The sequence below is a fragment of the Mesorhizobium metallidurans STM 2683 genome, from assembly GCF_000350085.1.
In the GTDB taxonomy this organism is placed as follows: Bacteria; Pseudomonadota; Alphaproteobacteria; order Rhizobiales; family Rhizobiaceae; genus Mesorhizobium; species Mesorhizobium metallidurans.
This window is the reverse complement of record NZ_CAUM01000020.1, coordinates 1-54,652: the sequence shown is the minus strand read 5'-3', so window position 1 is coordinate 54,652 and position 54,652 is coordinate 1. Positions and strand designations below refer to the sequence as shown.

General features: G+C 63.3%; 59 protein-coding genes and 1 pseudogene (1 of these 60 cut by a window edge). 32 read left to right on the top strand and 28 right to left on the bottom strand.

The features are described 5' to 3' along the window. The 4 genes in view from MESS2_RS04605 to MESS2_RS04590 are tightly spaced (each overlapping or abutting the next) and all read left to right on the top strand, a layout consistent with a single transcriptional unit that may run on beyond the window. On the top strand, window positions 1-261 hold the end of the coding sequence (locus MESS2_RS04605) for a branched-chain amino acid ABC transporter permease (RefSeq protein WP_008872922.1). It extends 621 nt beyond the left edge of the window; the window shows 261 of its 882 coding nt (coding positions 622-882); its start codon lies off the left edge, out of view; the stop codon is at window positions 259-261. Next, entirely contained in the window at window positions 258-1,220 is a 963-nt protein-coding gene (locus MESS2_RS04600) for a branched-chain amino acid ABC transporter permease (RefSeq protein ID WP_008872921.1), read from the top strand. The genes MESS2_RS04605 and MESS2_RS04600 overlap by 4 nt, the downstream gene beginning before the upstream one ends. Continuing rightward, window positions 1,217-1,942 (top strand): ABC transporter ATP-binding protein, encoded by a 726-nt coding sequence (locus MESS2_RS04595; protein WP_008872920.1) that lies wholly within the window; start codon window positions 1,217-1,219, stop codon window positions 1,940-1,942. Before MESS2_RS04600 ends, MESS2_RS04595 begins: the two co-directional genes overlap by 4 nt. Continuing rightward, on the top strand, window positions 1,939-2,652 hold the full coding sequence (locus MESS2_RS04590; protein ID WP_008872919.1) for an ABC transporter ATP-binding protein: 714 nt from the start codon (window positions 1,939-1,941) through the stop codon (window positions 2,650-2,652). The genes MESS2_RS04595 and MESS2_RS04590 overlap by 4 nt, the downstream gene beginning before the upstream one ends. Here the strand turns inward: MESS2_RS04590 and MESS2_RS04585 are convergent, their stop codons facing one another. After that, on the bottom strand, window positions 2,653-4,035 hold the full coding sequence (locus MESS2_RS04585) for a sodium:proton antiporter (RefSeq protein WP_040592093.1): 1,383 nt from the start codon (window positions 4,033-4,035) through the stop codon (window positions 2,653-2,655). It abuts the gene before it with no gap. Between the two features lie 283 nt (window positions 4,036-4,318). Continuing rightward, window positions 4,319-4,933, bottom strand: a complete 615-nt coding sequence (gene pncA, locus MESS2_RS04580) for a bifunctional nicotinamidase/pyrazinamidase (protein ID WP_008872917.1) — start codon at window positions 4,931-4,933, stop codon at window positions 4,319-4,321. Between the two features lie 399 nt (window positions 4,934-5,332). Here pncA and MESS2_RS04575 point away from each other — a divergent pair, with 399 nt between their 5' ends. The 6 genes from MESS2_RS04575 (at window position 5,333) to MESS2_RS04550 (ending at window position 12,939) form a co-directional block, all read left to right on the top strand. Continuing rightward, the gene (locus MESS2_RS04575; RefSeq protein ID WP_008872915.1) at window positions 5,333-6,196 is read left to right on the top strand and encodes an FAD binding domain-containing protein; all 864 of its coding nucleotides are present in this window, start codon (window positions 5,333-5,335) and stop codon (window positions 6,194-6,196) included. Continuing rightward, window positions 6,193-8,985 (top strand): molybdopterin-dependent oxidoreductase, encoded by a 2,793-nt coding sequence (locus MESS2_RS04570; RefSeq protein ID WP_008872914.1) that lies wholly within the window; start codon window positions 6,193-6,195, stop codon window positions 8,983-8,985. Before MESS2_RS04575 ends, MESS2_RS04570 begins: the two co-directional genes overlap by 4 nt. Continuing rightward, window positions 8,982-10,523, top strand: a complete 1,542-nt coding sequence (locus tag MESS2_RS04565) for a hypothetical protein (RefSeq protein ID WP_008872913.1) — start codon at window positions 8,982-8,984, stop codon at window positions 10,521-10,523. The genes MESS2_RS04570 and MESS2_RS04565 overlap by 4 nt, the downstream gene beginning before the upstream one ends. Then, a complete protein-coding gene (locus MESS2_RS04560) occupies window positions 10,523-11,398 on the top strand; it encodes a UPF0280 family protein (protein WP_008872912.1) in 876 nt (291 codons plus the stop codon). The genes MESS2_RS04565 and MESS2_RS04560 overlap by 1 nt, the downstream gene beginning before the upstream one ends. Before the next feature lie 93 nt (window positions 11,399-11,491). After that, on the top strand, window positions 11,492-11,950 hold the full coding sequence (locus MESS2_RS04555; RefSeq protein WP_008872911.1) for a MarR family winged helix-turn-helix transcriptional regulator: 459 nt from the start codon (window positions 11,492-11,494) through the stop codon (window positions 11,948-11,950). A 137-nt stretch (window positions 11,951-12,087) separates the two neighbouring features. Continuing rightward, window positions 12,088-12,939, top strand: coding sequence for a three-Cys-motif partner protein TcmP (locus MESS2_RS04550; protein WP_157357607.1), 852 nt, complete (start codon window positions 12,088-12,090; stop codon window positions 12,937-12,939). Here the strand turns inward: MESS2_RS04550 and MESS2_RS04545 are convergent. The 4 genes from MESS2_RS04545 to MESS2_RS04530 all read right to left on the bottom strand — a co-directional run bounded on the left by MESS2_RS04545 (window position 12,936) and on the right by MESS2_RS04530 (window position 17,729). Continuing rightward, entirely contained in the window at window positions 12,936-13,688 is a 753-nt protein-coding gene (locus tag MESS2_RS04545; RefSeq protein ID WP_008872909.1) for a DUF5131 family protein, read from the bottom strand. The two genes, MESS2_RS04550 and MESS2_RS04545, sit on opposite strands and share 4 nt — an antisense overlap. A 161-nt stretch (window positions 13,689-13,849) precedes the next feature. Beyond that, window positions 13,850-14,818, bottom strand: coding sequence for a substrate-binding domain-containing protein (locus MESS2_RS04540; RefSeq protein WP_040592091.1), 969 nt, complete (start codon window positions 14,816-14,818; stop codon window positions 13,850-13,852). Beyond that, window positions 14,815-16,146, bottom strand: coding sequence for an ABC transporter permease (locus MESS2_RS04535; RefSeq protein ID WP_008872907.1), 1,332 nt, complete (start codon window positions 16,144-16,146; stop codon window positions 14,815-14,817). The genes MESS2_RS04540 and MESS2_RS04535 overlap by 4 nt, the downstream gene beginning before the upstream one ends. Next, window positions 16,143-17,729, bottom strand: coding sequence for a sugar ABC transporter ATP-binding protein (locus MESS2_RS04530; protein ID WP_008872906.1), 1,587 nt, complete (start codon window positions 17,727-17,729; stop codon window positions 16,143-16,145). Before MESS2_RS04530 ends, MESS2_RS04535 begins: the two co-directional genes overlap by 4 nt. 220 nt (window positions 17,730-17,949) lie before the next feature. Here MESS2_RS04530 and MESS2_RS04525 point away from each other — a divergent pair, with 220 nt between their 5' ends. Then, window positions 17,950-18,969 carry a LacI family DNA-binding transcriptional regulator gene (locus tag MESS2_RS04525; RefSeq protein ID WP_008872905.1) on the top strand — a complete coding sequence of 340 codons (1,020 nt, stop codon included), beginning with the start codon at window positions 17,950-17,952 and terminating at the stop codon, window positions 18,967-18,969. A gap of 22 nt (window positions 18,970-18,991) precedes the next feature. On the opposite strand, the gene MESS2_RS04520 is transcribed toward MESS2_RS04525, so the two are convergent. From MESS2_RS04520 to MESS2_RS04510, 3 genes are all read right to left on the bottom strand, one after another. After that, window positions 18,992-19,993 carry an LLM class flavin-dependent oxidoreductase gene (locus tag MESS2_RS04520; protein ID WP_008872904.1) on the bottom strand — a complete coding sequence of 334 codons (1,002 nt, stop codon included), beginning with the start codon at window positions 19,991-19,993 and terminating at the stop codon, window positions 18,992-18,994. Between the two features lie 69 nt (window positions 19,994-20,062). Beyond that, window positions 20,063-21,232 carry an AI-2E family transporter gene (locus MESS2_RS04515; protein ID WP_008872903.1) on the bottom strand — a complete coding sequence of 390 codons (1,170 nt, stop codon included), beginning with the start codon at window positions 21,230-21,232 and terminating at the stop codon, window positions 20,063-20,065. Window positions 21,233-21,352: 120 nt separating this feature from the next. Next, entirely contained in the window at window positions 21,353-22,414 is a 1,062-nt protein-coding gene (locus tag MESS2_RS04510) for an LLM class flavin-dependent oxidoreductase (RefSeq protein WP_008872902.1), read from the bottom strand. Between the two features lie 215 nt (window positions 22,415-22,629). On the opposite strand from MESS2_RS04510, the gene MESS2_RS04505 reads away from it, so the two are divergent. Continuing rightward, window positions 22,630-23,058, top strand: coding sequence for a DUF6481 family protein (locus MESS2_RS04505; RefSeq protein ID WP_008872901.1), 429 nt, complete (start codon window positions 22,630-22,632; stop codon window positions 23,056-23,058). A 79-nt stretch (window positions 23,059-23,137) separates the two neighbouring features. Here MESS2_RS04505 and sugE read toward each other — a convergent pair whose 3' ends face one another. Further along, complete coding sequence (sugE, locus tag MESS2_RS04500; protein WP_008872900.1) at window positions 23,138-23,452, bottom strand: quaternary ammonium compound efflux SMR transporter SugE; 315 nt, start codon at window positions 23,450-23,452, stop codon at window positions 23,138-23,140. Window positions 23,453-23,683: 231 nt separating this feature from the next. Continuing rightward, on the bottom strand, window positions 23,684-23,809 hold the full coding sequence (locus MESS2_RS33800; protein ID WP_008872899.1) for a hypothetical protein: 126 nt from the start codon (window positions 23,807-23,809) through the stop codon (window positions 23,684-23,686). 212 nt (window positions 23,810-24,021) lie between these two features. Here MESS2_RS33800 and MESS2_RS04495 point away from each other — a divergent pair, with 212 nt between their 5' ends. The 3 genes and pseudogenes from MESS2_RS04495 (at window position 24,022) to MESS2_RS04485 (ending at window position 25,676) form a co-directional block, all read left to right on the top strand. Continuing rightward, entirely contained in the window at window positions 24,022-24,831 is an 810-nt protein-coding gene (locus tag MESS2_RS04495; RefSeq protein WP_040592090.1) for a transglutaminase-like domain-containing protein, read from the top strand. A 109-nt stretch (window positions 24,832-24,940) separates the two neighbouring features. Then, window positions 24,941-25,201, top strand: a pseudogene (locus MESS2_RS04490) (cation diffusion facilitator family transporter); the annotation flags it as partial. Between the two features lie 70 nt (window positions 25,202-25,271). Further along, window positions 25,272-25,676: a GFA family protein gene (locus MESS2_RS04485; protein ID WP_008872896.1), complete on the top strand. Its 405-nt coding sequence runs from the start codon at window positions 25,272-25,274 to the stop codon at window positions 25,674-25,676. A gap of 22 nt (window positions 25,677-25,698) precedes the next feature. Here MESS2_RS04485 and MESS2_RS04480 read toward each other — a convergent pair whose 3' ends face one another. Beyond that, window positions 25,699-26,955: a DNA recombination protein RmuC gene (locus MESS2_RS04480; RefSeq protein WP_008872895.1), complete on the bottom strand. Its 1,257-nt coding sequence runs from the start codon at window positions 26,953-26,955 to the stop codon at window positions 25,699-25,701. 122 nt (window positions 26,956-27,077) lie between these two features. Here MESS2_RS04480 and def point away from each other — a divergent pair, with 122 nt between their 5' ends. The 5 genes from def to truA all read left to right on the top strand — a co-directional run bounded on the left by def (window position 27,078) and on the right by truA (window position 30,340). After that, window positions 27,078-27,623, top strand: coding sequence for a peptide deformylase (def, locus tag MESS2_RS04475; protein ID WP_008872894.1), 546 nt, complete (start codon window positions 27,078-27,080; stop codon window positions 27,621-27,623). Between the two features lie 139 nt (window positions 27,624-27,762). Beyond that, a complete protein-coding gene (locus tag MESS2_RS04470; protein ID WP_008872893.1) occupies window positions 27,763-28,071 on the top strand; it encodes a hypothetical protein in 309 nt (102 codons plus the stop codon). Window positions 28,072-28,114: 43 nt separating this feature from the next. Next, window positions 28,115-29,044, top strand: coding sequence for a methionyl-tRNA formyltransferase (gene fmt / locus MESS2_RS04465; protein ID WP_209436079.1), 930 nt, complete (start codon window positions 28,115-28,117; stop codon window positions 29,042-29,044). Then, a complete protein-coding gene (locus MESS2_RS04460; RefSeq protein WP_008872891.1) occupies window positions 29,041-29,547 on the top strand; it encodes a GNAT family N-acetyltransferase in 507 nt (168 codons plus the stop codon). The genes fmt and MESS2_RS04460 overlap by 4 nt, the downstream gene beginning before the upstream one ends. Window positions 29,548-29,569: 22 nt before the next feature. After that, window positions 29,570-30,340, top strand: coding sequence for a tRNA pseudouridine(38-40) synthase TruA (gene truA, locus MESS2_RS04455; protein ID WP_008872890.1), 771 nt, complete (start codon window positions 29,570-29,572; stop codon window positions 30,338-30,340). 9 nt (window positions 30,341-30,349) lie between these two features. Here the strand turns inward: truA and MESS2_RS04450 are convergent, their stop codons facing one another. The 4 genes from MESS2_RS04450 to dapE all read right to left on the bottom strand — a co-directional run bounded on the left by MESS2_RS04450 (window position 30,350) and on the right by dapE (window position 32,843). After that, entirely contained in the window at window positions 30,350-30,646 is a 297-nt protein-coding gene (locus MESS2_RS04450; protein WP_008872889.1) for a type II toxin-antitoxin system RelE/ParE family toxin, read from the bottom strand. A gap of 18 nt (window positions 30,647-30,664) precedes the next feature. Then, a complete protein-coding gene (locus MESS2_RS04445) occupies window positions 30,665-30,946 on the bottom strand; it encodes a type II toxin-antitoxin system ParD family antitoxin (RefSeq protein ID WP_008872888.1) in 282 nt (93 codons plus the stop codon). Window positions 30,947-31,047: 101 nt separating this feature from the next. After that, window positions 31,048-31,641 carry a hypothetical protein gene (locus MESS2_RS04440; protein WP_008872887.1) on the bottom strand — a complete coding sequence of 198 codons (594 nt, stop codon included), beginning with the start codon at window positions 31,639-31,641 and terminating at the stop codon, window positions 31,048-31,050. Between the two features lie 2 nt (window positions 31,642-31,643). Further along, window positions 31,644-32,843: a succinyl-diaminopimelate desuccinylase gene (gene dapE / locus MESS2_RS04435; RefSeq protein ID WP_008872886.1), complete on the bottom strand. Its 1,200-nt coding sequence runs from the start codon at window positions 32,841-32,843 to the stop codon at window positions 31,644-31,646. A 129-nt stretch (window positions 32,844-32,972) separates the two neighbouring features. On the opposite strand from dapE, the gene MESS2_RS34075 reads away from it, so the two are divergent. Further along, window positions 32,973-33,155 (top strand): 2-dehydropantoate 2-reductase N-terminal domain-containing protein, encoded by a 183-nt coding sequence (locus tag MESS2_RS34075; RefSeq protein ID WP_008872885.1) that lies wholly within the window; start codon window positions 32,973-32,975, stop codon window positions 33,153-33,155. Further along, the gene (locus tag MESS2_RS04430; RefSeq protein ID WP_425277745.1) at window positions 33,101-34,015 is read left to right on the top strand and encodes a 2-dehydropantoate 2-reductase; all 915 of its coding nucleotides are present in this window, start codon (window positions 33,101-33,103) and stop codon (window positions 34,013-34,015) included. Before MESS2_RS34075 ends, MESS2_RS04430 begins: the two co-directional genes overlap by 55 nt. A gap of 3 nt (window positions 34,016-34,018) precedes the next feature. Here MESS2_RS04430 and MESS2_RS04425 read toward each other — a convergent pair whose 3' ends face one another. The 4 genes from MESS2_RS04425 to dapD form a co-directional block, all read right to left on the bottom strand. Further along, window positions 34,019-35,026, bottom strand: coding sequence for a GGDEF domain-containing protein (locus MESS2_RS04425; RefSeq protein ID WP_008872883.1), 1,008 nt, complete (start codon window positions 35,024-35,026; stop codon window positions 34,019-34,021). Window positions 35,027-35,272: 246 nt separating this feature from the next. Further along, window positions 35,273-36,016 (bottom strand): hypothetical protein, encoded by a 744-nt coding sequence (locus MESS2_RS04420; RefSeq protein WP_008872882.1) that lies wholly within the window; start codon window positions 36,014-36,016, stop codon window positions 35,273-35,275. A 38-nt stretch (window positions 36,017-36,054) separates the two neighbouring features. Next, window positions 36,055-36,432: a DUF805 domain-containing protein gene (locus tag MESS2_RS04415; RefSeq protein WP_008872881.1), complete on the bottom strand. Its 378-nt coding sequence runs from the start codon at window positions 36,430-36,432 to the stop codon at window positions 36,055-36,057. 237 nt (window positions 36,433-36,669) lie between these two features. Beyond that, entirely contained in the window at window positions 36,670-37,524 is an 855-nt protein-coding gene (dapD, locus tag MESS2_RS04410) for a 2,3,4,5-tetrahydropyridine-2,6-dicarboxylate N-succinyltransferase (RefSeq protein WP_008872880.1), read from the bottom strand. Between the two features lie 235 nt (window positions 37,525-37,759). Between dapD and MESS2_RS04405 the strand changes: the two genes are divergently transcribed. Next, complete coding sequence (locus tag MESS2_RS04405) at window positions 37,760-38,599, top strand: LOG family protein (RefSeq protein WP_083918360.1); 840 nt, start codon at window positions 37,760-37,762, stop codon at window positions 38,597-38,599. Window positions 38,600-38,611: 12 nt separating this feature from the next. Here the strand turns inward: MESS2_RS04405 and MESS2_RS04400 are convergent, their stop codons facing one another. Continuing rightward, complete coding sequence (locus MESS2_RS04400; protein WP_008872878.1) at window positions 38,612-39,319, bottom strand: pyrimidine 5'-nucleotidase; 708 nt, start codon at window positions 39,317-39,319, stop codon at window positions 38,612-38,614. A 160-nt stretch (window positions 39,320-39,479) separates the two neighbouring features. On the opposite strand from MESS2_RS04400, the gene MESS2_RS04395 reads away from it, so the two are divergent. The 3 genes from MESS2_RS04395 (at window position 39,480) to MESS2_RS04390 (ending at window position 42,016) form a co-directional block, all read left to right on the top strand. After that, window positions 39,480-40,241, top strand: coding sequence for a GGDEF domain-containing protein (locus MESS2_RS04395; protein ID WP_008872877.1), 762 nt, complete (start codon window positions 39,480-39,482; stop codon window positions 40,239-40,241). A 168-nt stretch (window positions 40,242-40,409) separates the two neighbouring features. Then, window positions 40,410-40,580, top strand: coding sequence for a hypothetical protein (locus MESS2_RS32660; RefSeq protein WP_008872876.1), 171 nt, complete (start codon window positions 40,410-40,412; stop codon window positions 40,578-40,580). Further along, complete coding sequence (locus MESS2_RS04390) at window positions 40,577-42,016, top strand: GMC oxidoreductase (RefSeq protein WP_008872875.1); 1,440 nt, start codon at window positions 40,577-40,579, stop codon at window positions 42,014-42,016. Before MESS2_RS32660 ends, MESS2_RS04390 begins: the two co-directional genes overlap by 4 nt. Before the next feature lie 140 nt (window positions 42,017-42,156). Here the strand turns inward: MESS2_RS04390 and phhA are convergent, their stop codons facing one another. Then, window positions 42,157-42,990: a phenylalanine 4-monooxygenase gene (phhA, locus tag MESS2_RS04385; RefSeq protein WP_008872874.1), complete on the bottom strand. Its 834-nt coding sequence runs from the start codon at window positions 42,988-42,990 to the stop codon at window positions 42,157-42,159. A gap of 140 nt (window positions 42,991-43,130) precedes the next feature. On the opposite strand from phhA, the gene MESS2_RS04380 reads away from it, so the two are divergent. Next, entirely contained in the window at window positions 43,131-43,607 is a 477-nt protein-coding gene (locus tag MESS2_RS04380) for an Lrp/AsnC family transcriptional regulator (RefSeq protein WP_008872873.1), read from the top strand. Window positions 43,608-43,687: 80 nt separating this feature from the next. Here MESS2_RS04380 and argB read toward each other — a convergent pair whose 3' ends face one another. After that, the gene (argB, locus tag MESS2_RS04375) at window positions 43,688-44,581 is read right to left on the bottom strand and encodes an acetylglutamate kinase (protein WP_008872872.1); all 894 of its coding nucleotides are present in this window, start codon (window positions 44,579-44,581) and stop codon (window positions 43,688-43,690) included. Window positions 44,582-44,682: 101 nt separating this feature from the next. Continuing rightward, window positions 44,683-46,179 carry an amidase gene (locus MESS2_RS04370; protein ID WP_008872871.1) on the bottom strand — a complete coding sequence of 499 codons (1,497 nt, stop codon included), beginning with the start codon at window positions 46,177-46,179 and terminating at the stop codon, window positions 44,683-44,685. A gap of 126 nt (window positions 46,180-46,305) precedes the next feature. Here MESS2_RS04370 and MESS2_RS04365 point away from each other — a divergent pair, with 126 nt between their 5' ends. From MESS2_RS04365 to msrB, 4 genes are all read left to right on the top strand, one after another. Then, window positions 46,306-46,845: a sigma-70 family RNA polymerase sigma factor gene (locus tag MESS2_RS04365; protein WP_008872870.1), complete on the top strand. Its 540-nt coding sequence runs from the start codon at window positions 46,306-46,308 to the stop codon at window positions 46,843-46,845. Continuing rightward, entirely contained in the window at window positions 46,842-47,546 is a 705-nt protein-coding gene (locus MESS2_RS04360; RefSeq protein ID WP_008872869.1) for an anti-sigma factor, read from the top strand. The genes MESS2_RS04365 and MESS2_RS04360 overlap by 4 nt, the downstream gene beginning before the upstream one ends. Window positions 47,547-47,772: 226 nt before the next feature. Next, window positions 47,773-48,330: a fasciclin domain-containing protein gene (locus tag MESS2_RS04355; RefSeq protein ID WP_008872868.1), complete on the top strand. Its 558-nt coding sequence runs from the start codon at window positions 47,773-47,775 to the stop codon at window positions 48,328-48,330. A 214-nt stretch (window positions 48,331-48,544) separates the two neighbouring features. Continuing rightward, window positions 48,545-49,048: a peptide-methionine (R)-S-oxide reductase MsrB gene (gene msrB, locus MESS2_RS04350; protein ID WP_008872867.1), complete on the top strand. Its 504-nt coding sequence runs from the start codon at window positions 48,545-48,547 to the stop codon at window positions 49,046-49,048. A gap of 38 nt (window positions 49,049-49,086) precedes the next feature. Here msrB and MESS2_RS04345 read toward each other — a convergent pair whose 3' ends face one another. From MESS2_RS04345 to MESS2_RS04330, 4 genes are all read right to left on the bottom strand, one after another. Beyond that, window positions 49,087-49,560 (bottom strand): DUF2269 family protein, encoded by a 474-nt coding sequence (locus MESS2_RS04345; protein ID WP_008872866.1) that lies wholly within the window; start codon window positions 49,558-49,560, stop codon window positions 49,087-49,089. Then, window positions 49,560-50,837, bottom strand: a complete 1,278-nt coding sequence (locus MESS2_RS04340; protein WP_008872865.1) for an SDR family oxidoreductase — start codon at window positions 50,835-50,837, stop codon at window positions 49,560-49,562. Before MESS2_RS04340 ends, MESS2_RS04345 begins: the two co-directional genes overlap by 1 nt. Before the next feature lie 121 nt (window positions 50,838-50,958). Beyond that, a complete protein-coding gene (locus tag MESS2_RS04335; protein ID WP_244439876.1) occupies window positions 50,959-52,515 on the bottom strand; it encodes a DHA2 family efflux MFS transporter permease subunit in 1,557 nt (518 codons plus the stop codon). Window positions 52,516-52,582: 67 nt separating this feature from the next. Then, complete coding sequence (locus tag MESS2_RS04330; protein WP_008872863.1) at window positions 52,583-53,764, bottom strand: HlyD family secretion protein; 1,182 nt, start codon at window positions 53,762-53,764, stop codon at window positions 52,583-52,585. A gap of 145 nt (window positions 53,765-53,909) precedes the next feature. On the opposite strand from MESS2_RS04330, the gene MESS2_RS04325 reads away from it, so the two are divergent. Further along, the gene (locus MESS2_RS04325; RefSeq protein ID WP_008872862.1) at window positions 53,910-54,641 is read left to right on the top strand and encodes a TetR/AcrR family transcriptional regulator; all 732 of its coding nucleotides are present in this window, start codon (window positions 53,910-53,912) and stop codon (window positions 54,639-54,641) included. The last annotated feature ends 11 nt before the right edge of the window (window positions 54,642-54,652 follow it).

Genomic DNA, 54,652 nt, shown 5'->3' with positions numbered 1-54,652 from the left:
GCCGCGGTGCTGATCGTGCCGATCAGCCAGGCTCATTACCTGATGGGACAGGACCCGCTGCTGCTCTCCTTCATCGTCGTCATCATCGGCGGTCTCGGCTCGCTGCGCGGCACCCTTGTCGCCGCTGTGCTTATCGGCTTGTCGGACGGCATCATCTCGGTGTTCTTCTCGCCGACGCTGGCCAAGATCATCGCCACGCTGCTGGTCGCCATGGTGCTGGTGTTCCGGCCGCAGGGCCTGTTTGGAACGGCATCGCGATGAAGGATGCTTCGCCGGCAAAACCCTATGCGCTGCATCTCGGCGTCATCGCCTTGCTCTTCGCCTTGAGCTTCGTCTTGCCCGACTATCATCATGGCCTGCTTGCCCGCATCATGGTGCTGGCTGTCTTCGCCATGGGCTACAACATGCTGTTCGGCTATGTCGGTCTGCTCAGCCTTGGCCACGCCATGTTCTTTTCCGCCGGGCTCTATGGCGCGGGTCTCGCCGTCATCCATCTCGGCTGGAGCGTGCCGGCCGCCTTCGCCGCCGGCATCCTCTGCGGCGCGGCTCTTTCCTTGGTCATCGGCGTGCTGGCGCTGCGTACCTCCGGCGTCGCCTTCATGATCGTCACCATGATGTTCGCGCAGGTCTTTTACCTGGTCATTCTCTATTTCGCTTCATGGACCGGCGGCGACCAGGGCATGGTGGTGCCGCAGCCGGCGCGGGTGCTCGGCTTCGGCGCGACATCGCTGGACCTCACCAACCCGACTGTCCGCTACATGAGCGCGCTGGCGCTGTTTTCGACCGTGCTGCTCGTCACCCTCGCCGTCGTCCGTTCCAGGTATGGCCGCGTGCTGGTCGCCATCCGCGAGAACGAGGAGCGCACGAAGATGCTCGGCTACGACACGTTTTCCAACAAGCTCGCCGCAGTCGTCATCTCAGGCACCATCTGTGCGGCGTCCGGTGCCGCCTATGCGCTGCTGTTCGGCTATGTCGGTTCGAGCTTCGCTTCGGTGCAATATTCCATCCTGCCGCTGCTCTGGGTGCTGCTGGGGGGTGCTGCCACGACGTTAGGGCCCATGATCGGCACGCTGTTCATGTACTACATCGTCGACATCACCAGCGGCTACACCTCGGCCTATCTCTTGATCGTTGGCATCGCGCTCATTCTTTTGGTGCTGTTTTTCCCCAAAGGCATCCTGGGCACCATCCGCCAGCGTTGGCTCGGATGGTTGCCATGATGCCGCTGCTGACCACCAAGGGCCTGTCGCGCAATTTCGGCGGCCTGCGCGCCGTCGCCAATGTCGACTTCGCGATGATGCCGGGCGAGATCCGCGCCGTCATCGGGCCTAACGGCGCCGGCAAGACCACCTTCGTCAGCCTGGTCAGCGGCCGCATCCAGCCATCCTCGGGCATGGTCGTCTTCGACGGCGCCGACATCACCAATCTGCCGGCCTATGCCAGGGTACGGCTTGGCGTCGCCTACACGTTCCAGATCACCAGCGTCTTTGCCAATCTCAGCGTCTACGACAATGTCGCGCTGCCGGTGCAGCGCACGCTCACCGACGGCCGCTCGAAGGGCGCGGTCCGCACCGGCGTCATGGCGGCGCTCGAACGCACCGGCCTTGCCGACCGCACCCATATGCTGGCCGGGCAATTGTCCTACGGTCACCAGCGCCTGCTCGAAGTGGCGATGGGGTTGGCGCTGAAGCCGCGCCTGCTGATCCTCGACGAGCCGACGCAAGGGCTGGCCGACAGCGAGATCGACAATTTCATCGAACTCGTGCGCGACATCGCCAGGAGCGCCACCGTGCTTCTGATCGAGCACAACATGCCTGTCGTCATGCAGCTTGCCGACCGCATCACCGTCTTCAACGCCGGCAAGATACTGGCCGAAGGCACGCCCGAGCAGATCCGGGCCAACACCGAGGTGCAGGACGCCTATCTCGGAGCGACCCCATGACAGAAACAAGGGCGCTGACCATCTCCGGGCTGGATTGCTTCTACGGCGATGTCCAGGTGCTCTACGGCCTCGACCTCGCGCTGAACAAGGGCGAGGTGCTTTGCCTGTTCGGCCGCAACGGCGCCGGCAAGACGACGACGCTGAAGGCGATCATGGGGCTGATTCCGTCGAGCGCCGGTTCGATCAGGCTCGATGGCGAGGAATTGACCGGTCTTCCCGCGCATGAGGTGCCGAAGGCCGGCGTCGCCTATGTACCGCAGGGCCGGCGGCTGTTCGCCGAGATGACGGTGGCGGAAAATATCGAGATCGGCCTGATGACGCGCAACAAGGGCAAGGCGACGCGCGAAAACGTGCTCGACCTTTTCCCGCTGCTGCGCCAGCGGCTGAGACAGCGCTCCGGCACGCTGTCCGGCGGCGAGCAGCAGATGCTGGCCATGGCCCGGGCACTGTGCCTCGAACCGCAGGTGCTGCTGCTCGATGAGCCGACCGAAGGGCTGATGCCGTCGATGATCGCGAAAATCCGCGAAACGGTGGCGAAGCTGCGTGTATCAGGCGTTTCGACCATCCTCGTCGAGCAGCGGGTCGATGCCGTGCTGTCGGTCGCCGACCGTGTTTCATTCATCGAAAACGGCCGCAACCGCGAGACCGTCGACGTCGAGCAACTGCGCGCCGATCCGTCGGCCGTCCGCCGCTATGTCGGCGTTGGGTGATTACCTGAAGAACAGAAAGCCGGCGATCAAAAATGGCGGGATCAGCACCAGGCCCGACCACGCCATGTAGCCAAAGAAGCCCGGCATCTTCACGCCGCGATGGCGGGCGATGGCATAGACCATGAAGTTAGGCGCATTGCCGATATAGGTGTTGGCGCCCATGAACACGGCACCGGCCGAGATCGCCGCCAGTGTCGAGGCGAAGCTGGTCATCAGATGCTGCGGGTCGCCGCCGGCGAGTTCGAAGAACACCAGATAGGTCGGTGCATTGTCGAGGAAGGACGACAGCACGCCGGTCAACCAGAAATAGGCGAGGTCGTTGGGCTCGCCCGACGGCGAGGTGACCAGCGAGACCAGCGGCGCCAGCGCCCCGTCATGACCGGCCTTCAGTATGGCGACCACCGGCACGATGCAGATGAAGATGCCGGCAAACAGTTTTGCCACCTCTGATATCGGCTCCCAGTTGAAGCCGTTGGCCTCGCGATGGCTCTTGTACGAGACGCGAAGCGACAGGAGGGCGAGCGCCAGGATGATGGCGTCGCGCGCGAGGTCCTGCAGTTCGAGACTGACGCCCAGCACTGAGACGCTTACGCCCGGTTTCCAGATGGCAGACAGCAGGATCGCGCCGATCACGCCGGCCAGCAGCGGAAGGTTGGCCAGGCCGCGGATGCGCACTTTCGTATCGGGTGTCGGATCCTTGATCTTCGGCGCGCCGCCCTCGCGGCGATGCAGGATGATGTCGATCGCCAGGAAGACGGCCAGCACGACGCCGCCGACGAACAAAGTCTCCTGCCAGAGATTCGCTGTCGTCCAGAAGAAATCGACGCCGCGCAGGAAGCCGACGAACAGCGGCGGGTCGCCGAGCGGCGTCAGCGAGCCGCCGATGTTGGAGACCAGGAAGATGAAGAAGATGGCGACATGGGCGTTGAAAGGCCGGTTGTCGTTGGCGCGCAGGATCGGCCGGATCAGGATCATCGAGGCGCCGGTCGTGCCGATGATGGACGCGAGAACCGCGCCGATCAGCAGCAGCCCGGCATTGACCAGCGGTGTGCCGTGGATGTTGCCGGCAACGAGAATACCGCCCGAAATGGTGAACAGCGCGAACAGCAGGATGATGAACGACATATATTCGGTGAGCAGCGCGTGCAGCACCGCTTCCGTGGCTGAAGGGATGCCGAAGGCGACTGCCAGCGGCACGATCACCAGTGCCGCCCAGAAGGCGGTGATCTTGCCATAGTGCTGCTCCCAGGCGTGGTGGAAGAGCAACGGCCCGGTGGCGATCGACAGCAGCAGGCCGGCGAAGGGCAGTGCCCACCACAACGGCATTGTTTGGCCCGGCAAACCGTGTTCCTCTGCCGCCAGCGCCTGTGCAGGCAACAGCATCGCGACAGCCGTCACAGCGATTGCGGTTAAAGCGTCCACAGAGCAGAGAGGGATTGCGTATGAAAAAGGCCCCCTCATCCGGCCGCTGCGCGGCCATCTTCTCCCCGGCGGGGAGAAGAGGCTGGCGTCAACGCTGGCGACCTCCTCTCCCCTTGGGGAGAGGTCGGATTGCCCCGAATTGCCTTTCGCAATTCGGTTGGCAATCCGGGTGAGGGGGTCCTTGCCCACGGGCGATGGTCCTGCCTTGGGGCATGGGATCTTTACCTGACGCTCCACGGTCCGGTCAGTCCGACAAATGGTCTTCAAGTATGACGCCGGCCTCGCGCATCCGCTTCAGCATCGCCTCGACGGAGCCGTTGAGGTCGATGCCGCGGCAGGCGTCGAGCCGCACCGTCGTCTTGAAACCCTGCTTGACCGAATCGAGCGCCGAGAAGGCGACACAGAAATCAGTGGCCAATCCGACAAGCGTCACCGCATCGATGCCGCGTTCGCGCAGATAGCCGGCAAGTCCGGTCGGCGTCGTATGGTCGTTCTCGAAGAAGGCCGAATAGCTGTCGATCGCCGGTCTGAACCCCTTGCGGATAATCAGCTCCGCCTTGGTCCAGGCGAGTCCCGAATGAAAGTCCGAGCCGAGGCTGCCCTGGATGCAATGGTCCGGCCACAGCGTCTGATGGCCGTAAGGCATCTCGATCGTCTCGAAGGGCTGCTTGCCGGGATGGCAGGAGGCGAAGCTGGAATGGCCGGCGGGATGCCAGTCCTGCGTCAGCACGACATGCTCGGTTCGCCGGATCAGGTCGTTGACCAACGGCACGATCTCGTCGCCGCCGGCCACCGCCAGCGTGCCGCCAGGGCAGAAGTCGTTCTGCAGGTCGATGACAACAAGCGCTTCGTCGGCCATGGTGCCTCCTTCTCGTCAGTCTCGGGCTCGGGCTCCGGTGGGGGTTCCGGCGGAAGAAAGGCCGCTGGCGCGACCGGACGCAGAAACTTGACCAGATGGCCGCCTGCGTCAACCTCTACAGCGCCGCGCGTCCTTTGGACGCGCAAAGGACGCTGTAGCACTTTGAGTTTGCGCATGATCCTTTCCGAAAAATCGGTTCCGATTTTCGGGGTCATGCGCGAGCGTAACAAATGCGTGCCGTGGCACGGATGCGATGCCGCCGCAAAACTCTGGCTTTGACAATTCGCACCGGCTTGATATCATTTGCATACGAATGAATTTGGCTGGTACGGGCGCGCCGGGAAAATCCGTCGGGAAGGCCATTTTCTGGGATGGCACCCTCTTGTTGGAAGGCAAAGCGTGATCCGTTACGCGAAACCCACCACCGTCGACGAAGCACTCGCTTTGCTTGGCGAGGCTTCGTGGCGCATCCTTGCCGGCGGCACCGATTTCTACCCGGCGCAAGGCAGCAAGCCTTTTCGCGACAACGTCCTCGACATTAACGGCCTGGCGGCGTTGCGCGGTATCGCCGATATCGGTACCCATTGGGTCATCGGCGCGCGCACCACCTGGACAGATCTTGTCCGCCATCCGCTGCCTGCGGCTTTCGATGCGCTGAAGCAGGCGGCGCGGGAAGTGGGCTCCGTGCAGATCCAGAACGTCGCCTCCATCGCCGGCAATCTCTGCAATGCCTCTCCGGCCGCCGACGGCGTGCCGGCGCTGCTTGTGCTCGACGCCGAGGTTGAACTGCGTTCGGTGACGACGACACGGCATCTGCCAGTCCCAGAGTTCATCCTCGGAAACCGCCGCACGGATTTGCGGCCGGGCGAAATGGTCACCGCCATTCGCATTCCGAAATTCGCTGCTGCCGGCACTTCTTGCTTCGTGAAGCTCGGCGCGCGGCGCTATCTCGTCATCTCCATTGCCATGGTGGCGGCGCGCCTCGTTATCGAGGATGGTATCGTCAGCGACACGGCTGTCGCCGTCGGCTCCTGCTCGGCGGTCGCCAAGCGCCTCTCAGGGGTTGAAGCAGCCTTGCGTGGCCTTCCGGTTGATCATGGGCTGGTTGCTGCAATCCAGTCGGCACTGATGGACGAGTTGTCGCCGATCGGCGATGTGCGCGGCAGCGCCGAATACCGGCTCGACGCGGCACGCGAGATCGTCGTTCGCGCCGTGCTTGCGGCTGCAGGGCAAACGACCGGTGACAAGGCGGCTGCGGCATGAGCAAAGCTCAGCCCGATATGAGCAAAGCTCAACCTGGCATCAGCGTTGAACGCGCCGACATCGCGTTCGAGGTCAACGGCGCGGCTGTCAGCGTCTGCGTACCGCCGCTGCGCCGGCTCTCCTCGGTGCTGCGTGACGAATTGCGCCTGACCGGCACCAAGGTTGGCTGCGACGCCGGCGACTGCGGCGCCTGCACCGTTCTGGTCGACGGCGAACCCGTCTGCGCCTGCCTGATGCCGGCGGCTTCGGCGGCTGGCGCGGCAGTGACGACGATCGAGGGTCTTGCCAACGGCAGGCTGTCTGCGCTGCAGGCTTCGTTCCTCGACCATGGCGCGGCGCAATGCGGCGCCTGCACGCCCGGCCTGCTGATCGCGGCAACGGCACTCCTGGAGAAGAAACCTTGCCCGACCGAGGCTGAAACCCAGGATGCGCTGGGCGGCGTCCTCTGCCGCTGCACCGGCTACCGCAAGATCATTGCCGCGGTGATGGACGCCTCGCGCCAAGCCGAAAATCTCGACCACCGCATGCCGCAATCCGGCTCCGCCGTGGGCTCTTCGCCGATACGCCTCGACGGTCTGCCCAAGGTCACCGGCGGCGAAAAATTCGGTGGCGATTCCTTCCCGACCGATGCGCTTGCCGTGCTGGTGGTTCGCTCGCCGCACTATCACACCCGTTTCACATTCGGCGATCTCGATGCCTGGAAGAAGAAACACCCCGGTATCGTCGGCATCTTCACCGCCGCCGACATTCCCGGAAAGAACTGTTTCGGCGTCATCGGTCCCTTTGCCGACCAGCCGGCCCTGGCCGAGAACTTTTCGCGCTTTCGCGGCGAGGCGGTGGCGCTGGTCGCCGGCGAGCGCGAGGCGATGCTTGATCTCGACCTTGCGGACTTTCCAGTGAAATGGATCGAGCTGCCGCATTTTCTGCTGCCATCCGAAGCGCAGGCCGGCGGCGCAAAGCTGATCCACGAACATCGGCCGGCAAACCTGCTCACCTCTGGCTTTGTTGAGCACGGCGACCCCGAAGTGGCGCTTGCGAGCGCGGCTTTCACTGTTTCCGGCAGCATCGACACATCCTATGTCGAGCACGCCTATATCGAGCCGGAAGCCGGCTATGCCCATATGGATGGCGATACGCTCGTCGTCGTCGCCTGCACGCAGGCGCCCTACATGGACCGCGACGAAACGGCAAAGGTGCTCGGCCTTGCCGTCGACAAGGTGCGCATTGTGCCGACCGCGACCGGCGGCGGCTTCGGCTCGAAGCTCGACGTCTCGTTGCAGCCTCTAATCGGCCTCGTCGCCATGAAAACCGGACGGCCGGCCGCACTTGCCTACAGCCGCAACGAATCGATGATCTCGACCACCAAGCGCCACCCGGCCGAGATGAGCGCGACCATAGGCGCCGATGCCGATGGGCTTGTCACCGGTATGGTCTTCACAGGCGATTTCAACACTGGCGCCTATGCCAGCTGGGGGCCGACGGTGGCCAACCGCGTGCCGGTGCATGCCTCCGGCCCCTATCTCACGCCGAACTATCGCGCCGAAGGCCGCGCCATCCATACCAACGGTCCGATCTCGGGCGCCTTCCGTGGTTTCGGCGTGCCACAGGCGACGATCATGCAGGAAACCCTCTATGACGAGCTGGCCGAGAAGCTTGGGCTGGATCGGCTGGACTTCCGGTTGAAAAACTGTCTTCGTAACGGATCCGAAACGGTTACCGGCCAGAAACTGGAATCCGGGGTCGGCATCGCCGAATGCCTTGAAGCGCTACGGCCGCATTGGTCGCGTGCGCTCGCCGATGCCAGCACCTTCAATGCCGCCAATGCGGAAAAAAAGCGCGGTGTTGGCGTCGCCTCCTGCTGGTATGGCTGCGGCAACACTTCGCTGCCCAATCCGTCGACCATCAAGGTCGGCATCTCGGCTGAAGGCGATGTCGTCCTGCATCAGGGAGCGGTCGATCTCGGCCAGGGCTCGAACACGGTCATTTCCCAGATCTGCGCCGACGCGCTTGGCCTGCCGCTGGAAAAGTTCCGGCTGAGAAGCGCCGACACCGCGATCACGCCGGACGCCGGCAAGACTTCGGCTTCACGCCAGACCTTCGTCACCGGCAAGGCCGCCGAGAAGGCCGGCCGCGCCTTGCGCGACGCAATCCTGCGCTTCGCCAATGTGTCGGAGAAGGCGGCGATCGCGCTCGAAGGGGCAAGCCTGGCCATCCGCGAGGGTGAAGCGACAAGGCGGATCGATCTTTCCCAGCTGAAGGCCGATGCCGACGGGCTCGTTTTCCGTGCCGAGGAAACCTACGACCCGCCGACACTGCCGCTCGATGCCAAGGGACAGGGTAAGCCCTACGCGGTCTATGGTTATGGCGCGCAGGTCGCCGAACTCGAAGTCGACCTCAGGCTAGGCACGGTGAAGCTCATAAAAATCACCGCAGCGCACGATGTCGGCAAGGCGATCAATCCGCTGCTGGTCGACGGCCAGATCGAAGGTGGCATCGCGCAGGGCATCGGCATGGCGCTGATGGAGGAATACATCCCCGGCCGCACCGAGAATTTGCATGACTATCTCATCCCGACCATTGGCGACGTGCCGCCGATCGAGACCATCCTGATAGAAGTTCCGGATCCGGAAGGACCCTTTGGCGCCAAGGGTCTGGGCGAGCATGTGCTGATCCCGACAGCGCCGGCGATCCTCAACGCCATCCGCCATGCCACCGGCGTCCTGGTCACCAAGGTGCCGGCGACACCAAGCCGCATTCGCGCCGCCATCCGCGACAAGGAGGCACAATGAGCGAGCTTGCCGAACGCTTCGAAACCCACGACCCCGGCGAAAAGCAGGTGGCGGAAAAGATCCGCTGCGATGCCTGTCCGGTCATGTGCTACATCGCTGACGGCCGCACCGGAGCCTGCGACCGCTATGGCAATGTCAGCGGCCGCATCGTGCGCATGGATCCGCTGACCATCCTCGACCACGCGGCCGAGACCGGCGCCGCGGTCGTGCCGTTTGTCGCCGAGGGCGGGCAATGGAACGGCGAACTGGTCAATTCTGGCCGCCGTTTCGTCACCGCCATCGGCGCCGGCACTACCTATCCCGACTACAAGCCGGCCCCGTTCACCGTCAGCCAGCAGGTCGAGGGCGTCGATCTCGTCACCATAGTGACGGAGGGCATCTTCTCCTATTGCGGCGTCAAGGTGAAGATCGACACCGACCGCCATATCGGTCCCGAAACCGCGACCGTTCGCGCCGAGGGCGAGGCGATCGGCCATGTCACCACGGGCGAATACGGCTCGCAGATGCTGTCGCTGGGCGGCGTGCATCACCTCACCGGCGGCTCCAAGGCGGAAGGGCGCGCCACCTGCGATGCGCTGCTCAATCTTTGCAACCGAAAGCCCGTCGCACTCACCATCGACGGCGGCGCTGCGATCATCGTTGAAGCCGGCAAACCACCGGTCATCGACGGCAAGGTCGAGCACCGCATGCGCGTCGGCTGCGGCTCGGCTACCATCGGCATGTTCGCCACCCAGTGGCGCGGGCTGGTCGACGAGGTGGTGGTGGTCGACGACCACATCACCGGCGTCGTCTCCGAGCACCAGGCCGGCAAGGTGCTGGGCTGGCAGGACACCGGGATAAAAATCATCGGCCGACGCTCGACGCCTGGCCGCTATTTCAAAGTGTCCGAACCTGGCCTCGGCTGGGGCGGCACCAACATTTCCGACCCGCTGTCGATCCTCGGTGAGTGGAACGCCAAGAAGGGTGCCCGCCCCGGCCTGTCGCTGCTGATGGTCTCGACCACCGGCGAGCAGTTCGCCTATTACGAGCTCGATGACGAGCTGAAGCCAGTCGAGAAGCCGTTTCCTGAACGGCTGCAGAAATCGGTCGGTCTGATCGAGGACAATTGCGAGCCGGCGCTTTGCACCGTGCTGTTCATCGGCGGCGCCGGCGGCTCTCTGCGCGCCGGCGTTACAGAGAACCCGGTCAATTTGACCCGTTCGGTGCAAGGGCTGAAGACTTACGTGACGGTCGGCGGCGCGCCGGTCTATGTCTGGCCGGGCGGCGGTATCACGCTGATGGTCGATGTTATCAGGGTGCCGGAAGGCGCCTTCGGCTATGTACCGACCCCGGCGCTGGTGGCGCCGATCGAGTTCACGCTGCGCCGTGACGACTATGTCAGGCTCGGCGGCTACGAGGCGGAAATCCGCAGCGTCGCGGACATCCTTGCCAAGGGCGGCGAGTTTCTCAACCCGCGCCGCGGCATCGGCGCTCCGGCGAGCAATCCCTGGCCACCGCTGGCGCAATTGCGACGCGCGGCGGCGAATGGAGCCACGTGATGAACGGCCCGCAGGCGCATTGGCTGGAGAGGCGGCTGCACCTCAATCACGGGCCGATCGACCTGATCATTGAGGCTTTTGGTGACGCAGGCGAATGCCGCGCCGCTTATGGCCAGGCGGTGACGCGCTTCCAGACCATTCTCGCCGAACTGGTCGATGAATTGCCGGACCTGCGCACACCGGCAAGCCTTGATCCGCGGGCTTTCGCCAGCCCGACGGCCCAGCGCATGGAGGCGGCAGTCTCCCCGCTCGCCGAAAGTTTCATCACGCCGATGGCCGCAGTCGCCGGTTCGGTAGCCGACGAAATTCTTGCCGCTTTGCTTACCGGAAGAAAGCTCGACCGCGCCTACGTCAACAATGGCGGCGACAGCGCGATCCATCTTGGTCCGGGCCAGTCCATGACCCTTGCCATCGCCGGGACCGGCCACGATCTGGCGGACCGTATCACCATTCGTGCCGAGGACGGGATTGGCGGTGTCGCGACCAGCGGCTGGCGCGGCCGTTCGTTTTCGCTTGGGATTGCCGATGCCGTCACCGTGCTCGCGCGGACAGGGGCCGACGCCGACGCCGCCGCCACCCTGATCGCCAACGCCGTCGACCTGCCCTGCCACCCCGCCATCGGGCGCGTGCCCGCGCGCGATCTGGCGCCGGATAGCGATCTTGGCGATCGGCTGGTCACAACGGCGGTTGGCCCGCTTTCACCAGCTGAAATTGCGGTCGCACTGGACAGCGGGCTCGCTGTCGCCGATGATTTTCGCCGAAATGGCCTGATTGCCGCCGCTGCACTTTTCCTGGCCGGCCAAGCCCGCGTCAGTGGTTCCACGGCGCTCGCCGCGCCCAATGAAATCCCAGGGAAGGAAGTTGCCCATGCTTGAGTTTTCAATCCTTCACCAAGGCAGGCCTGCCACGGAGGCGTCGCGCAGCCGCGGCTTCGGCGCAAGAGGCGTCAAGGCTTGGGACGGGCTGCCGTGAGCGAGGAAAACCTGCTCAAGCTGGTCCAGGCCGAGGAGCCCGAGGAGAACGACTATCATCTGCAGGAGCAGGTCGGCTTCATCCTGCGCAAGGCGCATCAGCGCCATGTCTCGATCTTCGCCGCGCATATCGCCGACCTGACGCCGCCGCAGTTCGCCGCTCTGGCCAAATTGCGCGACGTCGGCGAGACCTCGCAGAACCAACTCGGCACGCTGATCGCCATGGATGCCGCAACGGTCAAAGGCGTCATCGACCGGCTGAAGGCGCGCGGCCTGGTCGAGCTTTCCAAGCATGAAGTCGACAAGCGGCGCCTGCTGGTCAATCTGACCGCGCAAGGCCGCGATGCAATCGAGCGCCTTATCCCGCTCGCCCGTGACATCACCGAGGAAACACTGGCGCCGCTCTCGCCCAAGGAGGTCGCCACTTTCATGAAGCTTTTGGCCAAGCTGGCGTAGGGCGTCGCTGCCACGAGAGAATGGCCCGACTTGGTAAGATTTAGCTGTTCGTCCCCATGAAGTGGGGAAAGGGTGGCGGCGTATCGGTCGCCTCAGGAGGATGTGGTTAGCTCGTCGCTTGTCGATTGACACCAAAGGTGGTTGGATCGATCAAAACGGGGGCGTTGGTGGGGCAGCTTATTGAAGGCGACGATGGATCGCCCGTAGAGGTGGTCGGCGCTTGGGCCAAAACCAAGCACGAGTATCTATGCCGTTATGTCGACATCAGTCGCGGCGTCCGATCGAAATGGCTCGACCAAGGAAAGGCTGGCGCAACTCTGATTGATCCGTTCTGCGGACCGGGCAGGTGCAGGATTCGCGACACCAATGAATTCATTGATGGCGGCGTGGTTGCCGCTTGGAAGAAGAGCGCCGACAGCAAAACGCCATTCTCTGCGGTATATATCGGAGACATCGAAGCCGAGCGGGTTGAGGCTTGCGAGAAACGGCTACGCGCGCTGAACGCTCCGGTGGTGGCTATCACAGGTAATGCTGTTGCTACCATCAAGGAGATCGTCAGCCTTGTGAACCCTCATAGCTTGAACTTCGCATACTTGGATCCTTACAACCTGGAGACACTCAATTTCGAGATGATCAGGACGCTATCGGACCTCCGGTACGTCGACATGCTCGTACATGTCAGTCAGATGGACCTGCAGCGAAACCTCGACAAATACTCGTCGGGCGACTCGGCGGTTTTCGATGCCTTCATTCCTGGCTGGCGTGACGCCATCAAAGCGGGAAACGTCAAGGCAACACGCCAGGCAATTTTGCGCTATTGGTCCGAGCTTGTTGGGCGACTTGGCGTGTGGCCCTCTCCGGAACCAAAGCTAATAACCGGGCCTGGCAACCAGCCGCTATATTGGCTTCTGCTAGCCGCCAAGCATGAACTCGCTCTGGCGTTTTGGAAGGTCGCGGCTAACAAGCAGAGACAAGGCAACCTTTTCTAGGCGGTAGCTGCCGGCATCTCATCGTAGATACGACCATTGAGCATGCGGCCGGCGGCTTTCTTGTTATTGCCTCCCCACTGCTTGAAGAAGAATGCCGTGCCCGCGCGTCGGCACATCGTTTCGATCTCGTCGACCCAGTGAGGATTCATATATCGCGCCCCTGGCCCGCTTTCACCGCCAACGATCGCCCAATGAATATCGGTGAGATTGGCACCGGCTACAGACCCGATCAACGGCTCAAGAGAAACGAACCGGATTGCTGCAGGCACTCGGCGAAGATCATCGAGTCGACCCAGCACTCGATGATCCTCAACACTGGTCCCGAGCCAGACATTAGGCAGAACGGGAAAATCGCCACGAGTCAGAACCTTGGCCATAACTTCCGGGCGCTTCGTTAGAATCTGATAGGTATGCCGCGGCGTCTCTTCCATCACAGTCCATACCTGTCGAATGAAATCTGCCGGCACGTCGACATGAAAGAGATCAGACATCGAGTTCACGAAGACGCGGCGTGGTTTCGACCAGGTTGCAGGGATCGACAGTGACTTCGAATCGGTCACGACTTTGCCGGTCCACTTCGCTCGGCCGCCCGTCTTGCGCGTCAGGCCCTGATACTTGTTCATGCCCATGGCTTCTAGCCGTGCCGCCATGCGCATCGCGTAGCAGTTCGTGCAGCCGGCGGTCAGGATCGTGCAGCCGGCCACCGGGTTCCACGTCGCGTCGGTCCATTCGATTGAGGTCTCAGCCATAGGAAGATTCTCCTTCACGTTGATGGTTAATTCAAGGTGATGAAGCTTCCGTTATCGGGTTTGACGACTGAGGAAGGTTCCGGCCACAGCTTTCCCACCAACGAGCAGGAGAGCCGTGGCCGAGTCCTGAACACCGGAGCCGCCTTCTCCGGCAATAGGCTTCAGAGGCCGTTGTCCTTCAGGATCTGCGCGGAATTTTCCTTGGTGATCTTCTGCGTCGGCAAGGTGATGGTCTTTTCGACCTTCTCGCCGTTCAGGAACTTGATCGCCTGCCGCAGCCCTTCGGCGCCTGGCGTCACATAGGTGAAGGTCGCCGTCAGTTCGCCATTGTTGACCAGGGTCACCCCTTCATTGGGCAGGCCGTCGATGCCGATGAACTTGATCTCCTTCTCGCGGCCGACATCCTTGGCGGCAAGATAGGCGCCGTAAGCCATCGGGTCGTTGTGGCCGTAGACGAGATCGATCTTCTCGTTGTTGCGCAATGCGGTCGCCATGATGTTGTAGGCCTGGTCCTGCTTCCAGTCGCCCGACTGCTTGTCGAGCAGGTACTTGATGCCCGGCTCCTTGTCGGTGACCTCGTGGAAGCCGTTGCTGCGGTCATGCGCCGGCTGGGTGCCCATGCCGCCCCAGATCTCGACGACATTGCCGGCCGCCTTGCCCTTGCCGCCCAGAAGCTCGACGGCATATTCGCCGGCGGCCCGGCCGATCAGCTTGTTGTCGCCGCCGACGAACTGCGTGTAGTCCTGGGTCTCGACATTGCGATCGAGCACGAAGACCGGGATCTTGGCGTCTACCGCCTGCTGCACGACGCCGCTCAGCCCCGCCGATTCCTTCGGCGACACCAGCAGTGCGTCGACTTCCTGGCGAATCAGGTTCTCGACATCGGCAACCTGCTTTTCGGTCTTGTCCTCGCCGTCGGTGACGATCAGCTCGATGTCCGGATGCTTGGCGGCCTCGGCCAGGATGTCCTTGTTGAACTGGGCGCGCCAGGGTTCGATGGTCGTCACCTGCGAGAAGCCGATCTTCCATTTCTTGTCCTGGGCATAGGCGTTGCCGCTGGTCAAAAGGGCGGTTGTGGTCAGCAATGCCGCGCCAATGGCGGCAAGCTTCAGCATGTCACGTCGTTTCATTTCTTGTTTCCTCCAAGATTTAGAGACGGGGTCTCTTTTGACGGTCGCTTTGCCGCGGCCGTTTCCTTGCGCGCCGTCTGCTCGCCCCATAAAGGGGCAAACAGCAGGCGCAGATAGAAGAGAAGATCGGCGGCATTGCGCTCCTGCACGAGCACGGTGCCGATGATGATCATCCCTTTCAGCACCAGCTGAAGGTTCGAATTGATGTTGTGCAGCTGCAGTATGTTCGACAGCAGCCCGAAGATCAGCACGCCGCAGAATGTGCCGATCAGGCTGCCGCGCCCGCCCATCAGGCTGGTGCCGCCGATGACCACCGCGGCAATGGCGTCGAGCTCCAGCCCGGCGCCGGCATCCGGCTTGCCTTGCCTGTATTGCGCGACATAGAGCACCGCCGCCACGCCGGCCAGCAGCCCTGACACCGCGTAGGTGGCGATCTTGACACGCCCGGCGGCGATGCCGGAAAGCCGCGCTGCCTCTTCATTGCCGCCGATGGCGTAGACGTAGCGGCCGAACGGCGTGAAGCGCAGCACGGCGCCATAGATCAGGATTGCGCCGAGGAAGAACAGGCCCGGCATCGGGATCATGCCGAACACCAGCGAGCGCAACATCTCGAATTCGGCGGTGGCGTTCGATCCGGTATAGACCGGCAGCACCGCATTGTTCTGGCCGGCGGTCAGCCGCGCGATGCCGAGCGCCGTCACCATCATCGCCAGCGTGACGATGAACGGTTGCAGCCGGCCGGCAACGATGATGAAGCCGTTGAGCGCGCCGAACAACAGCCCGACGCAAGGCGCCACCAACAGCACGCCGAGCACGCCGAACTTCGTTTCTATCTGCGGCAGCAGGAACCACAGGGCGAGGCAGCAGAGAATCACCCCGACAATGCCGGGTGCGACCAGCCCGCGGACGTTGTCCAGCTTGACGTCGCTCGTTGCCTCCGGGCCGGCGCGCGACTTTGCCAGGTTCAGGAAGATGAAGCGGGTGACGAGGATGCCGAGGCAAAGTGCCACCGCGGCGACGGTCGGCACGCCCAACACGACGCCCGGCGTCACGCCCGGTACCGTCAGCAGCATGGCGCAGACCACGGTGGAGATCGCCATCAGCGAGCCGACGGAGAGGTCGATGCCGCCGGTGATGATCACCGCCGTCATGCCGGTGGCGATCAGGCCGGTGGTCGACACCTGACGCAGCACATCGAGCAGATTGCCGTAGGACAGGAAGATGTTGTTGCCCTTCGAGCTGATCGGCGAGCCGAGCACGCCGATCAGGAAGATGGCGATCAGGCCCCAATAGAGCTTGGTCCGGGACAGCACGCTCAACAGGCTCATGCGGCAGGCCTCGCTATCGTCCGGCGTGGTGCCGCAAGCCGCATGATGGCCTCCTCGCTGGCTTGTGCGCGCGAGAGGATCCCCGTCTGGCGGCCGTCGGCCATGACCAGGATGCGGTCGGAAAGATGCAAAAGCTCCGGCAATTCCGAGCTGATGACGGCGATGGCGAGCCCATCTCGCGCCAGCTTGAAGATGAGGTCGTAGATCTCCCGCTTGGCGCCGACATCGATGCCGCGCGTCGGCTCGTCCAGCAAAAGCACCCGCGGCCTTGTCGCCAGCCATTTGCCGATGACGACCTTCTGCTGGTTGCCGCCGGACAGCGTGCCGGCCTGTTGCTCGATGTCCTCGCAGCGTATGCCGAGCGCCCGGACCGCATGCCGGGCCAGCCCCTGTTCGCCGGCAAGCGAGCGGATGCCGAACCGCGCCAGCGCCCCGACCAGCGGCAGCGCCACATTGTCGGTGATCGATGCCTTGAGATGCAGCCCTTGCGTCTTGCGGTCCTCGGTCACCAGGGCGATGCCGAGCCGGCGGGCATCGCGCGGCGAACGGATAGCCACCAGCTCGCCATCGAGCCTGATGTCGCCACCGGCGCGCCCGCCGCTGGAGCCGAAGATCGTCTCCAGGATTTCGGTGCGGCCCGAGCCCAGCAGCCCGCCTATGCCCAGGATTTCGCCTTCGGCGAGATCGAAGCTGACGCCGTCGAGCACCGTGCGCCAGCCGTGGCGGTCCGGTTTCGACAGCGACAAGCCGCTGACCGACAGCACGGTCTTGCCGCTAGAGCTGCGTTCTTGCTGCGAGGAAGCGAGCAGGTCTCGCCCGACCATCGCCGAAATGATGGCGTTCTCATCGAGCCTTGCCATATCGTCGGTCAGCACGTGGCGTCCGTCGCGAAACACCGTGACACGGCTCGCCAGATGCATGACCTCGTCGATGCGGTGCGAGATGTAGACGATCGCCACGCCACTGTCGGCGAGCTGGCGGATGATGCGGAACAGCCTCTGGCATTCCGCTGGCGACAGGGCTGATGTCGGCTCGTCCATGATCAGGATGCGCGCCGACATCGACAGCGCCTTGGCGATTTCGACCAGTTGCTGCTCGCCGACCCGCAAGGCGCCGACACGCGCTTCCGGGTTGAGTTCGATGCCGAGCCGCTGCAACAGCGCGCCGGCAGCGCGGCTGCTTGCCTTGCGGTCGACGACCAGCCCGGCGATCAGCTTCTCGCGCCCCAGGAAGATATTGTCGGCAACGCTGAGTTCGGGAACCAGGTTGAGTTCCTGGTGGATGATGGCGATGCCGACATCCTCGGCGTCGCGAACACCGGCGAAACGCACCGCTTGGCCATCGATTGTCACCGTGCCGTCATAGTCTGTGTAGACGCCGGACAGGATTTTCATCAGCGTCGACTTGCCGGCGCCGTTTTCCCCCATCAGCGCATGGACCTCACCGCTCCACAGATCGAAGTCGACATCGACAAGGGCGGCGATGCCGCCGAACGTCTTGGAGATGTGCTCGGCGCTTAGAACGACAGCCCGACGATTGGCCGCCACAACGTTCCCGGACGGGATGGGGTTAGCGTGCTCCATGACAAGAACGGCCTCCCTCCGTCGTCGTCGAACCTTCCGAACGCTAATCTAAACGTTTCGATCGTGTCAAGCCGGTATCTTATGACGTTGGGGTTGATGCATTTCAATTCTTGCGCAACTACGCAAGATTCCGTAGGTATTACAGCCAAAGGGCGGCGAAACGTTTCGAAAAATGACGGCGTCAGGGCGAAAAAAACAGCGAAAGTCCACGGCTCCGACCATGCTGCATGTGGCCGAGGCGGCGCGCGTTTCGGTCGCCACCGTGTCGGCGCTGATCAACGGCACCGCGACCGTCAGTCCCGAGCTCAGCCAGCGCATCGAGCAGGCGATCCGCGACATCGGCTACAAGCGCAACGCGATCGCCCGCAGCTTGAAGATGGGTACGACCCGCACCATCGGTCTCACCGTTCCGCACATCACCAATCCGTTCTTCACCGATGTTGTTTCGGTCATCCAGCAAGCGTTCGACCGCGCCGGCTATGCGGTCATGCTGTGCTGCACGGACGAGGACCTGAACACGCAGGACGACCAGATCAGGCTGCTGCTCGACCGCATGGTCGACGGGTTGATCGTCGCCCGCGTCGGCGACGGCGCGATCCTCAAAGGGATAGTCGAAAGCGCCAATGTACCGGTGGTGCTGCTCGACCGCGTTTGCGAGGGGGTCGATACCGATACGGTCGTGCTCGACAACCAGCGCGCGGTGTTCGACGCCATCACCTATCTGATCGATCTCGGCCACCGGCGCATCGGCTACATAACCGGAACGTTCGACATATCGCCCATGCACGACCGCATGGCGGGCTATCGCGAGGCACTCCAGGCCGCCGGCCTGCCGGTCGAGAACGAACTGGTCCGTTTCGGCAATTTCCACGAAGTCGACGGCTACAATGCCACGATGCAGCTGCTGTCGCTGCACGACCGCCCCAGCGCCATCTTCTCGGCCAACAATCCGATGGTGATCGGCGCCATGAAGGCGATCCGCGATATCGGGCTGTCCTGTCCGCAGGATATTTCGGTTGCCTGTTTCGACGATTTCCCCTGGTCGGATGTGTTTCAGCCGCAGCTCACCACGGTTTCCCAGCCGGTGCAGGCGATCGGTGAACAGACGGCCAACCTGCTGCTCGACCGGCTCGCCGGCAACAGGGACGCACCGCCGCGCAAGCTGACGCTCAAGGGCCGCCTGATGATCCGCAATTCATGCCGGCCGCTCGGAGCGGTCGCGCAGAGCGTCAGCGCGTAACGCGCCAGTTTCGGGAAGAACGTCAGGCCGCTTGCGACAGCGATTTGTGGGCCTCGGCCAGGATCTCGAAGGAGCGCAGTCGCGCGCCATGGTCGAAAACCTGTGCGGTGACCATCAGCTCGTCGGCGCCGGTGCGCCGAACAAACGCGTCGATGCCTTGCCGGACCGTTTCGGGAGCGCCGACAACGGCGCAGGACAGCGCCTGGCCAAGCATGGTCTTGGCCATAGCGTCGAGGTCGCGGTCATAATTTTCGACCGGCGGCGGCAAGCGGCCGGGCCGGCCGGTGCGCAGGTTGACGAAGGCCTGCTGCAGCGAGGTGAACAACAGCCGCGCCTCGGCATCGGTGGGTGCGGCAAAGACGTTGAGGCCAAGCATGACATAGGGCTTGTCGAGCTGCTCCGACGGCTGGAAGCGCGAGCGGTAGATCTCCAGCGCATGGTCGAGCTCGGCCGGCGCGAAATGCGAGGCGAAGGCGTAGGGCAGGCCGAGCAGGGCGGCGAGTTGCGCGCCATAGAGGCTGGAGCCCAGGATCCAGATTGTCACCTTTTCGCCCTCGCCGGGCACGGCGCGGATGCGCTGGCCCTCTTCGGCCGGCTGGAAATAGCCCATCAGCTCGACGACATCCTGCGGGAAATTGTCGGCGCCGGCGTCGAGGTTGCGGCGCAATGCGCGCGCCGTCGCCATGTCGGTGCCGGGTGCCCGGCCGAGGCCAAGGTCGATGCGGCCCGGATGCAATGCGGCCAGCGTGCCGAATTGCTCGGCGATGACCAGCGGAGAATGATTGGGCAGCATGATGCCGCCGGCGCCGACGCGTATCGTTTTGGTGCCGCCCGCGACATGGGCGATGACGACGGATGTGGCCGCACTTGCGATGCCCGGCATGTTGTGATGCTCGGCCAACCAGTAGCGCTTGTAGCCCAGCCGCTCGGCGTGGCGAGCGAGATCAAGCGAATTGGCGAGCGATTGCGAAGCGTTGCTGCCTTCAACGATCGGCGACAGGTCAAGAACGGAAAGAGCGGTCATGGGCGGGGATCCTGTGTGGGGATCGGATGTAGGGAGCGACCGGCGACGCCGCAAATTCAAAAATATTGATCAGCCCTTTGCAGGTCCGGTGTCGGTGGTGTCGTCCTCCTCGATCACTGCCATATGCTGCGCCGCCAGGAAATTGCCGACATGGCTGAGGCCGTCGAAATGGTCGCAGAACACCTTGATGACGACCAGCAGCGGCACCGCCATCAGCGCGCCGATGAAGCCCCATAGCCAGGACCAGAAGGCGATGGCGATGAAGATTGCCACGGCGTTGATCTCGAGGCGGCGGCCGACCGCCATCGGCGTTACGAATTGCCCCTCGATGATGACGCACAACAGCACGAAGGCTGGCGCCAGCAGCGCGTAGGGGATGGTGTCGAAGCTGATCAGCGCGATGATCGTGATGAGTGTGATGGTGATCAGCGGTCCGACATAGGGCAGGAAATTGAGCAGCGCGGCAGCCGCGCCCCAGACCAGCGGATTGGGCATGCCGAGCGCCCAGAGGCCGAGACCGGTCACCGTGCCGAGACCCGCGTTGATTACCGAGACCGTCAGCAGATAATACGAAATCTCGCGTTCGACGTCGTAGACGACCCGCAATGCCCGTTTTTTCTCGCTGAGGCTGGCGAAGGACTGGATGATCTTTTCATAAAACATCGTGCCCGAGGCAAGCAGGAACAGCGACAGCACGAAGACGATGGTGATGCTCGTCGCCGCCGACAGCAGATTGTCCGCCGCTTGCGAGAGAATGCCCGATGGTGCGAGCGCCACCCGCTGCACACCGGCGTCCTGCGACGTTGCCATCAGCCCTTCCAGCTGATGGGAAATCTCCATGATCCTTTCGAACGGACGCCGCAGCTGATCGAGGCGCTCAGTGAGCTGCAGGCCGATCGAAGAGGAGTTGTTGATGAGGTCGATGACCGGACCGCTGAGCAGATAGCCTGCAATGGCGACAAAGCAGACGGACAGCAGCACCAAAAAACTCGCTGACACCACGTCGGGCACGCCGTGCTTGCGCAGGAAGCGCACGATCGGGGTCAGCGTCAGCGCCAGCAAAAAGGCCAGGATCACCGGCATGAAGAAAGCGCGGCCGAAATAGAGCGCGTAGACGATCATTAGAACAAAGATGCCGACGAGCAGCGAGCGCATCAAATGCGTATCCGCGCGCGCCTCAATGCGCGGATCCGGGCTTTCGCCAACGCCTGCGCCCGACGCGATCGGTTCGGCTTTCATCATTTCCCCTCGGGCATACCGCGATTGGAGCGGCTCCTTGGCGAAAACGTCCTTGCCTCGTCAAAGTTCCGTTAGCCGGCAATGATGCAAGGGATGATCTTGAGTCATGCCTCCCGGGAATCAGGCGACTGGTGCAGTCGCGGCAGGAAGGCTCTTCGCCGTCTCCTTGCGCACGATCGGCGCCACCTTCGTGCCATAGAGTTCGATTGCCTTCATGACCTTGGCGTGCGGCATGATGCCGATCGCCATCTGCAGCAGGAAACGGTCGTTGCCGAATATCCTGTGCTGGGCAATGATCTTCTCGGCCACCTGCACGGGATTGCCGACGAACAGCGCGCCGTTCGGGCCGCGCGACTGGTCGAAATGCGCCCGTGATGTCGGGCCCCAGCCGCGCTCGCGGCCGATGCGGTTCATCACCTCGGCCTGCGGACCGTAGAAATCGTCGGCTGCCTGGTCCGTCGTCTCGGCGATGAAGCCGTGCACGTTGAGGCTGGTGGCCAGTGTTTCCAGATCATTGCCTGCCCGCCTGGCCGCGTCCCGGTAGATATCGAAAAGCGGCGCGAACCGGGCCGGCTCGCCACCGATGATGGCGAGCGCCAGCGGCAGGCCGAGCGCGCCCGCGCGGGCGGCGGATTGCGGCGTACCACCGATCGCGATCCAGATCGGCAATCTGTCCTGGAAAGGCCGGGGATAGACGCCGCGATCATTGATCGCCGCGCGCAGATTGCCGGACCACGTCACCTTCACGCTGTCACGGATGGCGAGCAGCAGGTCGAGTTTTTCGGCGAAGAGCTCGTCATAGTCTTCGAGATTGTAGCCGAACAGCGGAAAGGACTCGATGAACGAGCCGCGCCCGGCCATGATCTCGGCACGGCCGCCGGACAGGAGGTCGAGTGTCGCAAACTGCTGGAAGACGCGAACCGGATCGTCGGAAGACAGTACGGTCACAGCGCTGGTCAGCTTGATGCGCTTGCTGCGCTCCGCCGCCGCCGCCAGGGCGACGACCGGCGCCGAGGCGGCATAGTCGGGGCGGTGATGCTCGCCCAGCCCGAAGACGTCGAGGCCGACCTGGTCGGCCAGCTCGATTTCCTCGATCAAATTGCGCAGCCGCTCATGCGGGCCGATGGCGCCGGGACCGGGCTCAGGGCTCACGTCGGCGAAGGTGTAGAGACCAAGTTCCATGAATGTCATCCTGACGTGTCGTTTGTTAGGCTAGAGGTAGCGATCCGCCCGGCGCACTGCCAGTGGCGCGGGCGGTGAACAGTGCATGTCTGTTGCGACAAACGTCTCCCGGCTGCAACAGCTCACAATTTCATGGCTGGCATACTGTTTTGGCGCTTGAACTCTCGGTATTCGCGCGTATGTAAGCCTCGCAAATTGACTTCAGGGAAGTGGAATTGGCTATCTACAGGGAAAAAGACATTTTCGAGCGGCGCAATGCCGCAAACGAGGCAAAGAAGGCGCTTCTGGAGCGCTTCAAGTCAAAGCCGGCAGCAGACGATCCAGCGGTGCTGGCACGGCAGGCCGAACGCAAGGCAATCCTCGAGGCGCGTGCGATACGCGAGGCTGAAAAGGCCAGGCTGAGGCAGGAAAAGCTGGCGCGCGAAGCGGCCGAAAAGGCCGAGCGCGAGGCGGCCGCCGAAGCGGCGCGTATCGCCGCGGAAGAGGCAGCGCAGGCCGAGGCCAAGATTCGGGAAGCCGAAGAGAACGAGCGTATCGCTCGTCTGCTTGCCGACGAGGCCGAACGCAAGGCCAAGCGCGACGCGCGTTATGCGGCGCGCAAGCAGCGCACCGGCCGGACGCCTCCGGGCTTCTCCGCCCGCTAGCGTCCAAAACGCCACTGGCACAATCACAATCAGGGTCGCCCCACAGCGGCCCTGAAGGCGTTTGTCCTGAGTTTGAAAGTCAGGCCGCCAGTTTCAGCCCCATAATGCCGCAGACGATCAGCGCGATACAACCCAACCGGACCGCCGTCGCCGGCTCGCCAAGCAGCCAGATGCCAAGCAGCGCGGTGCCGACCGTGCCGATGCCGGTCCATACCGCATAGGCCGTGCCGACCGGCAATGTCTTCAGCGCCAGGCCGAGCAAGCCCAGGCTGACGATCATCGAGGCGACGGTCAGGATGGTCGGCAGCGGCTTCGAGAAGCCATCGGTGTATTTGAGGCCGATCGCCCAGCCGATCTCGAACAGGCCGGCGAAAAACAGAAAAACCCACGACATCGGGTACGCTCCGTTCGGTGCGTGTCGCCCAAAAGTTTGTGGCGGTTTTGGGATAACGACTCGCACAAAGCAACACTTGATGGCGGGTCGTCCCGGCCGATTGTTGGGGGAAGGCGCGAGGTCGTCCTCGCAGCTTCGATATGGGGAGCTTCGCCCGTCCAATCAACAAAACGCCGGCAGCATTTGTTCATGCCGCCGGTTTGAAATCCGCGCCAAAACGGATTGGCCGGCCTACTTGTCCTTGAGCCTCGTCGCCTTGACCGGCGGCGCCTTGAGCACCGGGGCCGCGGCTGGCTTCTTCGCGTCCTTCTTCGGCTTGCGGGCTTCCTTGCCCGCCTTCATCGCACCTTTAGCCATGATTCGTTCCTCCAATGGTGGCGGGCGAAGTGAAACAAGAGATTGGCCCGACCGCAAGAGGCTGTTGCATCCCGGTGCGCCAGTTGAGGGGCTGTCAACGCCTTTTCTATTTTCCTCGTCAACGGTTTCGGTCCATGCCATGGTCTTCTTTGCACTGCGGCATCAATCCGGCTTTCTCCGGATGACGATCAGGCAGGCCGGTCAGGACCACAATGCGAATCCACCTCGGCTGCGAGATGAGCTTCGACTTCCCGCAGGAAACGCCGCTGATCGCGATGCTCAATGTCCACTATTCCAGGGCATCCGATCTCGAACGGCCGGATTTCCTGATCTCCAGCCCACCGGTTCCGATCGAAAGTTACCGCGACAGCTTCGGCAACTGGTGCAATCGTCTCGTCGCGCCGCCGGGACGCTTTTCATTCGGCACCGACGCGGTGATCCGCGACCCTGGCACTTTCGAGATCGGCGACCTGATGGCCTGGCAGCACGAGGTGCGCGACCTGCCCTCGGACACGCTGCTGTTCCTGCTGACTAGCCGCTATTGCGAAAGCGACGTGCTGGCGAATGAGGCGTGGCGGCTGTTTGGCCACACGCCCCTTGGTATCCCGCGCGTGCAAGCGGTCTGCGACTTCGTCCACAACCACATCGTCTTCAACTACGGCAATGCACGGCCGACGCGCACCGCGGCCGAAGCCTATCGTGAGCAGAGCGGCGTCTGCCGCGACTTTGCCCACCTCGCCGTCGCCTTCTGCCGGGCGCTCAACATCCCGACCCGCTACTGCACCGGCTACATCAGCGACATCGGCCTGCCGAAGCCGTGGGCGAGCATGGATTTCTGCGCCTGGATGGAGGTCTATCTCGGCGGCCGCTGGCACGCCTTCGATCCGCGCAACAATGCTCCACGCATCGGCCGCATCCTGATCGCTTCCGGCCGTGATGCAGCCGATGTGCCGCTCACCCATATTTTCGGGCCGGGCACGCTTGCCGGCTTCAGAGTGTGGACCGACGAAGTCGTGGAGTAGGCGTCGGTTAGAGCAACCTTGAACGACTTGATGGCTCGCGCGTTGTGAATGGCTGTGGAGCTCCGGTGGGTTGACCGCTAAGCTCGGGCATCGAACGGGACAACACACCATGGCGGCGCATGGCGGATCGAAAAAGGTCATCTACGCGGCGCTTGCCGGCAATCTGGCGATCGCGCTGACCAAATTCGCCGCCGCCTTCTTCACCGGCAGCTCGGCGATGCTGTCGGAAGATGTGCACTCGTTGGTCGACACCGGCAATGGCGGCCTGCTGCTCTACGGCATGCACCGCGCCGCCCGCCCGCCAGACCGCACGCATCCGCTCGGCCATGGCCGCGAACCCTATTTCTGGAGCTTCATCGTCGCGAAGCTCTGGATTAGTGCCGTGCTGTTGCCTCGCGGCCTTGCCCCGCTAGGATTAAAAGGACTTTGGAGGAACGAAGATGAAAATCGACGGCGGCTGCCATTGCGGAGCCATCACCTATGAGGCGGAGGTCGACCCGGAAAAGACCTCAATCTGCCACTGCACGGATTGTCAGCAACTGACCGGCACCGCCTTTCGCGTGTCGGTGCGGGTGCCAGAGGAGGATTACAGAATCACCAAAGGCACGCCGAAGGTCTACATCAAGACCGGGGCGAGCGGCGCCAAGCGGGCGCAGGGCTTCTGCGGCGAGTGCGGCTCGCATCTTTACGCGACATCGGTCGGCGATGGGCCGAAGGTCTACGGCATCAGGGTCGGCACGGCGCGCCAGCGTGAACAACTGGTACCGAGAGCCCAGTATTGGCATCGCTCGGCGCTGCACTGGCTGCCGGAATTCGAAGGCACGAGGATCGTGGAAGAGCAGTAGCGCTGCATTCGGCCCGGCGCGTTCAGTCGTCGCCCTCGACAACCCTCAGCCTCAATTGACCGGTCTTGGAGTCGGCAACGCGCGCGCCCGTTTCGGCCTTTGCGGAGCCATGCGGGTTCTCCGCAACGCCCTCACCCGCTCCAAACTCCAGCGCTTCGATCTTCTGGCCGCGTTTGGTCACCTTCGAGGTCGAGACCAGGATATCGTCGATGTCCTTGGTCGCCTGGCCGAAATGCGTCTGCAACCGGCGCACCCGGTCGTCGACGCGCGCAACGTCGTCCATCAGCCGGACGACTTCGCCCTGGATCAGATGCGCCTGCTCGCGCATGCGGGCGTCCTTGAGGATCGCCTGGATGACCTGGATCGACAGCATCAGCAATGACGGCGAGACGATGATGATGCGGGACCGGTGGGAGCGCTGCACCACCGCCTCGAAATTCTCATGGATCTCGGCGAACACCGATTCCGACGGCACGAACATGAAGGCGATGTCCTGGGTCTCGCCCTGGATCAGATACTTCTCGGCGATATCGCGAACATGCACCTCGACATCTCGGCGGAAGGCCTGGGCCGCCGCCTTCTGCAAATCGGCGCCCTCGGCGGCGCGGATGGCGTTCCAGGCTTCGAGCGGAAACTTGGCGTCGATGGCAAGCGCCGGCGCGCCGTTCGGCATCCTCACCAGGCAGTCGGGCCGGCTGCCATTCGACAAGGTCGACTGGAACTCATAGGCGCCATGCGGCAGGCCGTCGGCGACGATCGCCTCCATGCGCGACTGGCCGAAAGCGCCGCGCGTCTGCTTGTTGGAAAGGATCGCCTGCAGCTGCACGACCTGACCGGCAAGCGACTGGATATTGCCTTGCGCCGTATCGATGACCGCCAGCCGCTCCTGCAGTCTGGCAAGGCTCTCATGCGTCGATTTGGTCTGCTCGGTCATGGTCTGGCCGAGCCGGCCGGTCATCGCGTCAAGTCTTTGGCCGATCGACTGCGTCAGTTCGGCCTGCCGCGCCCCGAACACTTCGGCGATGGCGCCCATGCGGCCCTGCATCTCGGCCTGGCTTGCCAGGATGCCGGCCATCCGCGCCTCGGCGTCGCGGGCATGGTCGGCGGCTTCCGCGGCTGCCACCGCACGCGCCTTGGCCGACCGCCACAGCGCGACGACCAGCGCCAGGAACAGGCCAAGAAGCAGGACCGCGCCGAACGCCAGAGCGTGGCCGAGCGTGATCGTGGTGGCGCCGAGCCGGGCGACAGGTTCGGACAGGATTGATGTCAGGTCATTCATGCGGCCAGCATAGATGATTCGGTCCGCAGGCACAGATCAAAACGTGAACGAGTCCAAACCGCCCCGGTTGACGCTTTTCGCCCCGGTTGACGCTCTTCATATGACGTCTTAGGTGAGACGCCATGTCGATCAAGCCGCTCATCATTCTTCCCGATCCCGTTCTGCGCCAGGTTTCGAAACCCGTCGAGCGCGTCGACGCCTCTTTGCGTAAACTGACCGGCGACATGCTGGAGACCATGTACGACGCGCCCGGCATCGGTCTGGCGGCAATCCAGATTGGTGAGCCCCTACGCATGCTGGTGATCGATCTTGCCAAGGAGGACGAGACGCCGACGCCGCACGTCTTCATCAATCCGGAAATCCTCGAGAGCTCCGATCAGCGCTCGGTCTACGAGGAAGGCTGCCTGTCGATCCCCGATTACTATGCCGAGGTCGAGCGCCCCGCCGCCGTCCGCGTGAAATATCTCGATCGCGACGGCAAGCTGCAGGAGATCGAGGCCGAGGGGCTCATGGCGACCTGCCTGCAGCATGAAATCGACCATCTCAACGGCGTGCTGTTCATCGACCACATCTCGAAGCTGAAGCGCGACATGGTGGTGAAGAAGTTCAAGAAGCTCGCCAAGGACAAGATGTCGGGCAACAAGGCGCCCGGCAGGCTGGTGGGATAAGGCATCGTACGGGCAATCCGCGCGGAAGCCTATTCCAGACAAACGTCGGCAGGACGGAGGGTGTGTTCGCCAACCTTAAGAGATCTCCGCTTGGGTAAGGCGTCTCATAGCGATATCATCATATCAGATGGAGGCGCCGATGGCCGACATGCCGATCAGGGACATTCCCGAGCTCTTGAAGCGCGAGATCGAAAGGGCGACGCAGAAGGGTGGCCAGAGCCTGCCGGGCGAAGCGATCGATCTGTTGCGCAAAGGCGTGGTCACAGAAAGAGAAGCCAGGTTGGAACCGGGTCTTTCAGCGTGGGACGCGATTCGCTCGGCATTCGCCGCTGAAAACGCGATTGGGGACGAGTTCGCAAAGATAATGGACGAGATAGAGGCCGAACGGAAACCCGACTTCGACGGGCTTGACCTGAAGCTCGTAAACCCGTTTGAAGCGGGTGCCTGAGCCGACTTGACGGGGCAAAGGCCAGGATCAAGGAAAAATGCCCCTGCGCGTCATCTTCATGGGTACGCCCGAATTTTCCGTGCCGACGCTTCGGGCGATCACCGAGGCCGGGCACGAGATTATAGCTGTCTACACGCAGCCGCCGCGCGCCGCCGGCCGGCGCGGACTGGAACTGACGCCGTCGCCAGTGCAGCGCGAGGCCGAGCGGCTTGGCATCACGGTGAGGACGCCGGTGTCGCTGAAAGGCGAGGCCGAGCAGGACGCATTCCGTGCCTTGCAGGCCGACATCGCCGTGGTCGTCGCCTATGGATTGCTGTTGCCCAGACCCATTCTGGAGGCGCCGAGGCTCGGCTGCCTCAATGGTCACGCCTCGCTATTGCCGCGCTGGCGCGGCGCCGCCCCCATCCAGCGCGCCATCATGGCTGGCGATGCCGGGACAGGCATGATGGTGATGCGGATGGAGGAAGGCCTGGACACCGGCCCGGTGGCAATGGTTGAAAAATGCGCTATCGGACCCGATATGACGGCCGGCGACCTGCATGACCGGCTGATGGGCATGGGTGCGGCGCTGATGGTGGACGCGCTGGCGCGGCTGGAGACAAACACCCTGACATTTACCACGCAGGCGACAGAAGGGGTGACCTACGCCAAAAAGATCGATAAAGCGGAGACGCGCGTGGACTGGACGCGGCCTGCTGGCGAGGTCCACAACCATATTCGCGGCCTGTCGCCCTTTCCCGGCGCCTGGTGCGAGACCGGAATTGGCGGCCGCATGGAGCGGCTGAAACTGCTTCGCTCGACGCTTGTAGAAGGCGCCGGCGAGCCGGGAGGAATTCTCGACGACCGTCTGACGGTCGCCTGCGGGTCGGGCGCAATCAGGCTGGTCGAAGTTCAACGGGCGGGCGGAAGGCCCGCCGGCGCGCAGGAGTTTCTGCGCGGAGCCAAGTACGAAAAAGGAATGAAATTCTCATGAGCATGATGTCGATACGCGCGGCGACGCCGCGGGACCGCGAGGCTATCCGCCTCGTCGAGGAACATGCATTCGGTCAGCAGGCGGAAGCCGGGCTGGTCGACGCGCTGGTCACCGGCGGCGATGCCGTCGTCGAGCTGGTGGCGGACGAAGACGGGCAGGTGGTCGGCCATATCCTGTTTTCCAGGCTGTTCGTGCAGAATGGCGGCAAGAGCTTCCCCGCGGTGGCGTTGGCGCCTCTGGCGGTCGAACCGTCTTTCCATGGCACCGGCATCGGTGGCGCGTTGATCCGCGAGGCGCATATCCGCCTGAAGGACGCCGGCGAGACGCTGGCCGTGGTGCTCGGCGACCCGGCCTATTATGGGCGCTTCGGCTACAGCCATGCGCGCGCGCAAAACTTCGAGGGCGAATACCAGGGCGAGGCGCTGCAGGCGCTGGCCTGGGGCGAGGCGCCCGAGGCCGGCAAACTCGTCTACGCTTCGGCCTTCACCGCGCTTGCCGCTTAGGCAGGGCAAGTAATCATCAGGCATGCCGCGTTTTCGCCTCGATATCGAATATGACGGCAGTCTCTATGCCGGTTGGCAACGCCAGGCCGACCAGCCTTCTGTGCAGCAGGCGATCGAGCAGGCGATCGAGAAGTTCTGTGGCGAGGAGGTCTCGCTGCGCGGCGCCGGCCGCACCGACGCTGGCGTGCATGCGACCGGCCAGGTGGCGCATGTCGATCTGGCCAAGGAATGGCCCGACGACAAGGTGCGCGACGCCGTCAACGCCCATCTGCAGGCTGTCGGCGCGCGCATTGTCGTCCTGAAGGCGGCCGCCGTCGCCGATGGTTTCGACGCGCGTTTCTCGGCCACCGGCCGCCACTATCTCTACCGCATCCTCAACCGGCGCGCGCCGGCGGCGCTCGACAAGGGCATGATCTGGTGGGTGCCGAAGCGTCTCGACGCCGCCGCCATGCACGAGGCGGCGAAGGTGCTCCTGGGGCGGCATGACTTCACCACCTTCCGCTCGACCCAATGCCAGGCCGACAGCCCGGTACGGACGCTCGATCGGCTGGATGTCAGCCGCTCGGGCGACCTGATCGAAGTGAAGGCCTCGGCGCGCTCCTTCCTGCACAATCAGGTGCGCTCGATGGTCGGCTCGCTGAAACGCGTCGGCGAAGGCGGCTGGGCCATTGCCGACCTGAAGGCGGCGCTCGAAGCGCGCGACCGCGCCGCCTGCGGCCAGGTGGCGCCGCCCGACGGGCTTTTTCTCGTCGGTGTTGATTATCCGCCGCAGGCACCCGGAGAACGCGGCTAGATGCGCCGATCAACGAGCGTCGCTCTCAGCTAGATACTCCTGCCAATCGGCTCCGCCGTAGAACACACGCAAAATCACCACGCGCTCGGACTCTACGATGAAGGCGACGGTGACACGGCGTTCAAATCCGATGACGCGAGGCTCCGGCCGCACATCGTCACGGCGCGTGCCACGCTCGGAGCCGTATTCGAGGCGTTCGCAGAATGCTCTGATACGCTGATCGTACCTGTCTGCCGTGGTGCCGGTGCTTGCGTCCGCGATGACTGTCGTAAATCCGATCGAGATCGCCGCCTGCCTCCGGCGCATAAATGACAGCTCCTCGCTTCACGCATTCCTCTGCAGGCGGGCCGTGTGGCGCTTACGCGCCCGCTCAGTCATCTCCTCTGGCGAAATACCTCTACCAGGGTCTGCCTTCCAGGCGTCATAAGCCGGCGCGACTTCCTCGCGCAGCCAACGCTCCACGGCGGCATCGCGTTCTTGCAGGGCGCGAAGCCCGGCGCGAATGACTTCGCTGCTGGTTGCATAGGCGCCGGACTGAACAAGCTGGTCGATAAAAGCCGATTGCTCGGCCGGTAGGCTGAAGGTGCGTTTTTCAGTGGCGGACATGTTTCCTCCTATGAGGGTCGGTATGATATTATCATACTGACCGCGAAGATGCACCCAGGAATTCGGATAAATTCACCATCGCTTCGCGTCGCGCAAATGTCCTATTCCGGCGCGCTGATGCCGAGCAGTGCCTGCAGGCCGAACAGCACGGCCAGCGAGGCCACGAACATGCCGGCAAAGACAGCCGTACCGATGGCCGCGCCCCTGCCTATTGTCGCATTGGTCATCCGCCAGGTCAGCACCATCGACAGCGCAAACAAAAGCAGCGACACCAGTCCGGCCACTTCGTTGGTGGAGGACAGGAAAAGCCTGATCAGCGCCGACGGCAGCATCAACCAGGCGATGATGGCCGACGCCCAGTTGCTGGCGACCACATAGTGGACGAAGCGGCCGCCAATACCCGCGCGCGGCGCCACCAGGGCAAGGCCGACGAGCGGCAGCACCCAGGCGCCGACATCGACAGTCGCCAGGCGGATCAGCATGCTGAAGCGTCCTGCGAACGCATTGGGATCGCCGATTTCGCTGGCAATGCCGACCCAGCCGACGACCAGCGCCGGCGCAGCCACGAGGATGGCGAAGAAGGAATTCCAGAAACCGTCGGCCGAAAGGTCGAGCAGGCGCAGCCCGTCGGCCTTGCCGAGCATCAGCCGCCAGGCGCCGGTCAGCGAAGCATAGGTTTCATCTGACGAAAGCATGATCAGGGCAGGCCTCGTTCGAACCAGTCTTCGATGAAACGCCGATAGATCTGCGTCAGGGTCTCGAGGTCGGCAAGTGCGACGCGTTCGTCGACCATGTGCATGGTCTTGCCGACCAGCCCGAATTCGACCACCGGACAATAGTCCTTGATGAAGCGCGCATCGGAAGTGCCGCCGGAAGTGGAAAGCGCCGGCTTCCTGCCGGTCACCGCTTTGACCGAACCGCCGAGCGCCTCGACCAGCCGGTCGTCGCGGGTCAGGAAGACGTGGCTCGGCCTGTCGCGCCAGACGAGTTCGTAGTCGACCGGCGTCTTCTTGCCCGTCCGATATTTCTTGCGCTTCGCCGCCTGGTCGAGACGGTTGTGGATCTCCGCCTGGATCGTCTCGGCCGTCCATGTATCGTTGAAGCGGATGTTGAAGGTGGCGGTCGCTTTCGCCGGAATGACATTGGTGGCCGGATTGCCGACGTCGACGGAGGTGACCTCCAGGTTGGTCGGCTGGAAATCCGTTGTGCCCTTGTCGAAGACGGGATGCAGCAAGCCGTCGATCAGGCTCATCAGCCCGCGCACCGGGTTGTCGGCAAGCTGCGGATAGGCGGCGTGACCCTGCCGGCCGTTGACGATGACGCTGCCGGACAGCGAGCCGCGCCGACCGATCTTGATCATGTCGCCGAGCGCCTCGGGATTGGTCGGCTCGCCGACGATAGAGGCGTCCCATTTCTCGCCCTTGGCGGCCGCCCATTCGAGCAGCTTCGTCGTGCCGTTGATCGCCGGCCCTTCCTCGTCGCCGGTGATCAGCAGCGAGACCGAGCCTTTCGGGCCGCCCGTCTTGTCGATATGGCGCGCCACCGCGGCGATGAAACAGGCGATACCGCCCTTCATGTCGACGGCGCCGCGGCCATACATCTCACCCTTGGCGATCTCGGCGGCGAAAGGCGGATGCGTCCAGGAGGGTTCATCGCCAACCGGCACCACGTCGGTATGGCCGGCGAACATCAGATGCGGGCCGTTGCCGGAGCGCCGCGCATAAAGGTTCTCGATGTCCGGCGTGCCTGCTTCCGAAAACACCGGGCGCTCGACGGAAAAGCCGAGCGGCTTCAGCATGTCTTCCAGCGCGCTCAGCGCACCGCCCTCGGCGGGCGTCACGGAGGCGCAGCGGATGAGGGCGGCGAGATTTGCAGCGGGATCGGTCGGCAACGTCATGGGCAAAAGCGATAGTCGAAAGCGAAAGGCCTGTCACGGCCAGACATGAAGGTCAGCCCAATGGCCGACGATACCGCCGACATTATGGTTTTCATGTCGTATAGTTACAGGCCAAGGTGAGCTTATCGCATGACCAGGCAAGAAAAAACCATCGCCATTGCCGGCGCCGGCAGTATCGGCTGCTATGCCGGCGGCTGCCTGGCGCTCGCCGGGTGCAAGGTGATATTCTTCTGGCGCGGCCGCGCATCGAGGATGCGTTGCGCAAGGATGGCTTGCGGGTCAGCGACCTCGATGGCCGCGACCACTGCATAGCGCCGGAGGCGCTCACCGTCACCGCCGATCCGGCCGCCGCCTTGTCCGGCGCCGATATCGTCCTGGTGACGGTCAAGAGCGGTGCGACCGAAGATATGGCGGCGCTCATTGCCGCCCATGCCCGCCCGGATGCGATGGTGGTCAGCCTGCAGAACGGCGTCGGCAATGCCGAGAGGCTGCGGGCCGGGCTTGGCCAGCGGCGCGTGTTCGCCGGCATGGTGCCGTTCAACGTCATCCAGTCACCGGGCGGTGAATTGCCGCTTCGCGTGCATCGCGCCAGCGAAGGCAAGGTGATGATCGAGGCGGCGGCGACCGGCCTTGTCGACCTGCTGGATGTCGACGGGTTTGCCGTCACCACGCATGGCGATATGAAAGCGGTGCAGTGGGGCAAGCTGCTGATGAATCTGAACAATGCGCTGGTGGCGCTGTCAGGCCTGCCGCTGGCAACGGAACTTGCCGACCGCCGCCGGCGGTTGATCCTGGCCGGCCAGGTCGAAGAGGCATTGGTGGCGATGAAGGCGTCAGGCATCGAGCCGGCACGGATCGCCGGCTTGCGCCCGGCACCGCTGCCGAAGGTGCTCCGGCTGCCCGACTGGCTGTTCAAGGTCCTGGCGCGGCGCATGCTCGCAATCGATCCCGAGGCACGCTCGTCGATGTGGGACGATTTGCAGCACGGCCGGCCGACGGAGATCGGGGACTTGCAGGGTGCGATCATGGGCCTGGCCAACAAAATGGGCACGCCGGCGCCGCTGATAGAGCAGGTCACCGCGCTGGTGCGCAGGGCAGAGGAGGAAAAACATGGATCGCCCGGCTTGACACCGGACGCCATCATGCGGGCGAAGGCCGCCCAATCTCGGTGATCGTCAGTTTGCAGCCCGCGCATGCGCCCAGTACCGTCCCTTGCCGGTGCGTTTGGCTTCGTAGAGCGCGTGATCGGAGCAACTGAGAAGGATTTCCGGGTCGCTGCCGTCGACAGGCGCGAAGGCGCTGCCAATGCTCAATCCGATACGTATGGCGGTGCCGACGCCAAGATCGAAAGGCACCGAAATCTTCTCGATGGCGCGCTTTGCCAGATAGGTGGCCTCGATCTCGGATGTGCTGGCCAGCAGGATGACGAATTCGTCACCACCGATGCGGAAGACCACATCGCCCGGTCGAAAAGCGCGTTTCAGTCGTTCGGAAACCTTGCGCAGCAGCATGTCGCCGACCGCGTGGCCAAAGCGGTCATTGACCTGTTTGAAGCCATCAAGGTCCATGCTGAGAACGGCGAACGGCTTGCCGCCATTCGCCGCTGGCGCGGCCAGCTCGCCGCACATGTCGCGCAGTCTTTCCTGGAGGAAGATGCGATTTGGCAGGCCGGTCAGCGCGTCCTTGATCGCCAGATCGCGATTGTCCAGTTCGGCACGGATCATGCGCGCGTTGATCGCATGATTTTGAAGCAGCACGATGATCACGCCGGCCACGTAGAACGGCATTTGAATTCCGACGACGAACATTCCGGGCGCCGGCGAAAACAGCGCACCGGCCACGTAGGGAAGGCTTACGACCAGCATCACGAATATGGCATAGCGTGGGGTCGCGGCGTTGCGTGACGACACCACGCCGACGACGCCTGCGACATTCAAGGCGGCTAGCACGGCCAGTGCCATGTGCCCGCTGGCGATGCAGCCATAGCAGCCGAGGCCGAAAATGATCGACCATGCGCCGCCGGCGGCCATGAGGGCTGCCAGCGGTCCCTTTGCCCCGCGCCGGCGCGCCTGCTCGCATTGCCGCATCAACAGGAAGCGGATGGCAAAGAGGATTAGGTCGGCCGCGATCCAGGCGTAAGGCCACCAGGCGCCGGTGGCGACAGCGGCGCTGACCGCCAGCACCAGGACGCTGATGGTGCCGAACAGGACGGCGAATTTGCGGTCGAAGGTGGTGTCGAGAAGCCGCGCACTGACAATTTCCGGTTCGGCTCTGATCGGTGAGGAAAACCAGGCGAACAGCCGGGCGCCGACGCTTCGCCCGTCGCGCGTCTTCGGATTGGTCAGGGGTCCGTCGTGTGCCAGTCGAGCGCTCCGTGCCGGTCGACACAGTCTCCACGGGCATGCTGGGCCAGGCTGATTAAGATTCGCTTAGAGTTTCCGTTCCACGCGGCCGGAACGTGACCGCTGCTTCGCGGAAGCGCTTTCGATCAAGGTGATCTTCTGCCAGATCTTTCGCGACAGGTTGGAAGCCAGGTTCTCGATGTCGTTGATGCCGTTGATCACCACATCATCGTTCACCGACTGGGCAAAGAGCGCGGCGATCTTGCCGGTGATCGACAGCATTTCGGAGCAGTAATCGAGATACCGGGCAAGGTCGGCGGCGTTGGTGATGCGGGCAGGTGAATGCGCCGTCGGCTTGAAATGGGTTGAAAGGGCGGCCGGATCCTTGGTGAGCTGATGCATGTCGATGACATGGATCAGCGATCGCAAGCCATGCAGCTCGCGAAACACGCGCTTGCGTTTGATGCGCTCCTCGCTGCGGACCAAGGTCAGGAAGCCGAGCGCCGCGAGGAGGATCATGTTGACCGAGGATTCGATGCCTTGCACCGACTGGATGGCGTCGTGGGTTCCCGAGATGCGGCCGAGCGGCAGGATGGTGCCGACGAACAGGAACATCAGTGCGCCGATGACAATGGCGGCGGCAATGACGGCGCGCAGCCACCAGATCGGCGCTTCCAGGGCCTTCGCCGACCTCGCCAGGTCGCGCGACAGCGACACGAGTTCGGCGGCGACGCCACGCAGGCCTGCCTCGGGAAACCGCTCAGTAACGCGCTCTTCCAGCCGCTCGGCGGTTTCGATGATCAGTTTCGAATCAAGCGTGCGGTAGCGCATGGCGAGAGACTCGATCGATATTCAGGTTTCGGCGATCTTCAGGGTTCGGCGGGTGAATTGGTGCGTTTGCCATAGCGGTTGGGTCCCGGCTGCCCGGGAAACAGGCAGAGCACGAGGAACGCGACGATCGAGACAACAGGCACGAACAGCACCAGCGCCGCTACCCCCGGCTTATCGAGGTCGTGCAGCCGCTTCACCGCCAATGCCACGTTCGACCAGAGCGAGGCGATGAAGGCGATGAAGAATATGAACGACCACATGTTGCTCTCCGTCGTGCCTTCCGGCACCAACGTGAAGCGATAAAGCGGGAAGGCCTGGATGATGGCCACAAGCAATCCGCCAAGAAAATAGGCCGCGCGGCTGAGGCGCCCCGATATTCTGAAGAAAAGCCAAATGAGATCTGATCTGTCAGGCAAGTGGGTCCGGTCCGTATTGGTTAGAGCAATTCCAGGAAAAGTGTGAAACGGTATTCCCGGGAAAGGCGCGTAGCGCTTTCCCTTGGGAATTGCGCAAAAACAAAGAGATGGGGCGGTTCGGCGTTTCCCTGAAACGGTAAACCGCTCTGGTGCCTTGCCGCCTTCGAGGATGCCAGGCCAGCAGCAAGCGCGACGGATTGTCGCGCCGGCGGAAGGTGCGTCCGTTTGTGACAAAGATCAATCGCGCAGCAATTCGTTAATCGAGGTTTTCGAACGGGTCCTGGCGTCGACACGCTTGACGATGACGGCGCAATAGAGGCTGGGGCCGGGCTCGTTGTTTGGAAAGGGCTTGCCCGGCAGCGAACCGGCGACGACGACGGAATTGGCCGGCACCTCGCCGTAGAAGATCTCGCCGGTGGCGCGGTCGACGATCTTGGTCGACTGGCCGATGAAGACGCCCATGCCGAGCACCGAGCCTTCGCGAACGATACAGCCCTCGACCACTTCGGAGCGCGCGCCGATGAAGCAATTGTCCTCGATGATGGTTGGACCGGCCTGCATCGGCTCCAGCACGCCGCCGATGCCGACGCCGCCCGACAGATGCACGTTCTTGCCGATCTGGGCGCAGGAGCCGACCCCGACCCAGGTGTCGATCATGGTGCCGGTATCGATATAGGCGCCGACATTGACGAAGGACGGCATCAGCACCGCGCCCGGCGCGACATAGGCCGAGCGGCGCACGATCGACGACGGCACGGCGCGAAAGCCCGCCTTCTCGAAATCGACGGCACCCCAGCCGTCGAACTTCGACGGCACCTTGTCCCACCAGGCCGCCTGGCCGGGGCCGCCCTTGATGATCTCCATCGGATTGAGCCGGAAGGACAACAGCACCGCCTTCTTCAGCCACTGGTTGACATGCCACTTGCCATCGGCCTGGCGCTCGGCGACGCGGGCGGCGCCGCGGTCGAGCAGGTCGAGCGCCGACTGGATGGCGTCGCGCGTCTCGCCGCGGGTCGCGGTCGAAATCGTGTCGCGCTCCTCGAAGGCCTTCTCGATGGTCTTTTCGAGGCTCGCCAAATCCGGCTTCGACATGAATTCGCTCCATTACCACGCTGTTAAGGGGCCACGCCTTAACCTGTTTTGAAAGTCGCGCGGACCCTAAACAGACTTCGCTAGCTTCGTCTGCTTAGGTCTTTGCTTCTCGCAGGTTCTTGTCGCAAAACCGTGGGACACTTTTGCGGAACCTGCTTAAGTGAAGGCTTCATGAGGGTCAATCGCGGCTGCGTCATGGGACGGCGCAAGTGAAGAGTTGGACGGGTAGAACAATATGAATCCTATGGAAAAGGCGGGATGGACGCCGCTGCCGCATTCGGACGAGGATCTGCAGCGGTCGAAAAGCGTGCCGGACACGCCGCAGACGCGCGCCGATACCTACCGGCTGGCCTGGAACGACCCCGATTTCATGACGCGACGCGAATTGCGCGCGGTCAGGTTGCAGCTTGAACTGTTGAAGCCGGAGATGATCCTGGCCGAACGCGGCATCCGCTCGACCGTCATCCTGTTCGGCGGCGCGCGCATTCCCGAGCCCGGCGGCGAAGCCTGGGCGGCCAAGAACGAGACGCAGAAGAAGAACCTCGAGAAAAACAGCAAATATTATGAGGAGGCGCGCAAGTTTGCCCGTCTCTGCTCGCAGCAGTCGGCCGCTTCCTATTATCGCGAATTCGTCGTGGTGACCGGCGGCGGGCCGGGCGTCATGGAAGCCGGCAACCGCGGCGCCGACGATGTCGGCGCGCCGTCGATCGGCCTCAACATCGTGTTGCCGCACGAGCAGGCGCCGAATGCCTATGTGACGCCCGAGCTCTGCTTCAACTTCCACTATTTCGCGGTCCGCAAGATGCATTTCGTCATGCGTGCCAAGGCGGTTGCGGTGTTCCCGGGCGGCTTCGGCACGATGGACGAATTCTTCGAGACGCTGACCCTGATCCAGACCGGCCGCATGGAGCGCGTGCCGGTGATCCTGTTCGGCAAGGCCTTCTGGAAAAAGGCCATCGACCTTGATTTCCTCGCCGAGCAGGGCACCATCACCCCAGGCGATCAGGACATCATCGATTTCGTCGATACCGCCGACGAGGCCTGGGGGATTATCAGCCGCTTCTACAAGCTCTGAACACCATCCGCTTCAAGCGATGACTTCGACGATCGTGGTGAGGAAGCTGGCGAGATCGTCGGTGACGAAATCCACGTCGTCCTCATTGGCCGGGTCGCGTTCCCAGATTTCCGAGAAGGTCGGCTCGAAATTGCGCGGCACCACCAGCACCGTGGTCATGCCCAGCGATTTCGGCACGGACAAGTTACGGGCCAGATCCTCGAACATCACCGCATTGTGGCCGGTGATGGCGTGGAGTTCGGCGAATTTCTCATAGCTCTGCCGCGCCGGCTTTGGCATGAGCCCGGCGGCAACGATATCGAAAATATCGTCGAAATGCTCGAGGATGCCGAGTTGGCGCGCGGTGCGTTCGGCATGCCTGCGATCGCCATTGGTGAAAATGAACTTGCGGCCGGGAAGCTGGCGGATCGCGGTGCCGAGAACCGGATCGGGCACCAGCCAGGAATAGTCGATGTCATGAACCTTCTCGAGAAAGTCGTCGGGGTCGATGCCATGACGTGTCATCAGCCCGTTCAGCGTCGTGCCGTATTCCTGGTAGAGTTCCTTCTGCAGCTTGCGTGCTTCCTCGCGCGGCAGGGTCAGCAGTTCTCCGACATAGGCGGTCATCTTCACGTCGATCTGCGAGAACAGATTCGAATGATGCGGATAAAGCGTGTTGTCGAGGTCGAACACCCAGTCGGTGACATGGGCAAAACGCGCAGGGTCGGGGAGCGTGGTCATGCGATCCTTATGGCACGAAACGATGCCTTTGGCAGAGGCTTTATCCACAACTTATGCGCGTCTCGGGTGACGAAAGTGGCGCCACGATTCAAATTTTAGGCATCGCCGAAAGGTCGCATTCAGGGCTTGCTGGCACACAGACGGTTCAGTGGAGCAAGCGATGAACCGCATATTTCTAAAGTCCGCCGCGGTCGCTTTCGCCTCGGTTGCGGCCTCGCTCCTGTTGACGCTCATCGTCGTCCCGGCCATGGGTTTTCCGATCAACCGCACGATCTGGCTGACATCCACGGTCTGTCCACTGGCTCTTGCCTGGATCGCCGGCGCCTACACGTTCTGGCGGGGCGAGAGGCTGAAAAGCGCCCATCGCGATCTCGCCCGCGCCCATGCCCAGTTAGCCGCCGCGCTCCGGCGCCTGTCGGAAAAGGCGAGCCGCGACGACATGACCGGCATGCTCAACCGCGAGAGCTTCTTTGCCGCGCTCGACGGCTCGCGGCGCAGATCCGGTCGCGGTGCGTTGCTGATCATCGATGCCGATCACTTCAAGAAGATTAACGACAGCTTCGGTCACCTGACCGGCGATGACGCGCTGCTGCTGATCGCCGCCGCCATCGAACGTGGCGTGCGCGGCGGCGACGTGCTTGGCCGCATCGGCGGCGAGGAATTCGCCGCGTACCTGGTTGGCGCCACCGACCAGGAAGCCAAACGCGTCGCCGAGCGCATCCGCCGTGAGGTCGAGCTGATCCGCTTCCGGCCGGCTGACGAGCGGGTCATACCCCTCACCGTCAGCATCGGCGGCACCCTCTGCGGCGAGGATGCCGCCGTGTCGGATCTGATGCGTGCCGCCGATCAGCGCCTCTATGAGGCCAAGCACCGCGGCCGCAATCTGACCATCCTGGACAAGGACATCTCCGAGGCCGCCTGAACGGCCGCCGTCATTAAGACAATCCTAACCCAATTCAAATTCAGGCCATCCGTTTACGCGCTTTAAGCAGGTTCCTCACTAGGTTTGGCACGGATTTGGCTTCTCTTGGCGGGCATGTGCCGTTGAGGGAAAGCCATGCGTGGATCGAAGCCCCAATCGAGACGTATCATGAGTTTCTTCACCAGAAAGATGTCGCGCCGCACGATCATGCAGGCGCTGATCGCGTTGCCCGCCCTGTCGCTGTTCCGCAGACTGTCCGATGCCGATCGCCCCAATGCCGACCCGGACGCGATCGTCGAGGTCAATGGCTGGATCCTGAAGCGGAGCGATCTCGCATGATCTTCGACAGCTACGAGGCATTCCGCGCGGCCAATTTCACCCCCAAGCTCTGCATCCTGGGCTCCGGGCCGGCCGGCATCACGATCGCCAGGAAGCTTGGCGCGGCCGGCATTCCGGTTGTTGTGCTTGAGGCCGGTTCGCGCGAGTTCAGCGATGATTCGCAGGATTTCTACCGTGGCAGCACGGTCGGCGATCCCTATTTCGATCTCGACATCACCCGGCTGCGCTTCCTCGGCGGCAGCTCCAATCACTGGGCCGGCTGGTGCCGGGTGCTCGACAAACAGGATTTCGAGCCGAAGGCATGGGCGCCGGATACCGGCTGGCCGATCAGCCGCGCCGATATCGAGCCCTATCTGAACGAAGTCCACGACATTCTCGAACTTCCCGACTTCCGGCCGGACGTGTCGATCTCGGACGACATTCGCTGGGTGCAGCTGATCAAGAGCCCGGCCGTGCGCTTCGGTGAAAAATATGCCGACGAACTCGACAAGAGCAAGAACATCGCCGTCGTGCTCAACACCTACGCCACCGAGCTTGCCGGCGACGGCAGACGGGTGACCGGCGCCAAACTGTGGTCGAACGGGCAGGATGCCGGATCCTTCACCGCCGATTATTTCGTCGTCTGCACCGGGGGACTGGAGAATTCACGGCTGCTGCTGTGGTCGAACCAGCGCTCGAACGGCGGTGTCGTGCCGAACGCCGCGGCTCTCGGCCGCTATTGGATGGAGCATCCGACCTTCGAAGGCGGCAATGCCATTCTCGCCGACTACGGCGAGTTCGAGGTCGATGCCACCAACGAGGCCTTCTTCTCGCCGACGCTCGCCGCCATGGAGCGCCTGAAGATCATGAATTTCGGCATCCGGCTGATCGAGACGCCCTATGCGGGCATCAAAAGCCTGGTTGCCGATCTTGCTTGCACCGCACCCGACATGGCCGAATGGGTGGCCTATCAGCTCAGCCAGAACCTGCGCTGCGCCGCCCAGCTCTATGTCGCCTGGGAACAGGCGCCGCAGGCGTCGAACCGGATCGAACTGTCGAAAACCGATGTCGACCATGCCGGCGTGCCGCGCATCGAACTGCACTGGAAGAAGTCGGAGATGGAACACCGCACCCTGCTGGAGGGATTGAGGCTGTTCGGTACGACGCTTGTCGAGAAGAATCTCGGCCGGGTCCGCATCGCCGACTGGATCGTCAATGGCGGCGACTATCCGACGAATGAGGAACTGGCCGGCCACCACCATATGGGCGGCACGCGCATGGGCACCGACGTGACCAAGAGCGTGGTCGACGCCAACTCGAAGGTGCACGGCATGGACAATCTCTATATCGGCGGCTCCTCGGTGTTCTGCACGTCGGGCGAATGCAACCCGACGACCACGATCACCGCATTGGCCTGCCGGCTGGGCGATCACCTCGGCAAGGTCATCACGGTGTGACGAAGTCATCACCGTCTGATGGTTCCACTCAAATCGTATTGCAGCGATGCCGAACTGGCCACGCTTGCGGTTCAGGGCATCGGCGCTCCACCTTCAGCGCGAGCAGCTTGCCCGGCTGAAGGCAGAAACCGACTGAACCGTCAGACGGCTGCCGGGTCGAGCACAGGCTTGCCCTTGTTGCGTCCGACGATGCCGGCCATGTCGGCGGTCTGGAACGCGTCGCGCAACACGTCGAAGGACGGCAGCACGAAATAGGCCCGCTGGAACTTGTCGATCTCGTAGCCGGTGCGCATCACTGTTTCCAGATCGAAGGCGACATGGTGCGCATCCCTGCTTTCGACGGCAAATTGCAGTTCGGTGAAGGACGACATCAAGCCCGCGCCGAAAGCCTTCAGCGGTTGGCCGGCCTCTTGCATCAGCCCGTATTCGGCGGTGTACCAGTAGAGCCGGGTGATCATCTCGTCGCCGCCGAGCGCGATCACATCCTCGGCCTTCTCGCCATACATCTGCATGAAGTCGGCGAAGACCGGTTGCGTCAGCGCCGGCACATGGCCGAAGAAATCATGGAACATGTCCGGCTCGACGATGTAGTCGAGTTCCTGGCGCGTCCGCAGCCAGTTGGTGACCGGGAAGCGGCGGTGGGCGAGGTGGTCGAAGAAAGGTGCTGCGGGAATAAGACCGGGCACGGCGACGATTTCCCAGCCGGTGAGCTTGCGCAGCTTTTCACTGACCGCGCCGAAATCCGGGATCTGGTCGAGAAGACCGAGTGCGGCGACACCGTCGAGATAGGAATGATGCGCGAGCTTGCGCGTCAGTTTCGTCTGGCGGTCGCACAGCGTGCGCCACACCGCCTGCTCGTCGGCGCTGTAGTCGTAACCCTGCGCCACCGTGAAATCGGCACGGCAGACCGAATAGTCGCCGCGCAGCCCTTGCGCGGCACACTCCCTGGCGTAGTCGGCAACGCTCATCGTCATGGCAGTTCTCCTCGCAATTGTGGCCAGTGGGCTTGTCATCAAAGACTACGCAAATCCGGCGAGGCAAATCAGCCTTGATGATGGCCTGAACGGAGGGTTTGAGGTAAAACTCACCACTTCAGAGCTGTTGGAGAGTGAAAATGCCTCAGTTCGACGATTTCGAGATCAAGATGCTCGATATCCTGCAGCGTGACGGCCGCAAGCCGGTATCCGAACTCGCCGAGCAGATCGGCCTGTCGACGACGCCTTGCGCTCGCCGCTTCGAGGCCCTTCAAAATGCCGGCATCATCAAGGGCTTTGCCGCCGTGCTCAGCCGTCGCGCCGTCGGCCTGATGGTCGAGGTCTTCATCCAGGTGCGCCTGGTCAGCCACAGCGATGGCTCGCCTGAAAGCTTCATTGCCGCCGTGCAGCGCATGGACGAGGTCTCCTCATGCTGGACGATGACCGGCGACCACGATTTCCTGCTGCATGTGATGGTGCCGTCTGTCGACGAGCTCAACGCCTTCGTCATGCACCGGCTGATGCGGCTCGCCGGCGTGCGCGACGTCCACACGCAGCTTGTGCTGCAGAACATCAAGGGGCCGGGCCATGTCCCGCTCAGCCATCTCAGGCGATGAGCTTCTGCATCTGTATTTCTGCGGAAAAGCTGCACGCAAACTGCTGAACCGAGCCAATTCCAGATCCAAGCCACCGCGGCTCACGGCACGATCAGCGTGCCGGCGCCGTGTTCGGTGAACAGTTCGAGCAGCACCGAATGCGGCGTCTTGCCGTTCAGGATGACGACGCCTTCGACGCCGCGCTCGATCGCCTCGATGCAGGTCTCGACCTTGGGGATCATACCGCCCGACACCGTGCCGTCCTTGATCAGGGCTTTGGCCTCGGCGACCGTCAATTCGTCGATCAGCTTCTTGTTCTTGTCGAGCACGCCGGGCACGTCCGTCAGGAACAGCAGGCGTGTCGCCTGGCAGGCGCCGGCGATGGCGCCGGCAAAGGTGTCGGCGTTGATGTTGTAGGTATGGCCGTCGCGGCCGGGCGCCACCGGCGCCAGCACCGGGATCATTTCGGAGCGTGCCAGAAGGTCGAGCAATGTGCGGTCGACCTCGACCGGCTCGCCGACGAAGCCGAGATCGAGAACGCGCTCGATATTGGAGTCCGGGTCGATCATGGTCTTGCGCGCCTTTTCGGCGAAAACCATGTTGCCGTCCTTGCCGCACAGGCCGATCGCCCACTCGCCCTCGGCGTTGATCAGCGCCACGATCTCCTTGTTGATCGAGCCGGCCAGCACCATCTCGACGATCTCGACGGTCTTCTGGTCGGTCACGCGCAGGCCGCCCTCGAACTTCGATTCGATGCCCATCTTGGTCAGCATCGCGCCGATCTGCGGCCCGCCGCCGTGCACGACGATCGGGTTGACGCCGGATTGCTTCAACAGCGCGATGTCGCGGGCAAAGGCCTTGCCGAGCTCGATGTCGCCCATGGCATGGCCGCCATACTTCACCACCACCGTCTTGTTTTCGTAGCGCTGCATATAGGGCAGCGCCCGCGAAAGCAGCGCGGCCTGCATTTCGGCGGTGGCGGCAATGTCCGTCATCGGTATGTTCCCGGCTTGTTGGAAAGGACGGCGGCGTCTTAGCGGGAATTGCGGCAGGCCGCAAACGGCTTTGCTGTCACAATGATGAAATCGGCCTGCCGTCAGGCCGGCGCCTTCAGCGGCGCTCGCCGCGTCAGCCATCCCGAAATCTTTTCCATTTGCGCGGCCAGCGACAAAAGCGTCTCTTCATCGCCGGGGCGGCCGGCGGCCTGGATGCCGAGCGGCAGGCCGGCCGCTGTGACATGGACGGGCAGCGCGATCGACGGCTGGCCGCTGACATTCTGTATCGCCGGCCAGTGGGTGAACCACAGGCTCTTGTCCATCAACTGGCCAAGCAGCGGCTTGAACCGCAGCAGGCGGGTGAGATGCAGCCTGTCCAGCATGCTCTCGATGAACTCATCGGCGCCCTTCGGATCCATGGCGCCGCAGGCCAGCGGCGGGTGGGCAATGATCGGCATCAGCACGGCGTCATATTGCGCGGTCTCCGTGATCAGCCGGCGCGATGTGGCGTGCAGCCGCTGCAGGACGGCATAGATCTCGCCGGCCGAGGCGATTTCGCCGAGGCGACCGATCACCCGCGTGGCGCGCTCGATATCGCCGGAAACGGAGCGACCCACGCGCGCACCTTCAAGGCGCATCATGCCGGCCACCGCCGCCGCGACGGTCCTGCAGAAATCCGCCATGAAATCGCGATCGATATAGGGCAGGTCGATCTCCTCGACGGTGTGGCCGCCTTCGCGGGCCAGCGCCACGGCCGTGTCCAGCGCCGTCTGTGTCTCGGCCGATATCGGCAGGCCAAGCGGTGATTTCCGGTAGACGGCGAGCTTGAGCTTGCCGGGGTCGCGCGCCGCCGCGGCGGCAAAGGCGCCTTTCGGCGGCAACGCCGCATAGGGCGACAGCGGATCGGGTCCGTGGGTGAGATCAAGCAGCAAGGCCGAATCCCGGACCGAGCGGGCCAGCGCGTGGTCGACGACCAGGCCGTACCAGCTTTCGGTGACCAGCGGCGTCAGCGGCACGCGGCCGCGCGCGGTTTTCAACCCGACCAGCCCGGTGCAGGCGGCCGGAACGCGGATCGAGCCGCCGCCGTCCGAGGCATGCGCCACCGGCACGACGCCGGCCGCGACCAGCGCCGCGGCACCCCCGGACGAGCCGCCGCTGGTATGGGCCGTGTTCCACGGATTGCGGGTAATGCCGAAAGCGGCCGATTCGGTCATCAGCCGCAGGCCGTGTTCGGGCGAGGTGCTGGTGGCGATCGGGACAAGGCCGGCGGCCAGATAGCGCTCGGTCATCACCGAGTTGAAATCGGCGGTGAAGGCAGGAACGCGGCTGCCCGAATGCGTCGGCACGCCCTTCGTGGCGATGCCGAGATCCTTGATCGCAAACGGCACGCCGGCCAGCGGCAGGTCGCGGTCGATGGTTTTCGCCCGCGCCCGCGCCGCCTCGTAAAGCGGCTCGGCGATGGCATTGACATCGGGACGCGTCGCCTCGGCCCGGGCAATTGCCGCATCGACCAGTTCCGGCGCCGAGATCTCGCCGTTGCGCACCAGGCTGGCCAGGCCGATTGCGTCACGCTCCCACAGAGCTCGTTCGACCGACATTCCTGCGTCCCCCGCTATTGGCGAAGCTAGCTTGCGGCAGTCTCCTTGGCAATTGAAGTGCAAATGCCGGCGCATGGAAGCGTTCGGCCGTTGCAAATACATTGCAATCTTCTAATTTGGCAGCCGATGACGCCGCGGGACATCAGCAACCTGATCGTCCGGACTTCGATGAAGGATCGGGCCGCGTTCGATCTGCTCTACCGGCAGACCAGCGCGAAACTTTTCGGCGTCTGCCTTCGTGTATTGAATGACCGGGGAGAGGCTGAAGAGGCGCTGCAAGAGGTCTTCGTCAAGATATGGACGAAGGCGGATCGTTTTGCGGTCTCGGATCTGAGCCCGATTTCCTGGCTGGTGGCCATTGCGCGCAACCATGCGATCGATCGCATCAGGGCGCGGCGAGAGCCTGCCGCCTATATCGATGCCGCGCTGGACGTGGCCGATCCGGCGCCGGGACCGGAGGCCATGGCCGTGGCGGGCGGTGAGACCGAACGCATCTACCATTGTCTCGATGAATTGGAGAAGGACCGGGCGGCGGCCGTCCGGGGCGCCTATTTGAACGGCGAAAGCTATGCCGAACTGGCGGAGCGCCATGGCGTACCGTTGAACACGATGCGGACCTGGCTGCGGCGCAGCCTGCTGAAACTGAGAGAATGCCTGGAAAGATGACGCTGGCAGAGGACAACGGACCGGAACGTGGGGGCGACGACTTGTTCGCCGCCGAATACGTTCTTGGCGTTCTGGCCGCGGACGAGCGCCAGATCGCGTCGCGTCGCATCGACGCCGACGCCGCGTTCGCGCGCCTTGTCGATGCCTGGGAGGTGCACCTCTCGCCGATGGCTGCCGCCTATCCGGAGGCAGAGCCTCCGATCAGGGTCAAGGAGGCAACCGATCGCCGGCTGTTCGCGGCACAGTCCCGCGGCGGTCTTTGGTCGAGCCTTGCCTTCTGGCGCGGCCTTGCCGCCGCCGCCGTTGCCGCGCTGGCGATCTATATCGCTGTGCCTTATGTCAGGCCGACGGTTGAACAGCCGCAGGAGCGGCTCGTCGCCTCGTTGGCCGCCGACGGCAGCGACGTCAAATATCTCGTCGTCTATGATGCTGCGCGCCGCGATGTCGGCCTGTCGCTGGTTTCCGGCGGGCGCGCCGCCGGCAAGGACTTCGAACTGTGGATGATCGAGGGCAAGAATGCGCCGGTCTCGATGGGCATCATCCCAGCCGGCCAGACCACTCACTTGGCGGTTACGCCGGCCGTCCAACAGAAGTTGGCGCAAGGCGCCGTGCTTGCCGTCAGCGTCGAGCCCACAGGCGGTTCGCCGACCGGCCAGCCGACCGGTCCCGTGGTCGCGGCAGGCGATCTGAAGGGCATCTGACGGGCCCGGTATCCGGATTTCCATAGCATAAGAGGATTTTAAGTCTATCCTCTGAAGGAGTGCGTCAGCCGTAAGCGCATTGCCGGCGCATGGCCGTATTTACAAATACCCTCATTGAGGAGACAAAATATAAAAATTTCTCGGACGAGTGAAACTCATCCATTAATGGTCCGTATCTCCCTGTGTTCCCAAAAGAGGCGAACAATAACCAGAGGAGATTGATATCATGCGTAAACTCACTACCCTTTTGCTTGGCGGTACGGTCGCCATCGCCGCACTCGCAGGTGCCGCCTATGCCCAGAATCCGATGGTCGGCGGCGCCGCCATGTATGCCACCAAGAACATCGTCGAGAACGCCGTCAATTCGAAGGATCACACGACGCTGGTCGCGGCCGTCAAGGCCGGCGGTCTGGTCGAAACGCTGCAGAGCACCGGTCCCTTCACCGTGTTCGCGCCGACCAACGAAGCCTTTGCAGCACTTCCGGCTGGCACCGTCGAGACCTTGCTCAAGCCCGAAAACAAGGACAAGCTGGTCAAGATCCTGACCTGCCACGTCGTCGGCGCCAAGGCGCTTGCCGCAGATGTGACCAAGATGGTCAAGGACGATGGCGGCGCGCACAAGGTCAAGACGGCCGGTGGTTGCGAGCTGACGCTCAAGACCGACGGCGGCAAGGTCACCGTGACCGACGAGAACGGCACTGTCGCCAACGTCACCATCGCCGATGTCGAGCAGTCGAATGGCGTCATCCACGTCATCGACAAGGTTCTTCTGCCGAAGATGTAACGAAAGGCCCGCTGCCAGCGTACCTGCAGCAGAAGCTCCATGCCGATCGCGCGGGTCTGCTCCCGTGACCCGCGCCGCCGACAAGCGTACACTCCGCATCGTTGCTCCGGTCTGGAGCCGGTGCGGAGTGCCCGTTTCCAGGAATTGGCCGTCACCGGCTTTTGATTTCCGTGTGACGGTCGAATTTGGCAAAGGGAAATCAGGAGGAATGGTGATGACCCGTCGCGACTTTCTTTGGAGCGGTGCCGCTGGCCTGGCATTGCTGGCGGGAACGGCGGCAATGCTGCGCATGGGCGGATCGCCGGATGCGCGGGCAGCCGAAACTTTCGAGATCACCAAGACCGAGGCCGAATGGCGCGCCATCCTGTCCGATGCGGCGTTCAATGTGCTGCGCAGGAAAGGCACCGAATATCCCGGCACCAGCCCGCTGCTCAACGAGCATCGCAAGGGCATCTTCGCCTGCGCCGGCTGCGAATTGCCGGTCTATTCCTCGGAGACCAAATTTGATTCCGGCACCGGCTGGCCAAGCTTCTGGCAGGAAATTCCCAACGCCGTCGGCACGACGCAGGACAGGTCCCTGGGCATGACCCGCACCGAGGTCCATTGCCGGCGCTGCGGCGGCCATCTCGGCCATGTCTTCGACGACGGCCCGCCGCCGACCGGCCTACGCCATTGCATCAACGGCGTGGCGCTGACCTTCAAGCCGGCCACGGCATGACGGCTTGAATTCGAACGCTCGCGCGACAGTATGGCTGGCTAAAACAGGGCGGGTTTGGTTAGCATCAGCCAAAAGATCGCGACTACCGCGAAAAAGGCGGGAAAACCGAAAGCAACCCAAATGCGATAGAGCCGGTAGAAGGCCGGCGGCAATGGGGCAGCCTTGGCGGCTGCATGCCTTGCCATGTTGCGCAAGCGGATCTGGATCCAGACAACCGGAAGCCAGAACAGGCCAACGATCACATAAAGCACCAGCGACAGGATGATCCAGCCCTCATTGAGCGGCCAGCCGATGCTGCGCGCCAGCCAATACCCCGTTAACGGCTGGAGCACGACCGCTGTTGCCGTGAAGACGGTATCGGCAATGACGACGATGCCGGCGACATGGGCGACAATGCGGGGCTCGCGGGTCCGCACGGCCATCACCATGAAGAAGGCGATGCCGACCCCGGTGCCGAACAGAACCGTCGCGCCGAGCACATGGGCCAGCCGAAGAACGTCCTCGACCGCCATCAGCGTTCATCCAGAATGGCAAGGGCGGCGAGCGTCAGCAGGATCGACAGCACCACCTTGACGAGGGGACCGAGCGGATCGAGCCAAAGCGCGGGTTCGGTGAGCGTTGCGGCAACCAGATAGACAAGCGTCAAAATAAGCATGCCGATCAGCGCGCGTCTTGCCCAGGGTCGGAAAAGAACCGCAAGCCCGAGCATGATGTCGGCGAGACATGTCGCGACCACCGTGATGCCTGCAAGACGATCGGGCAGGAAGTCAAAATGGCTTCGCGCCGCCTCGAATGTGAGGAACGGCGCGAGGCCGGAAATCAGCCAGAACAGCGACAGGATGATGATGATTGGCGACTTCAGCAGATAGAGGCGGGCGAACCAGAGATCCTGCACCCCCGAAGGGGCGGCGGCGAGCGTCTCGGCCGCTGACGACAGACGCGGACCGTGGTTCCGCGGACGCCGGATTTCAACGCCGCCTGACATGACTGCCATCGCGGTCGAGCGGAGCGGCGAACGCCAGCCGAGCCTGCCGGCCATATCGGCGAACCATGTCACCGGCCGGGCGACTGCCGATGGCATGGCAAGCACCGGTGCGGCAGGAAGGCCGAGCCAGTTGCGATGCAATAGCACGAGCTCTCTCAGCGTGAGCCTTTCATCGCTGCCGAGAGCGACATCGGATCCGGCTGGCAGGGTGCCCCGGATGGCCGTGCTGACGGCGCTGGCGACATCGTCGAGGGCGACCGTCGTCACGAAGTTTTCCGCGTAGACCAGCGGAACGATCAAGGGAAAAGCCGCGAGAGCCCTTAGCAATGCGGAGCCGCCATGCGCGTTGCGGCCGAGCACAAGCGCCGGACGCAGAATGACATGGCGTACGCCACTTGCGGCGAGAGCCGTGTCCGCTCGCCTTTTGGTGCTGAGAAAAGGAATGTCGCGGTCAGCGTTTTCCGTTTCCGCCGATATCTGAATGATCAGCAACTCCCGGTCGCGCGCCGCCTCATAGAGGGCGAGCATCGCCCGTTCCTGGGTGGCGTTCAGATCGTCCGAGAGCCCATCCTGAAGCGCGCCGGCGCAATTGACGACGACTTGCTGCTCATCCAGCACGTGCTGCCAGCTGTCGCTCCGCGTCATGCCGGCGAGATCGGCCTTCAGCCAGCGAACATACGGCATCTTCAACGAGGCATGCGCGGTATCACGCCCAAGCCCCGTGACCTTATGACCTTCGTCCGCGAGTTTCCTTGTAACGGCGGAACCGATGAAACCGGTCGCACCGAGAATCAGGATGTTCATGCCGGAACTTTAGCCTGAGGTTCGCTGCGGCGCCCACTGCCTTTTGAAGATTTTGCGCATGACCCCGAAAATTGCTTTTCGGGGTCATGCGCGAGGATGCCGTGCGGGGGGCCGGCGCTCCTCAGTGTCCGCCACCGCCACCGCCACCGGCCGCGGCCGGGTTGCGGATGAACAGGGTGAAGAGTCCCAGCGTGGCGAACAACACGGTCAGCATGAAGAACACGTCCATGAACGACAGCAGCGACGCCTGCTGCTGGACCATGCCCGACAGTTTGGAGATCGCCGCCCTGGAGGCGTCGAGCCCGGCGGTCTGCTCGAAGGTGAGCGTCATGTTCTGCAACTTTTCCTGTGCGGCGGCACTGCCCCATTGCACGTGCTCGGAGAGCCTGGCGTAGTGGAAGGCATTGCGGTCGATCAGCACCGTGTTGATGACGGCCAGGCCGACCGCGCCGCCGAGATTGCGGGTCAGGTTGAACAGGCCCGATGCGTTCTTCAACCGCTCGGGCGGCAAGGTTCCGAGGGCGATATTGTTGATCGGCACCATGCACAGCATCATCGAACAGCCGCGCAGGATCTGCGGGATCAGCAGCTCATAGAAATCCCAGTCGGCGGTGAGGTGCGTCATCCACCAGGTTCCCGTGGCGAAGCCGAAGAAGCCGATCATCATCATGATGCGCGGGTCCATCTTGCTCGACAGGATGCCGGAAATGGGCGCGGTGAAGAACATAGCCAGACCGCTGACGAACAGCGCCTCGCCGATCATCATCGAATCGTAGCCGCGTATGCGCCCGAGGAACACGGGGTAGAGATAAGTCAGGCCGTAGAGGCCGATGCCGACGACGAAGGAGAACAGCGAGCCGAAGGCGAAATTGATGTTGCGGAAGGCCCTCAGGTCGACGATCGGTTCCTCGGCCGTGAAGGCGCGCCAGAAGAACAGCACCGCGCCGACGGTCATGATGATGGCGCAGATGAACACCGCCTGGTCCTGCAGCCAGTCATTGTTGGGGCCTTCCTCCAGCACATACTCCATGCAGCCCAGGAACGCCGCCATGCCGGCAAGGCCCCACCAGTCGAACTTGCTGAACAGCTTGAGATTGGGCTTGTCGAAGTCGATCAGCGACCAGGCGGCTGTCGTCACCAGAATGCCGGGCACGACGTTGACCAGGAACAGCCAGTGCCAGGACATGGCGTGGCTGATATAGCCGCCGACGGTCGGGCCGATGGTCGGCGCCAGCGTCGCCACCAGGCCGATCATCGGCGAGACGATGGCGCGGCGCGACGGCGGGAAGATGGTGAAGGCGGCCGCGAAGACGCTCGGGATCATGCCGCCGCCGATAAAGCCCTGCACGGCGCGGTAGACGATCATCTGGTCGATATTGGTGGCGGTCGCGGCCAACGCGCTGGCCGCGGTGAAGCCGGCCGCCGAAATGGTGAACAGCACGCGCGTCGACAGCATCCGGCTAAGGAAGCCGGACAGCGGGATCATGACCACCTCTGCGATCAGATAGGCGGTCTGCACCCACGGAATCTCGTCGGAACTGGCGCTTAAGCCCGCCTGGATCTCGGCCAGCGAGGCCGAGACGATCTGGATGTCGAGGATCGCCATGAACATGCCGAACACCATCGCCAGGAAGGCGATGACGCGGCGCGTCGAGATGTGGTCGACCGGCGCCGGCATGGCTGGCGGCGGCGCCGATCCTGCTGTCAGGGTTGCGGTCGCCATGACCTTTGCTCCCGGTTCTGCTTTACTTGGACGCCGAAGGCGCCGTGCGGCTGTCGACGGCGACGACGACACTCAGGCCGGCGCGCAGCCTGCCTGTCTTCAGCACGTCCGCCGGCACGTCGATGCGGACCGGGATACGCTGCACGACCTTGGTGAAATTGCCGGTGGCGTTTTCCGGCGGCAGCAGCGAGAACACCGCACCCGAGGCCGGCGCCAGCGAAGAGACCGTGCCTTCGAAGTCATGGCCGTCGATGGCGTCGACCGAAATCCTGACCTTTTCGCCGGGCACCAGCCGGCCAAGCTGGGTCTCCTTGAAATTGGCGACGATATAAAGCTTGTCCATCGGCACGATGACGGCGAGCTTCTGTCCGGGGCTGACCAGGTCGCCCTGTTCGACGGAACGGTTGCCGACGACGCCGTCATAAGGCGCCTTGAGCACGGTGAAGGACAGGTCGCGCGCGGCCTTGTCGCGGCTGAGCTCCAGCGACGCCAGCGTGCTGGCCGATTCCGCGCGCTGCGCCTGAAGCACGCCGATATTGGCCTCGGCCGCCGCTATCTGCGCGTCGGCGCCGACAAGTGCCGCCTTGGCCTGATCGAGGGCGGTCTGGGCGTCGTCGAGCTGCGCCTGGGTGCCGACATGCGTCTTGAGCAGTTGCGCCGCGCGTTGCTGGGCACGCGCCGCATTGTCGGTCGCGGCCTGGTCGGCCGTCTTTTGCGCCTGCGCCTGCTGCAGCGACGCGCGCGCCGCCTCTGTCTGCGCGTCGATGCGGTCGAGCGTCTTGCTCAGCGTGGCGATCTGCGCCTCGGCCTGGGCGACGGCTATTTTGTAATCGCCGTCATCGACGGTCAGCAGCGGGTCGCCGGCCTTCACCCGCTGGTTCTCGCTGACCTCGACCCTGTCGACATAGCCCGAAATTTTTGGCGAGATGAACGCCATGTCGGCCTGGACATAGGCGTCGTCGGTTGAGATCATGAAGCGGCCGTCGATCCAGTAATTGTAGCCGTACCAGGCGCCGGCGCCGAGCAGCCCAAGCCCGATGATGGGCAGCAGAAGCGAGCGCACCGAACGCTTCTTCTTGGCCGGCGCCTCGGCCGGGGGGCTGATTGCGGGCTGGACAGGCACTTCCGGCGCTTCGGTCGCCGGAGCGACCTTGGCATTGGGGAATGGGCGGACTTCAGCGGTGACGGGCGCGTTCGACGACATGATATCTCTCTACCGAGTCTATGCAGGAAGAATCTGTTATACTGAACCGTTCGGTTCGATACGGGCGTTGACTTAGCGCTAAAACAGGCTCATATCAAGGGTAATCGAACCGATTGGTTCGAATTATTTGCGAGGTGTGACTTTTATGGGCGAAACACCATCCGGCACCGGCAAGGATCAGTGCGACGTGCTGGACAGCCTGCGTCGTGGCCGCCCGGCGGCCGGGCAGGACCCGGTCAAACGCAGTCAGATCATCGACGGTGCCCGCCGTGTCTTCATCGACAAAGGTTTCGAGGCGGCGTCGATGAACGACATCACGCGCGAGGCCGGCGTCTCCAAGGGTACGATCTATGTCTATTTCGCCAACAAGGAAGAGCTGTTCGAGGCGCTGATCGAGGAAGAGCGCGGCACGATCTTCAAGAACATGTACGATCTGCTCGACCGCGCCGACGACCTGCGCGAGACGCTGGTGAAGTTCGGCAAGGTGCTGTCCCTCAAGATCACCTCGGCCAAAGTCATCCAGGCGCAGCGCACGGTGATCGGCGCGTCCGACAGGATACCCGAACTTGGCGCGCGTTTTTACGAACGCGGCCCGAAACGCGGCCATGACAAGGTCGCGGCCTTTCTCGATGCCGCCATCGAGCGCGGCCTGCTCGAGATCGACGATGTCGATCTTGCCGCCTATCAGTTCACCGAACTGTGCCTGGCCGGTCTTTTCCGTCAGTGCATATTCGCCTACCGCACCAAGGCCCCGAGCCAGGATGAAATCGACCATATCGTCAGGTCGGGCGTCGGCATGTTCCTGAAGGCCTACGGCACCGAAAGGCTTGCCGAGGAAGAAAGCCACCAGATGATTGCGCTGGAGGCGAAGCGCTAACCTGTTTTGCG

Excerpts from the sequence above, each read along its gene's own strand:
- MESS2_RS04365 (WP_008872870.1), top strand. The coding sequence starts at position 46,306 with ATGACGCCGCGGGACATCAGCAACCTGATCGTCCGGACTTCGATGAAG.
- MESS2_RS04330 (WP_008872863.1), bottom strand. The coding sequence starts at position 53,764 with ATGTCGTCGAACGCGCCCGTCACCGCTGAAGTCCGCCCATTCCCCAAT.
- MESS2_RS04395 (WP_008872877.1), top strand. The coding sequence starts at position 39,480 with ATGAACCGCATATTTCTAAAGTCCGCCGCGGTCGCTTTCGCCTCGGTT.
- MESS2_RS04400 (WP_008872878.1), bottom strand. The coding sequence starts at position 39,319 with ATGACCACGCTCCCCGACCCTGCGCGTTTTGCCCATGTCACCGACTGG.
- MESS2_RS04405 (WP_083918360.1), top strand. The coding sequence starts at position 37,760 with ATGAATCCTATGGAAAAGGCGGGATGGACGCCGCTGCCGCATTCGGAC.
- MESS2_RS04445 (WP_008872888.1), bottom strand. The coding sequence starts at position 30,946 with ATGTCCGCCACTGAAAAACGCACCTTCAGCCTACCGGCCGAGCAATCG.
- MESS2_RS04525 (WP_008872905.1), top strand. The coding sequence starts at position 17,950 with ATGCTGCATGTGGCCGAGGCGGCGCGCGTTTCGGTCGCCACCGTGTCG.
- phhA (WP_008872874.1), bottom strand. The coding sequence starts at position 42,990 with ATGACGATGAGCGTTGCCGACTACGCCAGGGAGTGTGCCGCGCAAGGG.
- MESS2_RS04460 (WP_008872891.1), top strand. The coding sequence starts at position 29,041 with ATGAGCATGATGTCGATACGCGCGGCGACGCCGCGGGACCGCGAGGCT.
- MESS2_RS04360 (WP_008872869.1), top strand. The coding sequence starts at position 46,842 with ATGACGCTGGCAGAGGACAACGGACCGGAACGTGGGGGCGACGACTTG.
- MESS2_RS34075 (WP_008872885.1), top strand. The coding sequence starts at position 32,973 with ATGACCAGGCAAGAAAAAACCATCGCCATTGCCGGCGCCGGCAGTATC.
- MESS2_RS04545 (WP_008872909.1), bottom strand. The coding sequence starts at position 13,688 with ATGGCTGAGACCTCAATCGAATGGACCGACGCGACGTGGAACCCGGTG.
- MESS2_RS04495 (WP_040592090.1), top strand. The coding sequence starts at position 24,022 with ATGCGAATCCACCTCGGCTGCGAGATGAGCTTCGACTTCCCGCAGGAA.
- MESS2_RS04480 (WP_008872895.1), bottom strand. The coding sequence starts at position 26,955 with ATGAATGACCTGACATCAATCCTGTCCGAACCTGTCGCCCGGCTCGGC.
- MESS2_RS04325 (WP_008872862.1), top strand. The coding sequence starts at position 53,910 with ATGGGCGAAACACCATCCGGCACCGGCAAGGATCAGTGCGACGTGCTG.
- MESS2_RS04510 (WP_008872902.1), bottom strand. The coding sequence starts at position 22,414 with ATGGAACTTGGTCTCTACACCTTCGCCGACGTGAGCCCTGAGCCCGGT.
- dapD (WP_008872880.1), bottom strand. The coding sequence starts at position 37,524 with ATGTCGAAGCCGGATTTGGCGAGCCTCGAAAAGACCATCGAGAAGGCC.
- truA (WP_008872890.1), top strand. The coding sequence starts at position 29,570 with ATGCCGCGTTTTCGCCTCGATATCGAATATGACGGCAGTCTCTATGCC.
- MESS2_RS04370 (WP_008872871.1), bottom strand. The coding sequence starts at position 46,179 with ATGTCGGTCGAACGAGCTCTGTGGGAGCGTGACGCAATCGGCCTGGCC.
- MESS2_RS04570 (WP_008872914.1), top strand. The coding sequence starts at position 6,193 with ATGAGCAAAGCTCAGCCCGATATGAGCAAAGCTCAACCTGGCATCAGC.
- MESS2_RS04340 (WP_008872865.1), bottom strand. The coding sequence starts at position 50,837 with ATGAACATCCTGATTCTCGGTGCGACCGGTTTCATCGGTTCCGCCGTT.
- MESS2_RS04515 (WP_008872903.1), bottom strand. The coding sequence starts at position 21,232 with ATGAAAGCCGAACCGATCGCGTCGGGCGCAGGCGTTGGCGAAAGCCCG.
- argB (WP_008872872.1), bottom strand. The coding sequence starts at position 44,581 with ATGACGGACATTGCCGCCACCGCCGAAATGCAGGCCGCGCTGCTTTCG.
- MESS2_RS04530 (WP_008872906.1), bottom strand. The coding sequence starts at position 17,729 with ATGGAGCACGCTAACCCCATCCCGTCCGGGAACGTTGTGGCGGCCAAT.
- MESS2_RS04470 (WP_008872893.1), top strand. The coding sequence starts at position 27,763 with ATGGCCGACATGCCGATCAGGGACATTCCCGAGCTCTTGAAGCGCGAG.
- MESS2_RS04380 (WP_008872873.1), top strand. The coding sequence starts at position 43,131 with ATGCCTCAGTTCGACGATTTCGAGATCAAGATGCTCGATATCCTGCAG.
- MESS2_RS04540 (WP_040592091.1), bottom strand. The coding sequence starts at position 14,818 with ATGAAACGACGTGACATGCTGAAGCTTGCCGCCATTGGCGCGGCATTG.
- MESS2_RS04390 (WP_008872875.1), top strand. The coding sequence starts at position 40,577 with ATGATCTTCGACAGCTACGAGGCATTCCGCGCGGCCAATTTCACCCCC.
- MESS2_RS04535 (WP_008872907.1), bottom strand. The coding sequence starts at position 16,146 with ATGAGCCTGTTGAGCGTGCTGTCCCGGACCAAGCTCTATTGGGGCCTG.
- MESS2_RS04600 (WP_008872921.1), top strand. The coding sequence starts at position 258 with ATGAAGGATGCTTCGCCGGCAAAACCCTATGCGCTGCATCTCGGCGTC.
- MESS2_RS33800 (WP_008872899.1), bottom strand. The coding sequence starts at position 23,809 with ATGGCTAAAGGTGCGATGAAGGCGGGCAAGGAAGCCCGCAAGCCGAAG.
- msrB (WP_008872867.1), top strand. The coding sequence starts at position 48,545 with ATGACCCGTCGCGACTTTCTTTGGAGCGGTGCCGCTGGCCTGGCATTG.
- MESS2_RS04420 (WP_008872882.1), bottom strand. The coding sequence starts at position 36,016 with ATGCGCTACCGCACGCTTGATTCGAAACTGATCATCGAAACCGCCGAG.
- MESS2_RS04485 (WP_008872896.1), top strand. The coding sequence starts at position 25,272 with ATGAAAATCGACGGCGGCTGCCATTGCGGAGCCATCACCTATGAGGCG.
- MESS2_RS04520 (WP_008872904.1), bottom strand. The coding sequence starts at position 19,993 with ATGACCGCTCTTTCCGTTCTTGACCTGTCGCCGATCGTTGAAGGCAGC.
- MESS2_RS04565 (WP_008872913.1), top strand. The coding sequence starts at position 8,982 with ATGAGCGAGCTTGCCGAACGCTTCGAAACCCACGACCCCGGCGAAAAG.
- MESS2_RS32660 (WP_008872876.1), top strand. The coding sequence starts at position 40,410 with ATGAGTTTCTTCACCAGAAAGATGTCGCGCCGCACGATCATGCAGGCG.
- MESS2_RS04335 (WP_244439876.1), bottom strand. The coding sequence starts at position 52,515 with ATGCCGGCGCCGGTCGACCACATCTCGACGCGCCGCGTCATCGCCTTC.
- MESS2_RS04560 (WP_008872912.1), top strand. The coding sequence starts at position 10,523 with ATGAACGGCCCGCAGGCGCATTGGCTGGAGAGGCGGCTGCACCTCAAT.
- MESS2_RS04590 (WP_008872919.1), top strand. The coding sequence starts at position 1,939 with ATGACAGAAACAAGGGCGCTGACCATCTCCGGGCTGGATTGCTTCTAC.
- MESS2_RS04345 (WP_008872866.1), bottom strand. The coding sequence starts at position 49,560 with ATGGCGGTCGAGGACGTTCTTCGGCTGGCCCATGTGCTCGGCGCGACG.
- MESS2_RS04440 (WP_008872887.1), bottom strand. The coding sequence starts at position 31,641 with ATGCTTTCGTCAGATGAAACCTATGCTTCGCTGACCGGCGCCTGGCGG.
- MESS2_RS04450 (WP_008872889.1), bottom strand. The coding sequence starts at position 30,646 with ATGCGCCGGAGGCAGGCGGCGATCTCGATCGGATTTACGACAGTCATC.
- def (WP_008872894.1), top strand. The coding sequence starts at position 27,078 with ATGTCGATCAAGCCGCTCATCATTCTTCCCGATCCCGTTCTGCGCCAG.
- pncA (WP_008872917.1), bottom strand. The coding sequence starts at position 4,933 with ATGGCCGACGAAGCGCTTGTTGTCATCGACCTGCAGAACGACTTCTGC.
- MESS2_RS04585 (WP_040592093.1), bottom strand. The coding sequence starts at position 4,035 with ATGCTGTTGCCTGCACAGGCGCTGGCGGCAGAGGAACACGGTTTGCCG.
- MESS2_RS04355 (WP_008872868.1), top strand. The coding sequence starts at position 47,773 with ATGCGTAAACTCACTACCCTTTTGCTTGGCGGTACGGTCGCCATCGCC.
- dapE (WP_008872886.1), bottom strand. The coding sequence starts at position 32,843 with ATGACGTTGCCGACCGATCCCGCTGCAAATCTCGCCGCCCTCATCCGC.
- sugE (WP_008872900.1), bottom strand. The coding sequence starts at position 23,452 with ATGTCGTGGGTTTTTCTGTTTTTCGCCGGCCTGTTCGAGATCGGCTGG.
- MESS2_RS04595 (WP_008872920.1), top strand. The coding sequence starts at position 1,217 with ATGATGCCGCTGCTGACCACCAAGGGCCTGTCGCGCAATTTCGGCGGC.